The 54,143-nt window shown below is 66.3% G+C and carries 57 protein-coding genes (2 of these 57 cut by a window edge); 35 read left to right on the forward strand and 22 right to left on the reverse strand.

What is annotated here, in order from left to right:
- On the reverse strand, positions 1 to 285 hold the 5' portion of the coding sequence (gene clpA, locus AC0J5K_RS02985) for an ATP-dependent Clp protease ATP-binding subunit ClpA (RefSeq protein WP_274565675.1). It extends 2,046 nt beyond the left edge of the window; only the first 285 of its 2,331 coding nucleotides appear in the window; the start codon lies at positions 283 to 285; its stop codon lies beyond the left edge, outside the window.
- Between the two features lie 176 nt (positions 286 to 461).
- Positions 462 to 1,232, reverse strand: coding sequence for a hydroxyacylglutathione hydrolase (gloB, locus tag AC0J5K_RS02990; RefSeq protein ID WP_048529816.1), 771 nt, complete (start codon positions 1,230 to 1,232; stop codon positions 462 to 464).
- Between the two features lie 63 nt (positions 1,233 to 1,295).
- On the opposite strand from gloB, the gene AC0J5K_RS02995 reads away from it, so the two are divergent.
- The 8 genes from AC0J5K_RS02995 to metG all read left to right on the forward strand — a co-directional run bounded on the left by AC0J5K_RS02995 (position 1,296) and on the right by metG (position 10,650).
- Positions 1,296 to 2,042 carry a methyltransferase domain-containing protein gene (locus tag AC0J5K_RS02995; protein ID WP_048529818.1) on the forward strand — a complete coding sequence of 249 codons (747 nt, stop codon included), beginning with the start codon at positions 1,296 to 1,298 and terminating at the stop codon, positions 2,040 to 2,042.
- Positions 2,043 to 2,315: 273 nt separating this feature from the next.
- Positions 2,316 to 2,882 carry a F0F1 ATP synthase subunit delta gene (locus AC0J5K_RS03000; protein ID WP_048529820.1) on the forward strand — a complete coding sequence of 189 codons (567 nt, stop codon included), beginning with the start codon at positions 2,316 to 2,318 and terminating at the stop codon, positions 2,880 to 2,882.
- Positions 2,883 to 4,421, forward strand: coding sequence for a F0F1 ATP synthase subunit alpha (atpA, locus tag AC0J5K_RS03005; RefSeq protein ID WP_274565674.1), 1,539 nt, complete (start codon positions 2,883 to 2,885; stop codon positions 4,419 to 4,421).
- 12 nt (positions 4,422 to 4,433) lie between these two features.
- On the forward strand, positions 4,434 to 5,318 hold the full coding sequence (locus AC0J5K_RS03010) for a F0F1 ATP synthase subunit gamma (RefSeq protein WP_048529824.1): 885 nt from the start codon (positions 4,434 to 4,436) through the stop codon (positions 5,316 to 5,318).
- A 16-nt stretch (positions 5,319 to 5,334) separates the two neighbouring features.
- On the forward strand, positions 5,335 to 6,759 hold the full coding sequence (gene atpD / locus AC0J5K_RS03015; protein ID WP_048529828.1) for a F0F1 ATP synthase subunit beta: 1,425 nt from the start codon (positions 5,335 to 5,337) through the stop codon (positions 6,757 to 6,759).
- Between the two features lie 72 nt (positions 6,760 to 6,831).
- On the forward strand, positions 6,832 to 7,266 hold the full coding sequence (locus AC0J5K_RS03020; RefSeq protein ID WP_048529829.1) for a F0F1 ATP synthase subunit epsilon: 435 nt from the start codon (positions 6,832 to 6,834) through the stop codon (positions 7,264 to 7,266).
- A 223-nt stretch (positions 7,267 to 7,489) separates the two neighbouring features.
- Positions 7,490 to 8,722, forward strand: coding sequence for a tryptophan synthase subunit beta (gene trpB, locus AC0J5K_RS03025; RefSeq protein WP_048529830.1), 1,233 nt, complete (start codon positions 7,490 to 7,492; stop codon positions 8,720 to 8,722).
- Positions 8,723 to 8,931: 209 nt separating this feature from the next.
- Positions 8,932 to 10,650: a methionine--tRNA ligase gene (gene metG / locus AC0J5K_RS03030; RefSeq protein ID WP_074834336.1), complete on the forward strand. Its 1,719-nt coding sequence runs from the start codon at positions 8,932 to 8,934 to the stop codon at positions 10,648 to 10,650.
- Positions 10,651 to 10,772: 122 nt separating this feature from the next.
- Here the strand turns inward: metG and AC0J5K_RS03035 are convergent, their stop codons facing one another.
- Positions 10,773 to 11,207 (reverse strand): FKBP-type peptidyl-prolyl cis-trans isomerase, encoded by a 435-nt coding sequence (locus AC0J5K_RS03035; protein WP_048529833.1) that lies wholly within the window; start codon positions 11,205 to 11,207, stop codon positions 10,773 to 10,775.
- 310 nt (positions 11,208 to 11,517) lie between these two features.
- On the opposite strand from AC0J5K_RS03035, the gene AC0J5K_RS03040 reads away from it, so the two are divergent.
- The 7 genes from AC0J5K_RS03040 to AC0J5K_RS03070 all read left to right on the forward strand — a co-directional run bounded on the left by AC0J5K_RS03040 (position 11,518) and on the right by AC0J5K_RS03070 (position 18,007).
- Positions 11,518 to 12,204: a haloacid dehalogenase type II gene (locus AC0J5K_RS03040; protein WP_048529835.1), complete on the forward strand. Its 687-nt coding sequence runs from the start codon at positions 11,518 to 11,520 to the stop codon at positions 12,202 to 12,204.
- Position 12,205: 1 nt separating this feature from the next.
- Positions 12,206 to 13,030 (forward strand): alpha/beta fold hydrolase, encoded by an 825-nt coding sequence (locus AC0J5K_RS03045; RefSeq protein WP_274565673.1) that lies wholly within the window; start codon positions 12,206 to 12,208, stop codon positions 13,028 to 13,030.
- Positions 13,027 to 14,001: a threonine ammonia-lyase gene (locus tag AC0J5K_RS03050; protein ID WP_274565672.1), complete on the forward strand. Its 975-nt coding sequence runs from the start codon at positions 13,027 to 13,029 to the stop codon at positions 13,999 to 14,001. Before AC0J5K_RS03045 ends, AC0J5K_RS03050 begins: the two co-directional genes overlap by 4 nt.
- Before the next feature lie 81 nt (positions 14,002 to 14,082).
- Complete coding sequence (locus AC0J5K_RS03055; protein ID WP_074834342.1) at positions 14,083 to 15,288, forward strand: endonuclease/exonuclease/phosphatase family protein; 1,206 nt, start codon at positions 14,083 to 14,085, stop codon at positions 15,286 to 15,288.
- A gap of 39 nt (positions 15,289 to 15,327) precedes the next feature.
- Positions 15,328 to 16,119: a 3-oxoadipate enol-lactonase gene (pcaD, locus tag AC0J5K_RS03060; protein ID WP_074834344.1), complete on the forward strand. Its 792-nt coding sequence runs from the start codon at positions 15,328 to 15,330 to the stop codon at positions 16,117 to 16,119.
- Complete coding sequence (locus AC0J5K_RS03065) at positions 16,112 to 16,822, forward strand: alpha/beta fold hydrolase (RefSeq protein ID WP_074834346.1); 711 nt, start codon at positions 16,112 to 16,114, stop codon at positions 16,820 to 16,822. The genes pcaD and AC0J5K_RS03065 overlap by 8 nt, the downstream gene beginning before the upstream one ends.
- Before the next feature lie 90 nt (positions 16,823 to 16,912).
- A complete protein-coding gene (locus AC0J5K_RS03070; protein WP_074834348.1) occupies positions 16,913 to 18,007 on the forward strand; it encodes a zinc-binding dehydrogenase in 1,095 nt (364 codons plus the stop codon).
- A gap of 3 nt (positions 18,008 to 18,010) precedes the next feature.
- Here AC0J5K_RS03070 and AC0J5K_RS03075 read toward each other — a convergent pair whose 3' ends face one another.
- Complete coding sequence (locus tag AC0J5K_RS03075) at positions 18,011 to 18,439, reverse strand: GNAT family N-acetyltransferase (RefSeq protein ID WP_274565671.1); 429 nt, start codon at positions 18,437 to 18,439, stop codon at positions 18,011 to 18,013.
- Between the two features lie 27 nt (positions 18,440 to 18,466).
- Here AC0J5K_RS03075 and AC0J5K_RS03080 point away from each other — a divergent pair, with 27 nt between their 5' ends.
- Together AC0J5K_RS03080 and AC0J5K_RS03085 are read left to right on the forward strand one after the other, a co-directional pair.
- Entirely contained in the window at positions 18,467 to 19,699 is a 1,233-nt protein-coding gene (locus AC0J5K_RS03080) for a mandelate racemase/muconate lactonizing enzyme family protein (RefSeq protein ID WP_274565670.1), read from the forward strand.
- A gap of 103 nt (positions 19,700 to 19,802) precedes the next feature.
- A complete protein-coding gene (locus tag AC0J5K_RS03085) occupies positions 19,803 to 20,081 on the forward strand; it encodes an ArsR/SmtB family transcription factor (RefSeq protein ID WP_048529853.1) in 279 nt (92 codons plus the stop codon).
- Here the strand turns inward: AC0J5K_RS03085 and AC0J5K_RS03090 are convergent.
- Together AC0J5K_RS03090 and AC0J5K_RS03095 are read right to left on the reverse strand one after the other, a co-directional pair.
- Positions 20,078 to 21,232 carry a hypothetical protein gene (locus AC0J5K_RS03090; RefSeq protein WP_274565669.1) on the reverse strand — a complete coding sequence of 385 codons (1,155 nt, stop codon included), beginning with the start codon at positions 21,230 to 21,232 and terminating at the stop codon, positions 20,078 to 20,080. The two genes, AC0J5K_RS03085 and AC0J5K_RS03090, sit on opposite strands and share 4 nt — an antisense overlap.
- Positions 21,233 to 21,299: 67 nt before the next feature.
- Positions 21,300 to 21,923 carry an ImuA family protein gene (locus tag AC0J5K_RS03095; protein ID WP_274565668.1) on the reverse strand — a complete coding sequence of 208 codons (624 nt, stop codon included), beginning with the start codon at positions 21,921 to 21,923 and terminating at the stop codon, positions 21,300 to 21,302.
- A 168-nt stretch (positions 21,924 to 22,091) separates the two neighbouring features.
- Between AC0J5K_RS03095 and AC0J5K_RS03100 the strand changes: the two genes are divergently transcribed.
- Together AC0J5K_RS03100 and AC0J5K_RS03105 are read left to right on the forward strand one after the other, a co-directional pair.
- Complete coding sequence (locus tag AC0J5K_RS03100) at positions 22,092 to 23,135, forward strand: aldo/keto reductase (RefSeq protein WP_274565667.1); 1,044 nt, start codon at positions 22,092 to 22,094, stop codon at positions 23,133 to 23,135.
- A gap of 63 nt (positions 23,136 to 23,198) precedes the next feature.
- On the forward strand, positions 23,199 to 23,870 hold the full coding sequence (locus tag AC0J5K_RS03105; RefSeq protein ID WP_074834833.1) for a thermonuclease family protein: 672 nt from the start codon (positions 23,199 to 23,201) through the stop codon (positions 23,868 to 23,870).
- Between the two features lie 125 nt (positions 23,871 to 23,995).
- Here the strand turns inward: AC0J5K_RS03105 and scpA are convergent, their stop codons facing one another.
- Positions 23,996 to 26,125 (reverse strand): methylmalonyl-CoA mutase, encoded by a 2,130-nt coding sequence (gene scpA / locus AC0J5K_RS03110; RefSeq protein ID WP_274565666.1) that lies wholly within the window; start codon positions 26,123 to 26,125, stop codon positions 23,996 to 23,998.
- Between the two features lie 129 nt (positions 26,126 to 26,254).
- On the opposite strand from scpA, the gene AC0J5K_RS03115 reads away from it, so the two are divergent.
- Positions 26,255 to 26,803, forward strand: coding sequence for a DUF4174 domain-containing protein (locus tag AC0J5K_RS03115; RefSeq protein WP_083415904.1), 549 nt, complete (start codon positions 26,255 to 26,257; stop codon positions 26,801 to 26,803).
- Between the two features lie 172 nt (positions 26,804 to 26,975).
- On the opposite strand, the gene AC0J5K_RS03120 is transcribed toward AC0J5K_RS03115, so the two are convergent.
- The 7 genes from AC0J5K_RS03120 to AC0J5K_RS03150 all read right to left on the reverse strand — a co-directional run bounded on the left by AC0J5K_RS03120 (position 26,976) and on the right by AC0J5K_RS03150 (position 33,653).
- Positions 26,976 to 27,809, reverse strand: coding sequence for a hypothetical protein (locus AC0J5K_RS03120; RefSeq protein ID WP_139211147.1), 834 nt, complete (start codon positions 27,807 to 27,809; stop codon positions 26,976 to 26,978).
- 7 nt (positions 27,810 to 27,816) lie between these two features.
- On the reverse strand, positions 27,817 to 29,862 hold the full coding sequence (locus tag AC0J5K_RS03125; protein ID WP_274565665.1) for an acetyl-CoA carboxylase biotin carboxylase subunit: 2,046 nt from the start codon (positions 29,860 to 29,862) through the stop codon (positions 27,817 to 27,819).
- Positions 29,863 to 30,427: 565 nt separating this feature from the next.
- Positions 30,428 to 30,787 carry a hypothetical protein gene (locus tag AC0J5K_RS03130; protein WP_048529869.1) on the reverse strand — a complete coding sequence of 120 codons (360 nt, stop codon included), beginning with the start codon at positions 30,785 to 30,787 and terminating at the stop codon, positions 30,428 to 30,430.
- Positions 30,788 to 30,853: 66 nt separating this feature from the next.
- A complete protein-coding gene (locus AC0J5K_RS03135; protein ID WP_170850485.1) occupies positions 30,854 to 30,997 on the reverse strand; it encodes a hypothetical protein in 144 nt (47 codons plus the stop codon).
- Positions 30,998 to 31,211: 214 nt separating this feature from the next.
- Complete coding sequence (locus tag AC0J5K_RS03140) at positions 31,212 to 31,583, reverse strand: DUF6497 family protein (protein WP_048529871.1); 372 nt, start codon at positions 31,581 to 31,583, stop codon at positions 31,212 to 31,214.
- Between the two features lie 116 nt (positions 31,584 to 31,699).
- Entirely contained in the window at positions 31,700 to 32,056 is a 357-nt protein-coding gene (locus tag AC0J5K_RS03145) for a hypothetical protein (protein ID WP_074834360.1), read from the reverse strand.
- Between the two features lie 64 nt (positions 32,057 to 32,120).
- A complete protein-coding gene (locus AC0J5K_RS03150) occupies positions 32,121 to 33,653 on the reverse strand; it encodes an acyl-CoA carboxylase subunit beta (RefSeq protein WP_274565664.1) in 1,533 nt (510 codons plus the stop codon).
- A gap of 229 nt (positions 33,654 to 33,882) precedes the next feature.
- Here AC0J5K_RS03150 and AC0J5K_RS03155 point away from each other — a divergent pair, with 229 nt between their 5' ends.
- Positions 33,883 to 35,100, forward strand: a complete 1,218-nt coding sequence (locus tag AC0J5K_RS03155) for a multidrug effflux MFS transporter (RefSeq protein WP_274565663.1) — start codon at positions 33,883 to 33,885, stop codon at positions 35,098 to 35,100.
- Positions 35,101 to 35,196: 96 nt separating this feature from the next.
- Complete coding sequence (locus AC0J5K_RS03160; protein WP_074834363.1) at positions 35,197 to 36,603, forward strand: helix-turn-helix domain-containing protein; 1,407 nt, start codon at positions 35,197 to 35,199, stop codon at positions 36,601 to 36,603.
- Positions 36,604 to 36,625: 22 nt separating this feature from the next.
- Here AC0J5K_RS03160 and nhaA read toward each other — a convergent pair whose 3' ends face one another.
- Entirely contained in the window at positions 36,626 to 37,819 is a 1,194-nt protein-coding gene (gene nhaA / locus AC0J5K_RS03165) for a Na+/H+ antiporter NhaA (protein WP_074834364.1), read from the reverse strand.
- Between the two features lie 231 nt (positions 37,820 to 38,050).
- On the opposite strand from nhaA, the gene AC0J5K_RS03170 reads away from it, so the two are divergent.
- The 8 genes from AC0J5K_RS03170 (at position 38,051) to AC0J5K_RS03205 (ending at position 43,430) form a co-directional block, all read left to right on the forward strand.
- Positions 38,051 to 39,058: an endonuclease/exonuclease/phosphatase family protein gene (locus AC0J5K_RS03170; protein WP_274565662.1), complete on the forward strand. Its 1,008-nt coding sequence runs from the start codon at positions 38,051 to 38,053 to the stop codon at positions 39,056 to 39,058.
- Between the two features lie 74 nt (positions 39,059 to 39,132).
- Positions 39,133 to 40,023 carry a carbon-nitrogen hydrolase family protein gene (locus AC0J5K_RS03175; protein ID WP_274565702.1) on the forward strand — a complete coding sequence of 297 codons (891 nt, stop codon included), beginning with the start codon at positions 39,133 to 39,135 and terminating at the stop codon, positions 40,021 to 40,023.
- A gap of 71 nt (positions 40,024 to 40,094) precedes the next feature.
- Positions 40,095 to 40,313, forward strand: coding sequence for a translation initiation factor IF-1 (gene infA / locus AC0J5K_RS03180; protein ID WP_011455993.1), 219 nt, complete (start codon positions 40,095 to 40,097; stop codon positions 40,311 to 40,313).
- Between the two features lie 11 nt (positions 40,314 to 40,324).
- Positions 40,325 to 40,906, forward strand: a complete 582-nt coding sequence (locus AC0J5K_RS03185) for a Maf family protein (protein ID WP_048529882.1) — start codon at positions 40,325 to 40,327, stop codon at positions 40,904 to 40,906.
- Entirely contained in the window at positions 40,903 to 41,922 is a 1,020-nt protein-coding gene (locus tag AC0J5K_RS03190) for a ribonuclease E/G (RefSeq protein ID WP_274565661.1), read from the forward strand. Before AC0J5K_RS03185 ends, AC0J5K_RS03190 begins: the two co-directional genes overlap by 4 nt.
- Positions 41,919 to 42,101, forward strand: a complete 183-nt coding sequence (locus AC0J5K_RS03195) for a DNA gyrase inhibitor YacG (protein WP_048529886.1) — start codon at positions 41,919 to 41,921, stop codon at positions 42,099 to 42,101. Before AC0J5K_RS03190 ends, AC0J5K_RS03195 begins: the two co-directional genes overlap by 4 nt.
- 113 nt (positions 42,102 to 42,214) lie before the next feature.
- A complete protein-coding gene (locus AC0J5K_RS03200) occupies positions 42,215 to 42,535 on the forward strand; it encodes a hypothetical protein (RefSeq protein WP_274565660.1) in 321 nt (106 codons plus the stop codon).
- A gap of 109 nt (positions 42,536 to 42,644) precedes the next feature.
- Positions 42,645 to 43,430 (forward strand): inositol monophosphatase family protein, encoded by a 786-nt coding sequence (locus AC0J5K_RS03205; RefSeq protein ID WP_074834372.1) that lies wholly within the window; start codon positions 42,645 to 42,647, stop codon positions 43,428 to 43,430.
- 6 nt (positions 43,431 to 43,436) lie between these two features.
- Here AC0J5K_RS03205 and AC0J5K_RS03210 read toward each other — a convergent pair whose 3' ends face one another.
- Positions 43,437 to 44,441, reverse strand: a complete 1,005-nt coding sequence (locus tag AC0J5K_RS03210; RefSeq protein WP_274565659.1) for a zinc ABC transporter substrate-binding protein — start codon at positions 44,439 to 44,441, stop codon at positions 43,437 to 43,439.
- A gap of 84 nt (positions 44,442 to 44,525) precedes the next feature.
- Between AC0J5K_RS03210 and AC0J5K_RS03215 the strand changes: the two genes are divergently transcribed.
- Genes AC0J5K_RS03215 through AC0J5K_RS03225 form a run of 3 tightly spaced genes read left to right on the forward strand, consistent with a single transcriptional unit; the run spans position 44,526 to position 46,569 of the window.
- Positions 44,526 to 45,008: a helix-turn-helix domain-containing protein gene (locus AC0J5K_RS03215; protein ID WP_274565658.1), complete on the forward strand. Its 483-nt coding sequence runs from the start codon at positions 44,526 to 44,528 to the stop codon at positions 45,006 to 45,008.
- Complete coding sequence (locus AC0J5K_RS03220; protein WP_048529895.1) at positions 45,005 to 45,760, forward strand: ATP-binding cassette domain-containing protein; 756 nt, start codon at positions 45,005 to 45,007, stop codon at positions 45,758 to 45,760. Before AC0J5K_RS03215 ends, AC0J5K_RS03220 begins: the two co-directional genes overlap by 4 nt.
- Complete coding sequence (locus AC0J5K_RS03225) at positions 45,757 to 46,569, forward strand: metal ABC transporter permease (protein ID WP_274565657.1); 813 nt, start codon at positions 45,757 to 45,759, stop codon at positions 46,567 to 46,569. Before AC0J5K_RS03220 ends, AC0J5K_RS03225 begins: the two co-directional genes overlap by 4 nt.
- Here AC0J5K_RS03225 and AC0J5K_RS03230 read toward each other — a convergent pair.
- On the reverse strand, positions 46,566 to 47,486 hold the full coding sequence (locus tag AC0J5K_RS03230; protein ID WP_274565656.1) for a phytanoyl-CoA dioxygenase family protein: 921 nt from the start codon (positions 47,484 to 47,486) through the stop codon (positions 46,566 to 46,568). The genes AC0J5K_RS03225 and AC0J5K_RS03230 overlap by 4 nt on opposite strands.
- A gap of 387 nt (positions 47,487 to 47,873) precedes the next feature.
- Here AC0J5K_RS03230 and groES point away from each other — a divergent pair, with 387 nt between their 5' ends.
- Positions 47,874 to 48,161, forward strand: coding sequence for a co-chaperone GroES (gene groES, locus AC0J5K_RS03235; protein WP_048529901.1), 288 nt, complete (start codon positions 47,874 to 47,876; stop codon positions 48,159 to 48,161).
- A gap of 60 nt (positions 48,162 to 48,221) precedes the next feature.
- Complete coding sequence (groL, locus tag AC0J5K_RS03240; protein ID WP_048529903.1) at positions 48,222 to 49,874, forward strand: chaperonin GroEL; 1,653 nt, start codon at positions 48,222 to 48,224, stop codon at positions 49,872 to 49,874.
- Between the two features lie 66 nt (positions 49,875 to 49,940).
- On the opposite strand, the gene AC0J5K_RS03245 is transcribed toward groL, so the two are convergent.
- The 5 genes in view from AC0J5K_RS03245 to AC0J5K_RS03265 are tightly spaced (at most 52 nt apart) and all read right to left on the reverse strand, a layout consistent with a single transcriptional unit that may run on beyond the window.
- The gene (locus tag AC0J5K_RS03245) at positions 49,941 to 51,014 is read right to left on the reverse strand and encodes a DUF1513 domain-containing protein (protein WP_274565655.1); all 1,074 of its coding nucleotides are present in this window, start codon (positions 51,012 to 51,014) and stop codon (positions 49,941 to 49,943) included.
- Complete coding sequence (locus tag AC0J5K_RS03250; RefSeq protein ID WP_274565654.1) at positions 51,014 to 51,997, reverse strand: imelysin family protein; 984 nt, start codon at positions 51,995 to 51,997, stop codon at positions 51,014 to 51,016. The genes AC0J5K_RS03245 and AC0J5K_RS03250 overlap by 1 nt, the downstream gene beginning before the upstream one ends.
- Entirely contained in the window at positions 51,997 to 53,541 is a 1,545-nt protein-coding gene (locus tag AC0J5K_RS03255; protein ID WP_274565653.1) for a di-heme oxidoreductase family protein, read from the reverse strand. Before AC0J5K_RS03255 ends, AC0J5K_RS03250 begins: the two co-directional genes overlap by 1 nt.
- Before the next feature lie 52 nt (positions 53,542 to 53,593).
- The gene (gene bfr / locus AC0J5K_RS03260) at positions 53,594 to 54,079 is read right to left on the reverse strand and encodes a bacterioferritin (protein ID WP_048529912.1); all 486 of its coding nucleotides are present in this window, start codon (positions 54,077 to 54,079) and stop codon (positions 53,594 to 53,596) included.
- Positions 54,066 to 54,143, reverse strand: the 3' end of a protein-coding gene (locus AC0J5K_RS03265; RefSeq protein ID WP_074834382.1) for a (2Fe-2S)-binding protein. It continues 177 nt past the right edge of the window; 78 of the gene's 255 nt are visible here — the last part of the coding sequence; its start codon lies beyond the right edge, outside the window — the gene reads right to left on this strand; the stop codon is at positions 54,066 to 54,068. Before AC0J5K_RS03265 ends, bfr begins: the two co-directional genes overlap by 14 nt.

Genomic DNA, 54,143 nt, shown 5'->3' on the forward strand with positions numbered 1-54,143 from the left:
GATCGCGGCGCGCTGGATCACCCGCTGGAAGGCCGCCGTCGGCACCGCCTCGGATCCTTCGATGTCGGTCACCAGGTTCGACAGGTCGGTGTCGACATATTCCACCAGCTTGGTGCGCAGCTCCTCGGTGTCGACCGAGCAGGCTTTCATCACCCGCGTCGCGTCGGGTTCGTCGATCAGCGCCAGAAGCAGATGCTCCAGCGTTGCGAATTCATGCGAGCGGCTGTTGGCCAGGGCCAGGGCCGCGTGGATCGCCTGTTCAAGCGTATTCGAGAATGAAGGCACTTTATTCGTGCTCCTTCTAATCTATGTCGGCGGCGAAAGACGCCAAGCCAACCGTGGCCTCATAAGGTTAAAGTTTGGTCGATCTCAGGCCCGCTTCAAGTTTTTTCTTTGCGAACCCGCTCACATTTCCAAACACTGTGTGCACAGCGCCGTGATATGCGGCAGCGCGGCGAGGGCTAGGAAAAGCTGTCGCGACGCTTGCGTACCTCGGCAAAAACGGCCAAGGGATCACCGTCTGCCAGACCGACCGAGGCCTGAACCGCCGGGATATGGCAGCGCAGGAACGGGTTGGTGTCCAGCTCGAGTGCAAGGGTTGTGGGGACAGTGGCGCGCCCCGCTGCGCGCGCCGCCGCAATCTCGTCTCTGCGAGAGATAAGGCGGGAATTCTCCGGTTCAATGGTCAGGGCAAAGCGGACGTTGGTTTCGGCGTATTCATGGCCCGAACAGACGATTGTTTCCGGCGGCAGGACGGCCATCCGGCCCAGGCTGTCGAACATCTGCGCCGCGGTGCCTTCGAACAGCCGGCCACAGCCCAGATGCATCAGGCTGTCCATCGTCACCAGGATGGCCGAGGTCGGCAGGTGATAGGCGACATGGCCGGTGGTATGGCCCGGCACCTCGATCACCTCGACGCTTTCGCCGCCAAGCGGCACCACATCGCCCTGGCCGACCTGCTGGTCGAGCGAGGGCAGGCGGTGGGCATCGGCGGCGGCGCCGATCACCCGGGCCGGCGCCTTGGCCAGAAGATCGGCGGTGCCCTGCACGTGGTCGGGGTGGTGGTGGGTCAGGAAGACATGGCTGAGGCGCCAGCCGCGCGCCTCCAGCGTCTCCAGGATCGGCCCGGCTTCGGGCACGTCGAACACCGCCGTTTCGCCGCTTTTGTCGTCGTGCACGAGATAGGCGTAATTGTCCGACAGACAGGGGATGGTCACAAGCTCAAGGGGCATGGCAATTCGCGGCTCCGTTGCTAGAGTGGCCCTCAAGTCTGACCCAAGCCGACGCGGATCGCAATGCACCTGGATGTACAGGACCTGAGGAATTTCTATTACCGCAGCGCGCTTGGCCGTGCGGCGCAGCGGGCGGTGAGTACCCGGATGCTGCGGCTCTGGCCCGAGGCCAAGGGCCAGACGGTGGCGGGCTTTGGATTTGCCGTGCCGCTGCTGCGGCCCTATCTGGCCGAGGCGCGCCGGGTCATGGCGCTGATGCCGGGGCCGCAGGGGGTGATGCGCTGGCCGGCCGGGATGCCCAATGTCTCGGTGCTGACCGAAGAAACCTCCTGGCCGGTCGAGACCGGGCGGATCGACAAGCTGGTGGTGATGCACGGGCTGGAAACCTCGGAGCGGCCCTCGGTGCTGCTCGAGGAATGCCATCGGGTGCTGGGGCCGGGGGGCAAGATCCTCTTTGTCGTGCCCAACCGCGCCGGGCTCTGGTCGCGCAGCGATGCCACGCCTTTCGGTTATGGCCGGCCCTACACGCAGAGCCAGCTCGAGACCCAGTTGCGCAGCCATGGCTTCATGCCGGAAAAACATGCCTCGGCGCTGTACCAGCCGCCGTCGCCACGGCGGTTCTGGATGAAGACCGGGCGGCTCTGGGAAAGTTCGGGCCAGCGCTTTGGCCTGCCGCTGCCCGCGGGGGTGCTGATGGTCGAGGCCTCCAAGCGCGTGCAGGCGCCGCATGACCCCGGTCTGCGGGTCCGGGTGCCCAGCCCGCTCGACGTCCTCAGCCCGAAGCCCGCAAAAGAGGCAAAGCCCGTTTAGGCGCTAACAGCGGAAAATCCACCCCGGGAATCGTCGCAGTTCACGAAAATGAAAGATTTTTGAGACGCTTGCAGGTGCGCATTCGGTCGCACATGCGGCAAGCTGCTGATAACACTTATTTATTCACGCGGCTTAAAAACCCTCAAGTATGTTGCGGGGTTGAGAAGGCTCTGCTACATCCGGCGTGATTTAGCGCCTTGAGAGATGTCAGGGCCGGGAAACGTCCCCGGACGCCACAGGAATGCGGCAAACCGGGGCCAGACAGTCGGAAGGGTGGACGTGTCCGAACCAGCTTCGATTTCCTCGGGTATTGCCGATCGCTATGCGTCGGCCGTGTTCGAGATTGCCAACGAGAACGGCACTATCGCCGAACTTGAAACCAGCCTCGACGATCTGGCTGCCGCACTCGACAGCAGCGAGGAACTGCGCGACCTGATTGGCAACCCGCTGTATTCCCGCGACGATCAGCAGAACGCCATCATCGCAATCGGTCAGAAGATGAAGCTCCTCCCGGTGCTCGTCAATACCATGGGCCTGATGGCGGCCAAGCGCCGCCTGTTCGTCCTGCCTCACCTGGTCGCCCGGCTGCGCGCCAAGATTGCCGCCCACAAGGGCGAAGTGACCGCGGATGTGACCAGCGCCACGGCCCTGAGCCCGGCGCAGGCCGATGCCCTGGCGGCATCGCTGAAGAAATCCGTGGGCAAGGATGTCAAAGTAAATGCGACCGTCGATGAGAGCCTCATCGGCGGTCTTGTTGTCAAGGTGGGCTCGAAGATGATCGATACCTCGATCCGCTCGAAGCTCAATTCCCTCCAGAATGCAATGAAAGAGGTCGGATAAATGGGTATCCAAGCAGCCGAGATTTCTGCGATCCTAAAGGAGCAGATCCAAAACTTCGGGCAAGAAGCCGAAGTCGCCGAAGTGGGCCGCGTGCTCTCTGTCGGTGACGGTATCGCGCGGGTCTATGGCCTCGACAGCATCCAGGCGGGTGAAATGGTCGAGTTCCCCGGCGGCATCATGGGCATGGCGCTGAACCTCGAGACCGACAACGTCGGTGTGGTGATCTTCGGTTCCGACCGGGACATCAAGGAAGGCGACACCGTCAAGCGCACCAATTCGATCGTGGACGTCCCCGCAGGCCCCGAGCTGCTCGGCCGCGTGGTCGACGGCCTCGGCAGTCCGCTGGACGGCAAGGGCCCGATCAAGGCGTCCGAGCGTCGCATCGCCGACGTCAAGGCGCCGGGTATCATCCCGCGTAAATCCGTGCACGAACCGATGGCGACCGGCCTCAAGGCCGTCGACTCGATGATCCCGATCGGCCGTGGCCAGCGCGAGCTGATCATTGGCGACCGTCAGACCGGCAAGACCGCCGTCGCGCTCGACGCGGTTCTGAACCAGAAATCCTACAACGACGCCGCCGGCGATGACGACAGCAAGAAGCTGTACTGCGTCTATGTCGCGATCGGCCAGAAGCGGTCCACCGTGGCGCAGCTGGTTAAGCGTCTCGAGGAATCTGGCGCCATCGACTATTCGATCGTCGTCGCCGCGACCGCCTCCGACCCGGCCCCGATGCAGTTCCTGGCACCCTATGCCGCGACCGCCATGGCCGAGTACTTCCGTGACAACGGCAAGCACGCGCTGATCATCTACGATGACCTCTCCAAGCAAGCCGTGTCCTACCGCCAGATGTCGCTGCTGCTGCGTCGTCCGCCGGGCCGTGAAGCCTATCCGGGTGACGTTTTCTACCTCCACTCGCGCCTGCTCGAGCGTTCGGCCAAGCTGAACGAGGACAACGGCGCCGGCTCGCTGACCGCGCTGCCGATCATCGAAACCCAGGGTGGTGACGTTTCGGCCTTTATTCCGACCAACGTGATCTCGATCACCGACGGCCAGATCTTCCTTGAGACCGAGCTGTTCTATCAGGGCATCCGCCCCGCCGTGAACACCGGTCTGTCGGTCTCGCGCGTGGGTTCCTCGGCCCAGACCAACGCGATGAAATCGGTCGCCGGTCCGGTGAAACTGGAACTCGCTCAGTACCGCGAAATGGCGGCCTTTGCGCAGTTCGGTTCCGACCTCGACGCCGCGACCCAGCAGCTGCTGAACCGTGGTGCGCGTCTGACCGAGCTGATGAAACAGCCGCAGTATTCGCCGCTGACCAACGCCGAAATCGTCTGCGTGATCTTCGCCGGCACCAAGGGCTACCTCGACAAGATCAAGGTGTCCGAAGTGGGCCGTTTCGAGAAGGGCCTGCTGCAACACCTGCGTTCCAAGCACGCCGATCTTCTGGATTACATCACCGAAGAAGACCCGAAGATCAAAGGTGAAGCCGAGGACAAGATCCGCGCCGCACTGGACGAATTCGCCGCCGACTTCGCATAAGGAGATAAGGCTATGCCAAATCTCAAGGACTTGAAAAACAGGATCGAGTCGGTCAAGTCGACCCGCAAGATCACCAAGGCCATGCAGATGGTGGCCGCCGCGAAACTGCGGCGGGCACAGGAAGCGGCCGAGATGGCGCGCCCCTATGCCGAACGGTTCAATGCCGTGATGGCCGGGCTCGCCCAATCGGTGGGTGACAGCGACAGCGCGCCCAAGCTTCTGTCGGGCACCGGCAGTGACGACGTGCATCTGCTCGTCGTCATGACCGCCGAGCGCGGCCTCTGCGGTGGCTTCAACGGCAATATCGCCAAGCTGGCCAAGACCCGCGCCCGGGAGCTTCTCGACAAGGGCAAGACGGTCAAGATCCTGACCGTCGGCAAGAAGGGCCGCGACGTGCTCAAACGCGACTTCGGCGACCATCTGGTCGGCCATGTCGATCTGAGCGAGGTCAAACGCGTCGGCTATGTCAACGCACAGGAGATCGCCAAGGACGTTCTCGGCCGCTTCGATGCGGGCGAGTTCGATGTGGCGACGCTGTTCTATTCGAAGTTCCAGAACGTGGTGACCCAGATTCCCACGGCGCAACAGATCATCCCCGCCAGCTTCGAGGCTGACGAGGACGGTGAAGAGACGGGCACCAGCACGCTCTACGATTACGAGCCCAGCGAAGAGGCCATCCTGGCCGATTTGCTGCCGCGCGGGGTGGCCACCCAGATCTTTGCCGGTCTGCTGGAAAACGCCGCGTCGGAGCAGGGCGCGCGGATGTCCGCCATGGACAACGCGACGCGCAATGCCGGCGACATGATCGACAAGCTGACCATCGAGTACAACCGCTCGCGTCAGGCCGTCATCACCAATGAACTGATCGAAATTATCTCGGGCGCGGAAGCGCTCTAAGAACCGGAGACGAAACATGGCAAACGCAACTGGCAAAGTGACTCAGGTCATCGGCGCCGTGGTCGACGTGCAGTTCGACGACCATCTGCCGGCGATTCTGAACGCGCTGACCACCGACAACAACGGCAACCGTCTGGTTCTGGAAGTGGCACAGCACCTGGGCGAAAACACCGTCCGCACCATCGCGATGGACGCGACCGAAGGTCTGGTCCGGGGTCAGGAAGTGGTTGACACCGACGGCCCGATCTCGGTGCCGGTGGGCAACGCCACCCTGGGCCGCATCCTCAACGTCGTGGGCGAGCCCGTGGACGAAGGCGGCCCGGTCTCGGCCTCCGAGACCCGCGCCATCCACCAGCCGGCGCCGGAGTTCTCCGAGCAGTCGACCGAGTCGGAAATCCTCGTCACCGGCATCAAGGTCGTCGACCTGCTGGCCCCCTACGCAAAAGGCGGCAAGATCGGCCTCTTCGGCGGCGCCGGCGTGGGAAAGACCGTTCTCATCATGGAACTGATCAACAACATCGCCAAGGTGCACTCGGGCTACTCCGTGTTCGCCGGTGTTGGTGAACGGACCCGTGAGGGCAACGACCTCTACCACGAGATGATCGAATCCAACGTCATCAAGCCCGACAATCTGGAAGAGAGCCAGGTGGCACTGGTCTACGGCCAGATGAACGAGCCTCCGGGGGCGCGTGCCCGTGTTGCGCTGACCGGCCTGACCCTGGCCGAGCAGTTCCGCGACCAGTCCGGGACCGACGTTCTGTTCTTCGTCGACAACATCTTCCGCTTCACCCAGGCGGGCTCCGAGGTGTCGGCGCTTCTGGGCCGTATTCCTTCGGCGGTGGGCTACCAGCCGACGCTGGCCACCGACATGGGCGCGATGCAGGAACGCATCACCTCGACCAAGCAGGGCTCGATCACATCGATCCAGGCCGTCTACGTTCCCGCGGACGACCTGACCGACCCGGCACCGGCAACCACCTTTGCCCACCTCGACGCCACGACCGTTCTGTCGCGCGCCATTTCCGAGCTGGGCATCTACCCGGCGGTGGATCCGCTGGACAGCTCGTCGCGCCTGATGGACCCGGCGATCGTGGGTGAAGAGCACTACAAGGTGGCCTCGGATGTGCAGAACATCCTCCAGCGCTACAAGTCGCTTCAGGACATCATCGCCATCCTCGGCATGGACGAACTGTCGGAAGAGGACAAGCTGACCGTGGCCCGCGCCCGGAAGATCCAGCGGTTCCTGTCGCAGCCGTTCGACGTGGCGAAGGTCTTCACCGGCTCCGACGGTGTGCAGGTGCCGCTCGAGGACACGATCTCGTCCTTCAAGGCGGTTGTCGCCGGCGAATACGATCACCTGCCCGAAGGCGCCTTCTACATGGTTGGCGGCATCGAAGAGGTGAAAGCCAAAGCCGAGAAGATGGCTGCCGACGCGGCCTGAGGAAACGGCCGGTCGCCCCGATGAGGGCCCGCAGGGGCCCGCAAAGGGGCGACCTCTCCAAAGGAGAAGAACATGGCAGACGAAATGCAATTCGACCTGGTCAGCCCCGAGCGGAGCCTCGCTTCGCAAAAGGTGACCGCGGTCCAGATCCCCGGTGCCGACGGTGACATGACGGCAATGGCCGATCACGCGCCGACCATCACCACGCTGCGCCCCGGCGTTCTGCGGATCGAGGGGGCCGAGACGGCGGAATATGTCGTCACCGGCGGCTTCGCCCAGATCAAGGCCGACGGCGTGACCGTGCTGGCCGAACGCGCGATCCCGCGTGCCGACATGACGCAGGAGCTGCTCGACGAGATGATCGCCGAAGCCGCCTCCGTGCACAAATCGGCCAAAGAGGCGAAAGAGCCCGACAGCAACGCCGTCGACGACGCGGTCAAGCTGGTGGCGGACATGGTCGCCATGGGCGGCGAGATCGGCCTGTCCTCGCAACAGCCGAGCCTCTGAGCCGCACCGGCCCGAGAGTTTGAAACGGCGCGCCTCCGGGCGCGCCGTTTGGGTTTCCGGCGCCCCGCGCGCGGGACCTGATCCGGGGCCCCCGGCGTGCGGCAGGAGGTCCCGGGGCGGGCCCGGGACGGGCGGGGCATGTGGGCAAAGGGCGCCGCACAAAGGCTTTCCTTCCGGGCGTCGCGGCTATATTCAGGGCGGCGAAACCGACACGGGGTGCAGCATGTCCAACGATCTTTTCAATTCCTTCATGACCGGCCCCGACGAAAAGGGCCGCTTCGGCAATTACGGCGGCCGCTTCGTCTCGGAAACGCTGATGCCGCTGATCCTGTCGCTGGAAGAGGAATACGAAAAGGCCAAGACCGACCAGAGTTTCTGGGACGAGATGGACCACCTGTGGAAACACTACGTCGGCCGGCCGAGCCCGCTCTATTTCGCCGAGGGTCTGACCGAGCGCCTGGGCGGTGCCAAGGTCTATCTCAAGCGGGACGAGCTGAACCACACCGGCGCGCACAAGATCAACAACGTGCTGGGTCAGATCCTGCTGGCGCGGCGCATGGGCAAGACCCGGATCATCGCCGAGACCGGCGCCGGCCAGCATGGGGTGGCAACGGCGACGGTCTGTGCCAAGTTCGGGCTGAAATGCGTGGTCTACATGGGTGCGCATGACGTCGAGCGGCAGAAGCCCAACGTCTTCCGCATGCGGCTCCTGGGCGCCGAGGTGGTGCCGGTGACCTCCGGCCGCGGCACGCTGAAGGATGCAATGAACGACGCACTGCGCGACTGGGTCACCAATGTGCGCGACACCTTCTACTGCATCGGCACCGTCGCCGGGCCGCACCCGTACCCGGCGATGGTGCGTGATTTCCAGGCGATCATCGGCAAGGAAGCCAAGGAGCAGATCCTCGAGGCCGAGGGCCGTCTGCCCGACACGATCATCGCCGCCATCGGCGGCGGGTCGAACGCCATGGGACTGTTCTATCCCTTCCTCGACGACAAGGATGTGCGCATCATTGGCGTCGAGGCCGGCGGCAAGGGGGTGACCGAGAAGATGGAGCATTGCGCCTCGCTCACCGGCGGCCGGCCCGGCGTGCTGCATGGCAACCGCACCTATCTGTTGCAGGATGACGACGGGCAGATCCTCGAGGGCTATTCCATTTCCGCCGGGCTCGACTATCCCGGCATCGGGCCGGAGCATTCCTGGCTGCATGACACCAAGCGCGCCGAATATGTGGCGATCACCGACAAGGAGGCGCTGGCGGCCTTCCAGCTCTGCTGCGCCGCCGAAGGCATCATCCCGGCGCTCGAGCCCAGCCATGCGCTGGCGCATGTGATGAAGATCGCGCCGGAGCTGCCCCGGGACCACCTGATCGTCATGAACATGTGCGGCCGTGGCGACAAGGACATCTTTGCGGTGGCCAAGCATCTGGGTTTCGACATGGAAGAGGCCGACTGAGGCCTGCGGGCCGGCGGCGACCGCCCCGGCAGGTTTCGCGGCCGGGCTTGACGGAGGGTGTCGGGGGCTTCGCCCCCCGGCCTGCGGCCGCCCCCCAGGATATTTCCGGCCAGAAGAAGCACCGGATCCGCCAGAGCGCGGTGGTGCTGGCTCTGGCCCCTTGTGCCGGCCTGCGTTAAAGGGAGCGAAACGGTTTTTCGGGGACGCTCATGACACGCCACCTCATCACATCTGCCATTCCCTATATCAACGGGATCAAGCATCTGGGCAATCTCATCGGCTCCCAGCTGCCGGCCGATCTCTTTGCCCGCTACCAGCGTGCCCGCGGGCAGGAGGTGATGTTTCTCTGCGCCACCGACGAACACGGCACCCCGGCCGAACTCGCCGCGGCCAAGGCGGGCCAGCCGGTAGCGGACTATTGCGCCGAGATGCATGGCGTGCAGGCCGAGATCGCCCGCGGTTTCCGCCTCAGCTTCGATCACTTCGGCCGCTCCTCGAGCCCGCAGAACCATCGGCTGACCCAGCATTTCGCCGGCCGGCTGGCCGAGGCCGGGCTGATCCGCGAGGTCAGCGAGAAACAGGTCTATTCGAATGCCGACGGCCGGTTCCTGCCCGACCGCTACATCGAGGGCACCTGTCCGAACTGCGGCTACGACCGTGCCCGGGGCGACCAATGCGAGAATTGCACCAAGCAGCTCGACCCGACCGATCTTGTCGAGCCGCGCAGCGCGATTTCCGGCTCCACCGATCTCGAGGTGCGCGAGACCAAGCACCTCTACCTGTGCCAATCCGACATGCGCGACCAGCTGAACGACTGGATCGACAGCAAGGCGGATTGGCCGATCCTGACCACCTCGATCGCCAGGAAATGGCTGAACGACGGCGACGGTTTGCAGGATCGCGGTATCACCCGCGATCTGGATTGGGGCATTCCGGTGAAAAAAGGCGATGCCGACTGGCCCGGCATGGAAGGCAAGGTCTTTTACGTCTGGTTCGACGCGCCGATCGAATATATCGCCTGCGCCGGCGAATGGGCCGAGGCCAACGGCAAATCCGAGGCCGACTGGGAGCGCTGGTGGCGCACCGACAAGGGCGCCGCGGATGTGCGCTATACCCAGTTCATGGGCAAGGATAATGTGCCGTTCCACACCCTGAGCTTTCCGGCAACGATCCTGGGCTCGGGCGAGGACTGGAAGCTGGTCGATTACATCAAGTCGTTCAACTACCTCAATTACGACGGCGGCCAGTTCTCGACCTCGCAGGGCCGGGGGGTCTTCATGGATCAGGCGCTGGCAATCCTGCCCTCGGACTACTGGCGCTGGTGGTTGCTGAGCCATGCGCCGGAAAGCTCCGATGCCGAGTTCACCTGGGAGAACTTTCAGGCCTCGGTCAACAAGGACCTCGCCGATGTGCTGGGCAACTTCGTCAGCCGGGTGACGAAATTCTGCCGCTCGAAGTTCGGCGAAGCGGTGCCGGAGGGGGGCGTCTGGGGGCCGCGCGAAGACGCGCTGATCGGCGATCTGACCCGCCGCCTGCGCGCCTATGAGGCGCATATGGAGGCCATCGAGGTGCGCAAGGCGGCGCAGGAGCTGCGCGCTATCTGGGTTGCGGGGAACGAATACCTTCAGGATGCGGCGCCCTGGTCGACCTTCAAGCAGGACCCGGAGGCGGCGGCGGCGCAGATTCGGCTGGCGCTGAATCTGATCCGGTTTTACGCGGTGATTTCGAGCCCGTTCATTCCCGATGCCTGCGACCAGCTGATGCGGGCGATGCAGAGCGACGACACTGCCTGGCCCGAAGACGTCAAAGCCGCGCTCGAGGGGCTTGCGCCCGGCCACGGCTTCAGCGTGCCGGATGTGACCTTCCGCAAGATCACCGACGACGAGCGCGCGGCGTGGCAGGAGAAATTCGCCGGCACCCGCGACTGACGGCAGCTGTCGCGGGTGCCCGGCAAACGATCGTCAAGATCGGCCGCGCGATCAACGCGGCGCAGGAAAAAGGCCCGCCGGTGCGCACCGGCGGGCCTTTTCCGTCGCATATGCGGGCGCGCTCAGGCGGCCTTGATCTCGACCAACTCGATGGCGAACGTCAGATCCTTGCCGGCCAGCGGGTGATTGGCGTCCAGTGTCACCTGTTCGTCGGTCACCTCGATCACGGTCACGGGCATTGCCTGGCCGGTGGGCGTCTGCACTTGCAACTGGGTGCCGATGTCGAGCGGGATGTCGGCCGGAATATCGGCGCGCGGCACCGCCTGGCGGGCGTTGGGATCGGCCTGGCCATAGGCTTCGTCGGCGGGCACGTCGACAACCTTCTTGTCGCCCACTTCCATGCCCGGGATGGCCTTGTCGAGACCCGGAATGATCTGGCCGGAGCCGACGGTGAATTCCAGCGGATCGCGTCCTTGCGAGCTGTCGAAGGTGGCACCGTCGGCAAGGGTTCCGGTATAGTGAATGGCAACGGTGTCGCCCGATTTGACCTGGGTCATGAAAGCTCCGAGATATGGGGAAATGAGAAGGGGAGGCCGCCGCTCTGACGGGTGCTCCGGGTTTATGACGCGACACCCTAGCGTTTTGCGCCCGGATTGGCAAACAGACGGCTGGCCCCCGGTTTGAGCGAGCTGCGGCGGCCCAGTCCAAACCTCGGGCGCATCGTCGAAGTTGACGGTGCAGGGGGATACGATTTTCGTGGTCCGCCGAGCATTTCAGCCTGCCGGCCTGAAACCGGCGCCGCAGGGCTGGCAATTGCCGGCCCTATCGGCATGATGGCCGCATTCACGCACGACGGAAGGCGCCACCATGACCATCACAACCTGCATCTTCGACGCCTATGGCACCTTGTTCGACGTGGCCGCCGCCGCGCGGCTTGCCGCCGAAGAGCCCGGACAGGACGATTGGGCCGCGAAATGGCCGGCGCTGGCCGCCGACTGGCGGGCGAAACAGCTGCAATACACCTGGCTGCGCGCGATCACCGGCGAGCATTGCGATTTCTGGCAGGTCACCCGCGACGGGCTCGACTGGGCGCTGGAACGGCAGGAGCTTGACGGCAATCCCGAGCTGCGTGAGCGGCTTCTGGCGCTGTACTGGGAGCTTCAGGCCTATCCCGAGGTGCCCGAGATGCTGGCGGCGCTGAAATCCGCCGGGCTGAACACCGCGATCCTGTCGAACGGATCGCCCGACATGCTGAACGGCGCGGTGGGCAGCGCCGGGCTGGAGGCGCTGCTCGACGATGTGCTCTCGGTCGAGAGCGTCGGCATCTTCAAGCCGGCCCGCCAGGTCTATGATCTCGTCGGCCAGCGGTTCGGCTGCACGCCGGAGCAGGTGCTGTTTGTCTCGTCGAACGGCTGGGACGCGGCCGGGGCCTCGGGCTATGGCTTCCGCACCGTCTGGGTCAACCGTGCGGGCGAGCCGGTGGACCGGCTGCCGGCCCGCCCCGGCGAGGTGCTGAGCGATCTGACCCGTATCCCCGATCTCGCAGGGGCCTGAAATGGCGACTTTCACCACCTCCGACGGGCTGTCGCTCTATTACGACGACCGGGGCGAGGGCCTGCCGCTGCTCTGTCTTTCGGGGCTGACCCGCGACAGCCGCGACTTCGAATATGTCATGCCGCATCTGACCGGCTGTCGGGTCATCCGGCTGGATTATCGCGGCCGCGGCAAGTCCGATTTCGCCGAAGACGCGCTGAGCTACACGATTCCGCGCGAGGCGCAGGATGTGCTGGAGCTGCTGGCGCATCTCGGGCTGGCGCGCGTGGCGGTGCTGGGCACCTCGCGCGGCGGTCTGGTGGCAATGGCGCTGGCGATGGGCGCGCCGGATGCGCTCATCGGAGTGGCGCTGAACGACATCGGGCCGGCGATCGCGCCCGCGGGGCTCGAGGTGATCATGGGCTATCTCGGCCGGCAGCCGGTGTGGAAAACCTATGACGAAGCCGCCGCCGCCCGACCCGGGGTGATGGCCGGCTTTGCCAATGTGCCCGAGCGCCGCTGGCGCGCCGAGGTCGAGAAGTTCTATGACCAGACCGACGATGGCCTCAGGATCACCTATGACCCGAAGCTGCGCGACGCGGTGATTGCCGCCGGGGCGCAGCCGGTGCCCGACCTCTGGCCGATGTTCGATGCGCTGGAGGGCAAGCCGCTGGCACTCATCCGTGGCGCCAATTCCGATCTGCTGTCACCCGAGACCCTGGCCGAGATGCAGGCCCGCCGGCCCGATGCGCATGTTGCGGTGGTGCCCGACCGCGGCCATGTGCCGTTTCTCGATGAGCCCGAGGCGCTGACCGCGCTGGGCGCCTGGCTGAAGGACATGGCATGAATATCGACCGGATCAACGCCGCCCACGCCCGCATTTCGGGGGCGATCCGCCGCACGCCGCTGCTCTCGGCGCCGCTGCTGGACGAGATCGCCGGCCGCCGGGTGCTGGTCAAGCCGGAGTGTCTGCAACTCACCGGAAGCTTCAAGTTTCGCGGCGGCATGTCGGCGGTTTCGGCGCTGCCGCAAGAGCTGCGCGCCCGCGGCGTCATTGCCTTCTCTTCGGGCAATCATGCCCAGGGCGTGGCGCTGGCCGCGCGGCGGTTCGGCGTGCCTGCGGTGATCATCATGCCGTCCGACGCGCCGCAGATGAAGATCGCCAACACCCGGGCCTATGGCGCCGAGGTGGTGCTCTACGACCGCGGCCGCGAAGACCGCGACGAACTCGGTGCGCGGCTTTCGTCCGAGCGCGGGCTGACCCTGATCCGCCCCTTCGACGAACCCGAGGTGATTGCCGGGCAGGGCACCTGCGGGCTGGAGATCGCCGAACAGGCGGCCGAACTGGGCATTGCCGAGGCCGAGGTGCTGGTCTGTTGCGGCGGCGGCGGGCTGACTTCGGGCATCGCCCTTGCGCTCGAGGCGAAGGCCCCCGGCCTGCGCGCCCGCCCGGTCGAGCCGGAGGGCTATGACGACACCGCCCGGTCGCTGCGCTCGGGCACGCGCGAGCGCAACCGGTCCGAGGCCGGCGGGCTTTGCGATGCCATCCTGACGCCAAGTCCCGGCCAGCTCACCTTTCCGATCATGAATCGGCTCTGCGGCCCCGGCCTGGTGGTGAGCGAGGAGGACGCCCTGCGGGCCATGGCGCTGACCTTTGCCCATCTCAAGCTGGTGGCCGAACCCGGCGGCGCGGTGGCGCTGGCGGCGGCGCTCTTTCATGGCACGGAGCTCGCGGGCGACACGGTGATCTGCACCATCTCGGGCGGCAATGTCGATCCGCAGGTCTTTGCGCGGGCGCTGGAGCGGGGGCCGGGCTGAAGCCGGGCCTACGGCCGCAAACGGGGCTTGCGCGCCGCGGCGGCGGGTGCTTCCCTCGGCCTGGAGCCATGGGAGCGCGCGATGAGAGACTTCACGATTGCCTCGTTCAACGTCAAGAACCTGATCGGGCCGGACCGGGAATACTATCGCTTTCAAAGTTACACCCCCGAGGAATTCGCCTGGAAGAAGGACTGGCTGGCCGATCAGCTGCTGACCATGGATGCCGATATCGTGGGCTTCCAGGAGATCTTCGAGGAAGAGGCGCTGACCGAGGTGATCGAAGAGGCCGATGCCCGCGGCGCGGCGCTGAACGCCGCCGCCATCCCCGATGCCTCGCGGCGCTACCACAAGAAGGCGATCTTTCGGAAGCTGGCCTATCGCGCCTATGAGGATGCGTCGCTGGCCTTCGCGCCCAATGCCGCCGACGCGGGCATTGCCGGCCAGCGCCGGCCCGGCGTGGCGATCCTGTCGCGCACGGGTTTTGCCGAAGAGCCGGAGGTGATCCAGGATCTCGACACCCCGCTCACCATCCCCTTTCACCCGCTGCGCGGGCTCGAGGGCGGTGAAAGCGGCGCCTTCACCCTGCACCGCTTGTCCCGCCCGATCCTCAAGGCGCGCATTCCGGTCGGCGATCAGGTGATCACCGTCTTCAACTGTCACCTCAAGTCGAAGCTGGGCGAATATGTCACCCCCGAGGGCGCCGGTTTCGCGCCGGAACAGGACCTCACCCGGTATGACCCGCTGGGCCGGGTGATGGGCAGTCTGCGCGCTGCCACCCGCCGCATGGCCGAGGCCTGGGTGCTGCGCCGCGAAATCCTCATCGAGCTTGACGCCGGGCACCCGGTAATGGCGCTGGGCGATTTCAACGACGGCGAACATGCGGTCAGCTCCGAGATCGTCACCGGCGAGGTGCCGTTCCGCAATTATGCCTGGATGTTGCGCCACGATGCCCGCCACCATTCCGACCGTTACAGCGCCGAGGAAGCCCGACGGATCACCGAGGATGTCGAACGTGTCCGCCTGCATTCGGCGGAAAAGCTGTTTGTCCGCAAGAGTCTGCGCGACATGGTCTATACCGCGGCCTTTGGCGGCAATTTCGAGTCGATCGATCAGATTTTCCTGTCGCGGCATTTTCACCCCGATCACCCGGGGCGCATCGGAGAGATGGACTATTTCAGCGTGCTCAACGATCATCTGACCGACGGCAGCCACCCCGAAGCCCCCTACAACAAGCTCGCGTCCGACCATGGCCAGATCATCGCCCATATGCGGCTGAACGACGGCTGAGAAGGCGCGGCCATCCCGCCGCCCGCGAAGAAGACCCAAATGCGCCATTTCATCGAGGCCAATGGCATCGGCCTGCACATTGCCGACACGGGGCCGAAAGACGCCCCGGCCGTCGTCTTCGGCAATTCTCTGGGCTGCGACATGCGGATCTGGGACGGGGTGCTGCCGCATCTGCCCCGGGGGCTGCGGCTGATCCGCTATGACAGCCGCGGTCACGGGCTTTCCGACTGTCCCGCGGGCCCCTACGCCATGGGCACCTTGGTGCGCGATGCCGAGGCGCTGCTCGATGCACTCGAGGTAAGTGATGCGGTCTTTGTCGGGCTGTCGTTGGGTGGCATGGTGGCGCAGGGCCTGGCGGTCAAGCGGCTCGATCTGCTGCGCGGCATCGTGCTGTCGCATACCGCCGCCAAGATCGGCACGCCGGAGCAATGGCAAGAGCGGATCGATACGGTCAGGGCGAGCGGGCCGGAGGCGCTGACCGAGGCGCTGATGCCGCGCTGGTTCACCCGCGCTTTCCGCGATGGCCCGGAGGCGCGGATGATCCGCAACATGGTGGCGCGCCAGCCGGCCGAAGGCTATGCCGGCGCCTGCGCCGCCATTTCCGGCACCGATTTCTACACCCCGACCTCCGGCCTGCGTCTGCCCTGCCTCGGGATCGCCGGCAGCGACGATGGCTCGACCCCGCCGGACCTGGTGCGCGAGACGGTGGACCTGATCCCCGGCGCCCGCTTCGAGCTGATGCGCCGTGCCGCGCATCTGGCACCGGTGGAACAGCCCGAGGCCTATGCGGCGCTGCTCTCGGGCTTCCTCAAAGACATCGGCCATGTCTGACATCCTGCTGATCCATGGCTCCTGTCATGGTGCCTGGTGCTACGAGGGGCTGATCACCGAGCTGACGGGTCTGGGCCACAACGCGCGTGCCATCGACCTGCCGGGTGCGGGCCAGGACACCACGCCGTACCCCGCGGTCACGCTCGACAGCTATGCCGAGGCGATCTGCGACGCGCTTGGCCCCCGCACCCTGCTGCTGGGCCATTCCGCTGCCGGTTTCGCGATCACCGCCGCCGCCGAACGGCGGCCCGAGCGGATTGCGCGGCTGGTCTATCTCTGTGCCTATGTGCCGGCGCCGGGCCGCACCATGCTCGATCTGCGTCGGGCCCAGGCGCGCCAGCCGCTCAGCGGCGCGCTGGTCAAGCGGGACGACGGGCTGAGTTACACGCTTCGCCCAGAGGTGGCCGCGCGGGTGTTCTATCAGGATTGCAGCGAGGAACAGCGGCGTTTCGCCCTTGCGCGCCTCGGGCCGCAGCCCATCGCGCCACAGTCCGCCGTGGTGCGCGTGAGCGACGCCTCGCAATCGTTGCCACGCAGCTACATCCTCTGCCGCGACGATCAGACCATCCCGCCGGAGTTCCAGGCGCAGATGACCGCCGACTGGCCGCGCGAGGATGTGCATGTTTTCGACGCCGGCCATTCGCCATTTCTTGCAGCCCCCGCAGCGCTGGCCGCACTGATCGACCGGCTGGCCGAAACATGACCTGACGTCACGGCCCGGCACAGGCGTTTTTCCGGCTTTTCACATCCCGCCCGGTTTGATTGGGTGAAGCCTTCAACGAGGAGGTGGGACATGCCGCAAATCAAAGCCGCCGTGCTCAGGGCCTTTGGCGCGCCCCTGGCGATCGAAGAGGTGACGCTGCGCGACCCCGAGGCCGGCGAGATCGAGGTCACGCTCGACGCCGTGGCGATCTGTCATTCCGACATTTCCTTTGCCGAAGGTGGCTGGGGCGGGGCGCTGCCGGCGGTCTATGGCCACGAGGCAGCCGGGCGGGTGAGTCGCCTCGGGGCCGGAGTGACCGGGTTGGCCGAAGGCGATTTCGTCGTCGTCACCCTGATCAAGCCCTGCGGCACCTGTCCCAGCTGTGGTTCCGGCAAGCCCACGATCTGCGAAACCCCGACGATCGAGCCGCCCAAGCTGACCGACGCCGAAGGCACCAGCATTGGTGCGGCGATGAACTGCGGTGCCTTTGCGGAACGTGTGGTTGTCAGCGCCAGTCAGGTGGTGGCGCTGCCCGATGACCTGCCGGCCGACAGCGCGGCGCTGCTGGCCTGCGGCGTCATCACCGGCGTCGGCGCGGTGGTCAATGCCGGCCGGCTGCACGCCGGCGAGGATGTGGTGGTGATCGGTGCCGGCGGTGTCGGGCTCAATGCCATCCAGGGCGCGCGCATCGCCGGCGCGCGCCGCATCGTCGCCGTCGACATGAGCGAGCAAAAGCTCGCAATGGCGCGCGACTTCGGCGCCACCCATGGCGTTCTGGCGACCGGCGAAGCACCATGGAAAGACGCGATGGCGGCGCTGGGCGGGCGCGGGGCGGATGTGGTGGCGGTGACCGTCGGCGCGACCCGGGCCTATGACGAGGCGCAGCGCTATCTCGGCTGGGGCGGGCGGATGATCATGGTCGGCATGCCGCACACCGGAGCGATGGCGCAATATGAACCGGCGGTGAATGCCTATATGGGCTCGTCCATGGTGGGCTCGAAGATGGGTGACGTGGTGATCGGCCGCGATATTCCCTGGATGGCCGATCTCTACCGGCAGGGGCGGCTCAAACTTGACGAGCTGGTGTCGGGTCGCTGGCGGCTCGATCAGATCAACGAGGCGATCGCCGACACCAAATCCGGCGCCGCGCGGCGCAATGTCATCCTTTTCGACCGCGAGAGCTGAGGACTAATCGAGATCGAAGGCGCCATCCCAGCCGAAGCCCGCTATGACCTGTTCCGCGCCGCCGAGGGCGCGGTAGAGCGCCAGCGCGGGGGCATTGTCGGGCTCGGTTCCGAGCCAGATGCCGTTGCAGCCCATCGCGCGGACATGGGCGAAGAGCGCCTCGGTCACCGCCCGGGCCAGCCCCCGGCGCCGGTGGCTCTCGCGGGTGCCGACCTCGTTGACGAAGACCCCCGGCGGCTTGTCGGGATGCAGGAGCACGGTGCCGGATGCAAAGGACACCAGATCGCCGCCCGCGATTGCCGCAGCCATCACATGCAGCGGGCTGCCAAGGAAGGCGCGCGCCTGATCGGGCCGGACCGGGTGATCGAAAAGCCCCGGGGTGACATTCTGCAACAGCGCGATATCTTGCGCGCCAAGGACACGAACCTCCATCGCCAATCCCCCAACTGAGAGCATGCCATGAAACTCGCCGATCTCGACGTGATTGTCACTGCGCCCCCTGCGCCGGGCTGGGGCGGCCGCTACTGGATTCTGGTCAAGCTGACCACGGCCTGCGGCATCACCGGCTGGGGCGAATGTTACGCCGCCTCGGTCGGGCCCCGGGCGATGGAAGCGGTGATCCGCGACGTCTTCGAGCGCCACATGGCCGGCGACAGCCCCGAGAATGTCGAGCGGATGTTCCGGCGCGCCTATTCCTCGGGCTTCACCCAGCGCCCGGACCTGACCGTCATGGGGGCTTTCTCGGGCCTGGAAATCGCCTGCTGGGACATTCTCGGCAAATCGCGCGACCGGCCGGTCTGGGCGCTGATGGGCGGCATGATGAACGAGCGGTTGCGCGCCTATTCCTACCTCTACCCGCTCGAGCGCCACGCGCTGCCGGAGTTCTGGGTCTCGCCCGAGATGGCGGCGGAAAGCGCGCTCGACCTGGTGGCGCGGGGTTATACGGCGGTCAAGTTCGACCCGGCCGGCCCCTATACCATGCGCGGCGGCCATCAGCCGGCGCTCTCCGACATTTCGATGTCGATGAGCTTTTGCGAGGCGATCCGCGAGGCGGTGGGCGACCGCGCCGACCTGCTGTTCGGCACCCACGGCCAGTTCAATACCGGCGGCGCGATCCGACTGGGGCAGGCGATCGAGGAATACCAGCCGCTGTGGTACGAAGAGCCGATCCCGCCGGACAACCTGCTCGAGTTCCGCAAGGTGGCCGAGGCGGTGCGCATTCCGTTGGCCACCGGTGAACGGCTGACCACCCGGGCCGAGTTCGGCACCCTGTTGCAATCCGGTGGGGCGAGCATCCTGCAACCGGCGCTGGGTCGCGCCGGCGGGCTCTGGGAGACCCGGAAGATCGCCGCCCTGGCCGAGCATTTCAATGCCCAGGTGGCGCCGCATCTCTATGCCGGGCCGGTGGAATGGGCCGCCAACATCCATCTGGCCGCGACGATTCCCAACCTGCTGATGATCGAGACCATCGAGACGCCGTTCCATGACGCGCTGATCTCCGGCGCGCTGACGGTCGAAGAGGGCTTCGTCACCCCGCCCACCGCGCCCGGCCTCGGCATCGAGGTCGACGAGGCGCTGGCGCGGGCGCATCCCTACGAGGGCGACGGGCTGCATCTCGAGATGCGGGAAGCGCCCTGCGATTATGTTTCGGGCAATGCCTTTGCCGGCGGCGCACCGGTTCGGGAAAGCTGATTGCCGCTGGGTAAGGCGCCATGGTAGGCGTGAACCGATTTCACCTTTCAGATACGAGTTGTGCCTCGTGAGCGACACATCCCCCGACCCGAGCCCCCGCGACATGGCCGAAAGCGCCAAGGCCGCCGCAGGCTATCTCAAGACCCTGGCGCATGAAGGGCGGCTGATGATCCTGTGCCATCTGGGGCAGGGCGAGATGTCGGTCGGCGCGTTGGAAGAGACGTTGGGCATACGGCAGGCGGCTGTCAGCCAGATGCTGGCGCGTCTGCGCGACGAGGGGCTGGTGGTCACCCGGCGCGAGGGCAAGACGATCTATTATTCCCTGGCCGATGAACGGACCCAGCGGATGATCGGCCTGCTGTACGAGTATTATTGCAGCTAGGTTTCGGTCCAGAGTCCGAAGACCGGGCTGAAATCGCCCTCGGCCAGCGCCCGGAGCGGCAGGCAGATCTCGAGCGCATCGGCGCCCCAATCCCACCCCGCATGCGGCAGGGACGGCAGGCGCAGCAGCACCGCGACCGGACCGTCGCCGGTGCTGCGGACATCGCCCATGCTCACCGGTTCGGCCGCGTCGCGGGATTGCACCTGCGCCGCCCAGAAGGCACGGGCGGCGGGAGCCATCGTTTCGGGTGCGGAATGCACCAGGGCGCAGGCGCGCGCGGCCAGCTCGGCCTGCCAGTCCTCGGCCCAGAGGCTGCTTGGCGCGCCTTCGGGGCCCCGCGCCGAGCGGCTGGCGGGGACATTGCGCTGATAGATGCGCAGCGGCGCAGGCGCGCCGTCCGTGGCCGGAACATCGGGCGCGGCTTCGGCCAGAAAGAACGGCAGCTCGACATGGGCCAGGGCGGCGGCGATCAGGGCCGGTGCCTCAGGCGGCAGGGCGCTGTGCAACCGGTCCAGCGTCTCGAACAGCCGGTCGAGCACGGCCTGGGCGGCGGCAATGTCCTTGCGGCCTGTGACAAGGATGCCGGGATTGGCGATGACGCGCGGTGCCGGGCGCGGCGCGGGCCGGCTGCGCAGCATGCGGCCCCAGATGCCGTTTGATCCGGCCGGGTCCGGCGTGGCGGGCCGGGCTTCGGCCTCCAGCCTGTCGAGCACCGCCGCCGACGCGGCCAGCTCATTGCAGAGCCGTCCCAGCAGATCGAGCGCCGTCGACAGATCGACCGGCTGAGAGCGGGGGTGGCCGAGATCATAGCCGAGATCGGTCGGGGCCACCGGGGCGGCCCGTCGCGGCGTCGGCGTCAGCCGCCAGAGCGGCACGCGCGAGCGCACCGGCCCGCGGGCCGCGGCGCTGTAGAACACCACCGGTTCGCCCAGGGCGTCGAGGGACAGACGCAGCCAGCCGCGGCGGGGGCCATAGCCGCGCCAGAGCGTCTCGGGCAGGGCGCCGAGATCGATCTCGGCGGCCAGGCGCGGCGGGCTGTCGGAGGAGGGGGCGGCCTCGGCCCGGACCCAGCCGACGCTGTCGGCGGGCACTCCGGAACCCGGGTGCAACCAGATGATGGCTTCCTCGAATGCGCGCGCCTGCTGTTCCATTGCCCTCTCCCTTTGGGAGACCGGTTAACCATCCGATTGCGGAGGAATTGCGGCAATGCCGTGGCAATCAGCCGGTGGCCCCGGCCAGTTCCGGCCCGGCCGCGCCCTGCCGCACCTGCCAGTCACGGACGGGCGCGGTGCGCGCCCGGAGCCGGGTCAGCCGCCAGCCCGCCGCCTCTGGCCGATGCGCCGGATCGAGCCGCCAGCGGCTCTCCACCCCCGGGGCGCCGCCCGCCTGGCCCGGCGTCAGCAAGAGCCCCAGCGGCCGGCCGCCCGAGGCCGCGGCCCCGGTCTCGGCCGCCAGATGCAGGCGCCGCACCTGGGTCAGCCCGGGCAGGCCCGGCAGATCGCCCACCACCAGCGGTGCCGCGCCCGACCGCAGCACCTCTTCCAGCGTCCAGAGCACATCCTCGGGGCGCGTGGGATGGACAAAGACAAAGCGTTCGGACGCACAGAGCCCGGCCAGCCCCGGCGCAAAGAGCGCATCCTTTTCCCAGGCCGGCGCGACCCAGATCACCGGGCCGGGCGCGGCCGCCTGCACCGCGCCCGCCACCCAGGCCGCCAGGGTGCGCCGCGCCCGGCCGCAGAGCTCATGCACCCGCATCTGGGCAAAGGACAGCTCGCCCATCACCGACAGGGCCGGGCGCGCCTGATGCGGCGCACGGGTCAGAAGGGCATGGGGACGACTCATGCCTCCATTGTAAATGTTCGCTCTATGTTCTCAAGAGCGGCGGGGTGGCCGGCGCCAGATTTGCAGTTTTTCAAGGAAAGGCGCGAACCCGGCCGCCGCCGCGATCCGGGGTTTAACTTTCCGGCGCGGGCGTTAGGTTCCGGCGCAACTGAACAGGGAAAATGATCGATGAAGATGACCACGCTGGGCCGCACCGGGCTCTCGGTTTCGCAGCTGTGCCTTGGCACGATGACCTTTGGCACCCAGACCGCGCCCGAGGTGGCCCATGCCCAGATCGACCGGGCGCTGGCGCGCGGGGTCAATTTCATCGACACCGCCGAGATGTATCCGGTCAATCCCAAGTCGCCCGAAACCGTGGGCCGCACCGAGGCTATTCTCGGCGACTGGATCGCCGCCAGCGGCCGGCGGCAGGAGGTGGTGCTGGCCACCAAGCACCTGGGCAACGGCTCCGACCAGTCGCCCGACGGCGGGCCGATCACCGCAAAGACCATCCCGCGGTCGATCGAAGGCTCGCTCAAGCGGCTGAAGACCGATGTGATCGATCTCTATCAGTTCCACTGGCCCAACCGCGGCTCCTACATGTTCCGCAAGAACTGGCACTTCGATCCCACCGGTCAGGACCGCACGGCGGTGATCGCCGACATCGAGGAGTGCCTCGGTGCCTTGCAGCGCGAGGTCGAGCGCGGCACGATCCGCGCCTTCGGTCTCTCGAACGAGAGCGCCTGGGGCACGGTGCAATGGATCGAAGCGGCAAAACGGCTCGGCGGGCCGCGCGTCGCCACGTTGCAGAACGAGTATTCGCTGATGTGCCGGCTGGCCGATACCGATGTGGCCGAAATGTGTTGGAACGAGGATGTCGGGTTCTTGCCGTTCTCGCCTTTGGCCTGCGGTTATCTGACCGGCAAATACAGCGGGGGCACGGTACCCGAGGCCTCGCGCATGACGCTCAACCCCGACATGGGCGGACGGCAGGGCGACCGGGCGCTGGCGGTGGCGGATGCCTATGTGGCGCTGGCGCGCAAACACGGCATCGACCCGGTGCACATGGCGCTGGCCTGGACGGTGCAGCGGCCCTTCGTGGCCGCCGCGATCTTTGGCGCGACGACGCTGGCACAGCTCGACCATGCGCTCGACGCCGCCGATGTCACCCTGTCTGACGATCTGCTGGCCGAAATCGACGCGCTGCACCGCGCCAACCCGATGCCCTACTGAGGGGGCGGACCTTTCTGGACAAACCGGCTTGTGCGGCCCGGGTTTCCGCCGCACATTCGCCGCATGTTAAGATTTTGTTTACCTTTTGCGCTCCTGGCGGCGGCGCTTTTGCCGTCGCCGCCCTCGGAAGCCGCCCAGGCCGAGATCACCGGCATCGCGCGGGTGATCGATGGCGACACGCTCGACCTCGGCGACACCCGCATCAGGCTGTTCGGCATCGACGCGGTCGAACGCGACCAGACCTGCCGCCATCCCACCCGCGGCGACTGGCCCTGCGGTGCCGAGGTGGCCCAGGAGGTGGCCTTCTGGCTCAACGGCGAACGCCTCGCCTGCACGCCCGAAGACCGCGACCGCTACGGCCGCGTGGTGGCCACCTGCTACCTGCGCGACGCGGATGTCGGGGCGGTGCTGGTCGAGGCCGGGCTGGCCTTTGCCTACAGCAAGTATTCCCCCCGGTACGAGGCGCTCCAGGCCCGCGCCCTGGCGGCCGGACGCGGGCTCTGGACCTCGGTGGTGGTGCGACCCGAGCGCCATCGGCGGGGCGAGGACCCGGTGGTGCCGGCCCAGGCCGGCTGCCGGATCAAGGGCAATATCTCGTCGAAGGGCGTGCGCATCTATCACCTGCCGGGACAGGCGTGGTACGACAAGACCAGGATCTCCCCCGAGAATGGCGAGCGCTGGTTCTGCTCCGAGGCCGAGGCCCGCCGCGCCGGCTGGCGCAAGGCACGCCGCTAGGCCACTTCAATCCCGACGGGGCTCTCCTCGCCACCCCCCCTGCTTCCTCTTGCTCAAAATACCCTCGGGGGGCGGCCGCAGGCCGGGGGGCAGAGCCCCCAAGCCCCGCCCCGCCGCCCGGCGCCTCAGCCCCGGGCATCGCGGATCAGCCGCAGGATATCCTGCGCCGCCGTGGGAATATTCGTCCCTGGCCCGAAGATCGCCTTGACCCCGGCGGATTTGAGGAATTCGTAATCCTGCTGCGGGATCACCCCGCCGCAGATCACGATGATATCGCCGGCATCATTGGCCTTGAGCGCCTCGATCAGCTGCGGCGCCAGAGTCTTGTGGCCGGCCGCCTGGGACGAGATGCCCACCACATGCACATCATTGTCGACGGCGTCCTGCGCCGCCTCTTCCGGGGTCTGGAACAGCGGCCCGACATCGACGTCGAAGCCGATGTCGGCAAAGGCGGTGGCGATCACCTTGGCGCCCCGGTCATGCCCGTCCTGGCCCATCTTGACCACAAGCATGCGCGGCCGGCGGCCTTCTTCCGCGGCGAAATCCTCGACCGATTTCTGGATCGCGGCAAAGCCCTCGTCGCCCTCGTAAGCCGCGCCATAGACGCCGGCGAGGGTTTTCACCTCGGCGCGGTGCCGTCCGAATACCTTTTCCATCGCCATGCTGATTTCTCCCACGCTGGCCCGGGCCCGGGCGGCTTCGACCGCCGCTTCCAGAAGGTTGCCGCCCTCGCCGGCGCGGCGGCTGAGTTCCGCCAGCGCGGCATCGCAGGCGGCCTGATCGCGCGTGCCGCGGATGCGTTCGAGCCGGGCGATCTGGCTGTCGCGCACCTTGACATTGTCGACATCGAGAATGTCGATCGGGTCTTCGCGGTCCTTGCGGTATTTGTTGACGCCGACGATCACCTCGTCGCCCCGGTCGATCATCGCCTGTCGCGTGGCGGCGGTTTCTTCGATGCGCAGCTTGGGCATGCCCGAGGCCACGGCCTTGGTCATGCCACCCATCTCCTCGACCTCCTCGATCAGCGCCCAGGCCTTGTCGGCCAGCTCCGCCGTCAGGCTCTCGACATAGTAGGAGCCGGCCAGCGGATCGACCACATTGGTCACGCCGGTCTCTTCCTGAAGGATCAGCTGGGTATTGCGCGCGATCCGGGCCGAGAAATCGGTGGGCAGGGCAATCGCCTCGTCCAGCGCATTGGTGTGCAGCGACTGGGTGCCGCCCAAGACCGCCGACATCGCCTCATAGGCGGTGCGGATGACGTTGTTGTAGGGGTCTTGCTCTTGCAGGCTGACGCCCGAGGTCTGGCAATGGGTGCGCAGCATCTTGGAGCGGTCGTTCTTGGCCCCGAATTCAGTCATGATGCGGTGCCAGAGCAGGCGGGCGGCGCGCAGTTTCGCGGCCTCCATGAAGAAGTTCATGCCGATGGCAAAGAAGAACGACAGCCGCCCGGCAAACTTGTCCACGTCCATCCCGGCCTCGATGGCGGCGCGCACGTATTCGCGGCCGTCGGCCAGCGTATAGGCCAGCTCCTGCACCAGGTTCGCGCCGGCCTCCTGCATGTGATAGCCGGAGATCGAGATCGAGTTGAACCTGGGCATCTCGGTTGAGGTGAACTCGATGATGTCCGAGATGATCCGCATCGAGGGTTCGGGCGGATAGATATAGGTGTTGCGGACCATGAACTCCTTGAGGATGTCGTTCTGGATGGTGCCCGACAGCAGCGCCTTGTCATGACCCTGTTCCTCGCCCGCGACGATGAAGCTGGCCAGGATCGGGATCACCGCGCCGTTCATCGTCATCGACACCGAGACCTGATCCAGCGGAATGCCGTCGAAGAGGATCTTCATGTCCTCGACCGAATCGATGGCCACGCCCGCCTTGCCGACATCGCCCACCACGCGCGGGTGATCGCTGTCATAGCCGCGGTGGGTGGCCAGATCGAAGGCGACCGAGACGCCCTGTTGCCCGGCGGCCAGGTTGCGGCGATAGAAGGCGTTCGATTCCTCGGCGGTGGAAAAACCCGCGTATTGCCGGATCGTCCAGGGCCGGCCGGCGTACATCGTCGCCTTGGGGCCGCGGGTGAAAGGCGCAAAACCCGGCAGCGACCCCATGTGCGGCAGATCGGCGGTATCCGCTTCGGTATAAAGCGGGCTGACGTCGATCCCTTCCAGCGTTTTCCAGGTCAGGTCGTCGAGCGGGCGGCCGCGCAATTCCTTTTCCGCCAGGGCCTTCCAGTCGTCCTTCGTCTGGCTCATCACGTTGTCCTTTCCTCTGCGGCAGGGCGGCGGGCGCGCCTGCGAAATCCGTTGCATTGGCGCGGGCTCACGCCATTCTCAGTCGTAATCGGGTGGCAATTGCCTATATGCTGGGTACGAGGAGGACCCATGGCCCAGATGTACCGCGTTCTGACGATGATCTTTGCCGCCGCCGCCAGCACGGGCGCGGCACAGGAAGTGGCCGTCGCCCAGGGCGAGCCGGTGGCCGAAGAGGCGCCCGGGGCGGCCGAAGAGCCACCAGAGGTCGCCGTCGAGGCGCCGGAAACGGCGGTCGAGCAGGAAGTCGCGGCGGAGCCGGTGATCCAGCCGGCCGGGGTGCATGAGCTCGAGGAATACCTCTGGCTCAAGCGGCCGGTGGTGGTCTTTGCCGACAGCCCCAACGATCCGAGGTTTCGCCAGCAGATGGACCTGATCGAGGACCGGCTGGACGACCTGGCCGACCGCGATGTGGTGGTGCTGACCGATACCGATGCCTCCGTGCTCACCCCGATGCGCGAAAAGCTGCGGCCGCGCGGCTTCATGCTGGTGCTGATCGGCAAGGACGGCTCGGTGTACCTGCGCAAGCCCTTTCCCTGGTCGGTGCGCGAAATCGGCCGCTCGATCGACAAGATGCCGCTGCGCCAACAGGAGATCCGCGACCGGCGCACCGGGAACTGAGCGCTGTCTTCATTGATTTTCCGGCGATATATGCCTATATATGCGGTGTATCCCGCGCGTGTCGCGGGCCAACCAGATGAGGTGCGCGGATGCTGAAAGCGCGGTATCAGCCGAAACAGCCCGAAAAGACGCCCGGCGGCCCCGGTGGCGGCGGCGATTTCTGATCGCGCGGTCATAGCGTCACATCCTCGTTCTTGCCCGACCGCGGAATCGCTTCCGGATTCGGCACGCCGATCTTCAGATTGATGTCCTCCAGCGCCCGCAGCCCCCAATAGAGGGTCGCGCGTCTTTGCTGTGTCAGCTCCTTGTGCAGGGTGATGCGCCGCCGGGCTTCTAGCCGGGGGAATTCGGCGCGGTGGGTGTCGGCGACCATGGTGCCCAGTTCCGAAAAGGCCGCATAGAACCGCAGGACCGGTTCCAGCGTCGCGGCATTGATCACATGCAACTGGCCCGACACGGCGTCATAGACCGTGGCCGGGCTTTCCGAGGCGGAAAATGGAAAATAGGCCCCGGTCGGATCATCGCCGCCCATGGCGATATTGCGCTCCACCTCTTCCGCCTGCCGGGTGATCGGGTGCTTGTCGAGCTTTTCGACGATGGTAAAGACCTCGCTGCGCAGCGCCATCAACAGGTCAAGCTCCTGCTCGCTGCGGTCGCGCTGGCGGCGTTCCTCCTGAAAGATGAAGGTGGCCAGCCAGCCGGTGACGATGATCAACCCGGCCAGCGCCGCCTGCCGTAACCGCACGTCCAGCCCGTCGCCGGAGAACACCAGAACGATTGGCACCAGTGCCGCCAGCAGGATCGGCAGGAGCACCATCCCGCCGCGCCGCAACATGCGCAACAGGTCGACCTCGCCGCGCCACCGGTAGACCGCCAGCAACGCAACCAGCAAGAGCAGAACGGCCGCCAGCAGCGCCATGGGGTCGGGCAGCGCGATGCCGGTGGTGGTGGCGCTCAGCGCCAGCCAGACCGCCAGAAAGATCGCTATCCACCCCAAAGCAGACATGGCCGGGTTACTCGAATTCCATGATCACGTCGTCCACCGCCAGGCTGTCGCCGGCGCCGGCATTGATCTTGGACACCACGCCGCTGCGTTCGGCGCGCAGGATGTTCTCCATCTTCATCGCCTCGACGGTGCAGAGTGCCTGACCCTCCTGGACGTCCTGCCCGACCTCGACATCGACCTTCACGATCAGCCCGGGCATCGGGCAGAGCAGCATCTTCGAGGTGTCCGGCGGCAGTTTCTCGGGCATCAGCGCGGCCAGCTCGGCCTGACGGCGCGAGCGCACATGCACCTTCATGTCGGCGCCACGCGAGCGGATGCGGAAGCCATGTGTGATCTTGTCGACCTTGAGCACCAGCGGCTTGCCGTCCACGGTCATTTCGGCCAGCGTCCTGCCCGGGGTCCAGTCACCTTCGACCCGCAGCGAACCGCCGTCTTCAAAGCTGACATCGGCACCGCCGGAGTAGGGGGCGATGGTCACGTTGTAGGTCTGGCCCTGAAGCGTGACCGTGGCCTGATTGTCGACCCGGCGCTCGTGGTTGTCGAGCCGGCCGGACACGCGGGTGCGGCGGATTTCGGCAACCCGGTTCATCGCCGCGGTGCAAGCCGCGATCTGGCGCAGGGCGGCGTCCTCCAGCGTCACACCGGCGAAGCCGTCGGGATATTCCTCGGCAATGAAGGCGGTGGTCATCTCGCCCGAGACGAACTTGGGGTGATCCATCACCGCGCTGAGGAAAGGGATGTTGTGGCCGATGCCTTCGACCTCGAAGCTGTCGAGCGCCACCCGCATCGCCTCGATCGCCTCGGCGCGGGTCGGCGCCCAGGTGCAGAGTTTGGCGATCATCGGGTCGTAGTACATGGAGATCTCGCCGCCCTCGAAAACGCCGGTGTCGTTGCGCACCGCATTGGGCCCCGAAGGCGCCTCGCCCTGCCATGTGTCATTGGCCAACAGCGGGCCGGCGGCCACCTCGGCCGGCGGGCGGTAGCGGGTCAGGCGGCCGATCGAGGGCAGGAAATTGCGGTAGGGGTCTTCGGCATAAAGCCGGCTTTCCACCGCCCAGCCGGTCAGCTTCACGTCCTCCTGGGTGATCGACAGCTTCTCGCCGGCGGCGACGCGGATCATCTGTTCCACAAGATCGACGCCGGTGATCAGCTCGGTCACCGGGTGTTCGACCTGAAGCCGGGTGTTCATCTCGAGAAAGTAGAAGTTCTTGTTGCCGTCGACGATGAATTCCACGGTGCCGGCGCTGGCGTAGCCCACCGCCTTGGCCAGGGCGACGGCCTGTTCGCCCATCGCCTTGCGCGTGGCTTCGTCGAGAAAGGGCGAGGGCGCCTCTTCGATGACCTTCTGGTTGCGGCGCTGGATCGAGCATTCCCGCTCGCCCAGATAGACCGCGTTGCCATGGCCGTCGGCCAGCACCTGGATTTCGATGTGGCGCGGCTGGGTGACGAATTTCTCGATGAAGATGCGGTCATCGCCAAAGCTCGAGGCGGCTTCGTTCTTGGATGACTGGAAGCCCTCGCGGGCCTCGTCGTCGTTCCAGGCGATGCGCATGCCCTTGCCGCCACCGCCGGCGGAGGCCTTGATCATCACCGGATAGCCGATCTCGTTCGAGATCTTCACCGCCTCCTCGGCGTCCTCGATCAGCCCCATATAGCCCGGCACGGTCGAGACATCGGCCTCCTGGGCGATCTTCTTCGAGGTGATCTTGTCGCCCATCGCTTCGATCGCGCCCTTGGGCGGGCCGACAAAGGCCACCCCGGCGGCGTCGAGCGCCTCGGCGAATTTCGGGTTCTCGGACAGGAAGCCATAGCCCGGGTGCACCGCCTGGGCGCCGGTCGCCTTGATTGCGGCCATGATCTTGTCGATCACGATATAGGACTGGTTGGCCTGCGGCGGGCCGATGTGCACGGCCTCGTCGGCCATCTTCACATGCAGCGCGTGCTTGTCGGCATCGGAATAGACGGCCACGGTCTGGATGCCCATCTTGCGGGCCGATTTGATGACACGGCAGGCAATCTCGCCACGGTTGGCGATCAGGATCTTGTTGAACATGGGTGGTCCTTCTTGGTCTGGCTGAACACGGCAAAACGGCCTCGCGGCGCATCAGACGCCGGAGGCCGTGCAAAGGTGGTGAGAGGAGACGGAATTAACGGTGCAGCGACCCGGTCATCGCATGGCTGCACGCCGATGGCATGGCCACTGCGGACACCAATACCACAATCAACTGACTCTGTCTGACCGCTCTCATGTCTTGCCTCTTTTGCCAGAAGCTTCTGACACGGGAGAGTAACGAGATTACTGCGCCACGTAACCCTTTGCGTGTGCAAAGCGCGCCGAAGTGATGCTGATTGGCGACAGGCAGGGCGGGGCCCTGTGCCTGGGGTCGCGGCAAATCGGGCCGGGGCAAAAGACGCGGGCGGTTGCGAAGGGGACACGCAAGACCGCCCGCAGGTCAAAGGGTAACGGTGATCTGCCGGGAACGATTGGACACCCGACCACACAGTTATCCCGGCGACACTGCGGCGGGCCCGCGCCGGTGCCAAGGGCCGGGGCGCCGGTCGGCGGTGATCGGCAAGGCTCCGCGCGTTTGCGGCCGGGGTGCGCGTAAAGGCGCTCATCACCAGGTGCCGCCGTCTTCGAAGGCGTCGGGAAAGGCGCGTCGGGCGGCCTCTTCGTCGATGATCAGGCGGGCCTCGTAGTCCTCGGGGTCGAACGGATCGTCATAGGGCAGCACCTCGCGGCCGAAGAGCCAGCTCAGCCGGCCGGCGTCGAGGTTGCCGCGTTCGAAAGGTTCGGCGCCGAATTGCTGCCAGAGCGCGGCAAGAAACCACAGATCGGCGCGCCGGTCGGGGGCGCGGCGGTCGCGGTAGCGTTCGCGCCGGATGATCGGCGTTGCGCCCTTGGGATTGGGGCGGCGGACGGTAAACTGAAAATCGGTGCCGGGAAGGCGGCCGGGGAAACCGCGATGCTTGATCATGCCGCGCCCTCCCGGAAAGAGGCGGGCAGAAGCGGAACAGGCCCGGGGGCCTGTTCCGATCGTGTCTTACTTGTATTTGCCGGTATAAACGGGCTCGACCGAAATCGGCTCCGGATCGACAACGATGAATTCCTCTTCCTGCTGCTGGGCGCATGCCGCGACAACGGTGAAGAGGCCAAGTGCTGCGATGAGCTTGAGGCTCTTGGACATAAATTTCTCCTGTCAGTCACAACGGCAGGGATCCGCGCACACGGCGAGGCCCCATACCGACACAAAGGTAAGGTCACTTGGGTGTAACCCGTCTCAACTTTAGTAGATAACATCCCGGAAATATACGGGTTTTCGACGGGTCCACACTCATGTGGCGAGAAAGCCGCAATATCGGGGAACTTCTGCGAGGACTCCGCAAGATATAGTAGGCGCATCAGAACAACTCCCAGATGCAGGTGGCATCCTCGATGGAGTAGCTCTCGAAGAACTGTGCCACATCGGGTGCGATTGTGCCGAATTCGAGCGGCTCGGAACTAAGTGATACGACGACGCGTTGGGCGGGGAGGCCGCGGGTTGCGAGCTCGGGCAGGGCGACCGTATTGCAGAGGTATTCCATGTCGGAAAACACCGCTTCCATGGTCTCGGCGGCCTGCTCGAGATCGGGGGCGACGAATCGGGCGCGGAAGATGGCGAGCGGTGTATCGGTCTCGTCGCGGTAGTCCTGAAGCACGACCCGAAGCCCTGACGGCGCCTCGATCTGCGTCGGATCGGTAGCGGCGGCCGGGGCGGTGGTGGCCCAGAGCATTGCAATCGCGGGTAAAATCAAGTGGCAGCCCCGCCCTCGTTTCCGAGCTCCTCCCGGCGGGGCTGCGCGGCGTGTGGTTCCCCCTCGCGCCGCAGTAAACTTGACGTGAATAAAGGTCATATCAGAACTTTCCCCCCGGTCAACAGGGCACATCGTTGCCAGCGCGCCCGCAGTTCGGGGTCGTGCAGCAAGTCTCCGATCTGTGCTTCGGTCCGCGCCTTGGGAAAGGCCGCGGTGACGCTGCCGCCGGCGGTGACGGTGAGGCCGGCACCGGTTCGTGTGACCTGCACCGCCGGTGCGAATCCGCGCAGGCGGCGCAGCCGGCGCCACATGTCCTGACGGATCATATGCGCCAGGGGCAGCATCCGCAGCGGCGGAAACTCGGCCCGGGCCGCAACGTCGAACCGCGCCTCCGGCCGGCGGGACAGGGTCAGCCCACAGGCGTCGCGCCGGATGTGCCAGGTCTTGCTCACGCGAGCGTCTCCTCGGGCCGTCGCAGGCCCTTCTCGGGTCGGGTGGGCCGGCCGTTAAGGCCGGTTACAGCGGAATATTGTCGTGTTTCTTCCATGGGTTGGTGAGCTTCTTGCTGCGCAGGGCGGCAAAGGCCCGGCTCACCCGCTTGCGGGTGGAATGCGGCATGATCACCTCGTCGATAAAGCCCCGCTCGGCCGCCACGAAGGGGTTGGCGAAACGGTCCTCGTAATCCTTGGTGCGCTTGGCGATCTTGTCCGGGTCGCCCAGTTCCGCGCGATAGAGGATCTCGGTCGCCCCCTTGGCGCCCATCACCGCGATCTCGGCGGTGGGCCAGGCATAGTTCATGTCGCCGCGCAGGTGCTTGGACGCCATCACGTCGTAGGCGCCGCCATAGGCCTTGCGGGTGATCACGGTCACCTTGGGCACCGTCGCCTCGCCATAGGCGAACAGCAGCTTGGCGCCGTGCTTGATGACGCCGCCATATTCCTGGCTGGTACCGGGCAAGAAGCCGGGCACGTCGACGAAGGTGAGAATCGGCACCTCGAACGCATCGCAGAATCGCACGAATCGTGCCGCCTTGCGCGACGAATCGATGTCGAGACAGCCGGCCAGCACCATCGGCTGATTGGCAACGACGCCGACGGTCTGGCCTTCGAGACGGATGAAGCCGGCGATGATGTTCTTGGCGAAATCCTCCTGGATCTCGTAGAAATCGCCTTCGTCCGCCGTTTTGTGGATCAGCTCCTTCATGTCGTAGGGCGTGTTGGCGTTTTCCGGCACCAGCGTGTCGAGGCTGTTTTCCAGCCGGTTCACATCGTCGAAGAACGGCCGCACCGGAGGCTTTTCGCGGTTGTTGAGCGGCAGGAAATCGACCAGCCGGCGCACCTCGGCCAGCGCTTCGACGTCATTTTCAAAGGCGCCGTCGGCGACGCTGGATTTGCGGGTGTGGGTCGAGGCGCCGCCCAGCTCTTCGGCGGTGACCTGTTCGTTGGTCACGGTCTTCACCACGTCGGGGCCGGTGACGAACATGTAAGAGCTGTCTTTCACCATGAAGATGAAATCGGTCATCGCTGGAGAATAGACCGCGCCGCCGGCACAGGGCCCCATGATGACCGAGATCTGCGGCACGACACCCGAGGCCATGATGTTGCGCTGGAAGATCTCGGCATAGCCCGCCAGCGCGTCGACGCCTTCCTGGATGCGGGCGCCGCCGCTGTCGTTGAGGCCGATCACCGGGGCGCCGTTCTGCACCGCCATATCCATGATCTTGCAGATCTTCTGGGCGTGGGTGGCGCTGACCGAGCCGCCGAGGACGGTGAAATCCTGGCTGTAGACATAGACCATGCGGCCGTTGACCGTGCCCCAGCCGGTCACCACGCCGTCCCCGGCGGGGGCATTGTCCTCCATGCCGAAATCGGTGCAGCGGTGGGTGACGAACGTGTCGTATTCCTCGAAACTGTCCTCGTCGAGCAAGAGCTCGATCCGCTCGCGTGCGGTCAGCTTGCCCTTGGCGTGCTGCGCGTCGATGCGTTTCTGTCCGCCCCCCATCCGGGCGTCCTGGCGGCGGTCTTCGAGTTCCTGAAGAATGTCGGTCATCATCGGCCCCTTGCATGTTTCCGCGAGACCATACTGCGATGCAGCGACGACACAAGGCAAAGGTGGAATATTTGCAAATAAGCTCACGGCTGATTTGGAATATTTGCAAAATGCACGTTTGACGCGAGTCGACCTTTGCAAAAATGCACAGGTCATTGTGCGGATCGGGCCTACAGTTTGCAGGGGCGAGATAATGGACATGCCTGCAAAGCGGGCGTAAGCCTTTTTCATGGCTGTTTCCCCCGTGGTCAAATTTCTTGACCGAACCACCCCGCCGCATATCCTGACGCTGATCCTGCTTGCTGGCATGGCGGCTCTGGCGATGAACATCTTCCTGCCGTCGCTGCCGGGGATGACCGCCTATTTCGACACCGACTACCGGCTGATGCAGCTCTCGGTCGCGATCTACCTTGGGGTGAACGCCTGTCTTCAGCTTGTCGTCGGGCCGATGTCGGATCAGATGGGCCGCCGGCCGGTGATCCTGGGCGGGCTGGTGATCTTTGTCCTTGCGACGCTGGGCTGCATCTTTGCCCCCAATGTCACGATTTTCCTGATCTGCCGCATGGCCCAGGCCGCCGTGGTGGTGGCAATGGTGCTGAGCCGGGCGGTGGTGCGCGACATGGTGCCCCAGGATCAGGCGGCCTCGATGATCGGCTATGTCACCATGGGCATGGCGGTGGTGCCGATGATCGGCCCGATGATTGGCGGGGTTCTCGACGAGCTCTGGGGCTGGAAGGCCTCGTTCTGGCTGCTCTTTGTCACCGGGCTGGCGACCCTCTGGCTGGCCTGGCGCGATCTGGGCGAGACCAAGATGCGGTCGGGTCAGACCCTACTGCGGCAGTTCCGGGATTACCCCGAGCTGATCCGCGCGCCGCGCTTCTGGGGGTATGCCCTGGCGGCGGCCTTTTCGTCGGGTTCGTTCTTTGCCTATCTCGGCGGCGCGCCCTTTGTCGGATCGGTGGTGTTTTCGCTCGACCCCGCGCTGCTCGGCCTGCTGTTCGGCGCGCCGGCGGTGGGCTACATGATCGGCAACGGTATCTCGGGCAAGTTCTCGGTCCGGGTCGGGATCAACCGCATGATCCTCTGGGGCTGCTGGGCCAACACCGTCGGATTGCTGCTGTCGATGGCGGTCTTTGCCGCCGGCCACGGCTCGGCGCTGAGCTTCTTCGGCTTCATGACATTCGTCGGCTTCGGCAACGGGCTGTGCATTCCCAATGCCACCGCCGGCACGCTTTCGGTCCGGCCGCATCTGGCGGGCACCGCCAGCGGGCTTGGCGGGGCGATCATGATCGGCGGCGGCGCCGGGCTCTCGGCGCTGGCGGGCGTTTTGCTGCAACCCGGCACCGGGCCGTGGCCGCTGCTGTGGCTGATGTTGCTCACCGGACTGCTGGGCATGGCGGCGATCACCCTGGTCATCCGGCGCGAACGGCGGCTGGGGATGGTCTGATCCGGCGGTGCAGGGGATCTGCGGCCGCGTGGCACCTTGCTCGGCTGGATTTGCAAAGCTAGCCTGCGCGCGACGCAAATTCGCAAAGGCACGCTCATGGCCACACAGAAACTCTATGCCGGCGCCAAGCTGCGGGAAACCCGCACGCGGCTGGGCCTGACCCAGAAGGATTTCGCTGGCAAGCTTGGCGTCTCGCTGCCCTATCTCAACCAGATGGAGAACAACAACCGCCCCGTCAGCACCACCGTGGTGCTGGCGCTGGCGCAGGAGTTCGGCTTCGATGTCACCGAGCTCAGTTCCGGCGATGCCGAGCGGCTGGTCTCGGACATGCGCGAGGCGCTGGCCGATCCGGTGTTCAACCAGGACGAGGCCGGTGCGCCGCCGCTGGCCGATCTGCGGCTCACCGCGTCGAACGCCCCGGCACTGGCGCGCGCCTTTCTCGAGCTGCACCGCGCCTATCGCCAGACCCATGAGCGGCTGGCCTCGCTCGATGCGGCGCTGGGGCACGAGGGCGGCGGCTTGCAGCTCAGCCCCTGGGAGGAGGTGCGCGACTTCTTTCACTATTGCGACAATTACATAGATGCGGTCGACCGGGCGGCCGAGAATTTCGCCGCCACTGCCCGGCGCGGTGATGTGCCCGCCGCCGCCGAGGCCTGGCTGAAAGGGCAGGGGATCACGCTGTGCATTGCCGCCACCGACACCCTGCGCCAGTTTGACCGCGCGACCGGCACGGTCACGCTTTCGGACCGGGCCGCGCCCGAGACCCGCAACTTTCAGCTCCTGCTGCAAATGGCGCTCTTGCAGCAGGACAAGCTGTTGCAGGCGACGCTCGACCTGGCCCGCTTTCAGTCCGACACCGCCCGCGCCATCGCCCATATCGGGCTGGCGAACTATTTTGCCGGTGCCGCGCTCATGCCTTATGGCCCCTTCCTCGCCGCCGCCCGCGAGACCCGGCATGATCTCGAACGCCTCGCCACCCGTTTCGGCGCCTCGATCGAACAGGTGGCGCATCGGCTTTCGACTTTGCAGCGGCCGGGCGCCAAGGGCGTGCCCTTCTTCTTTGTCAGGGTCGATCAGGCCGGCACGATCACCAAGCGCCACTCGGCCACCCGGCTGCAATTCGCCCGCTTTGGTGGCGCCTGTCCGCTGTGGAACGTGCACCGCGCCTTTGAAACCCCGGGCCGGTTCCTGCGGCAGCTGGCCGAGACACCGGACGGGGTGCGGTACATCTCCATCGCCCGCGATATCTCCAAGAGCGGCGGCCGGTACGGCGCACCGGTGCGGCGCTATGCCATGTCGCTGGGCTGCGAGGTCGAACACGCTGGCCAGCTTGTCTACGCCGACGGGCTCGACCTCGGGCCGGAGGCGGTTTTTGAACCGATCGGCATTTCCTGCCGGATCTGCGAGCGCACCCATTGCCACCAGCGCGCCATCCCGCCCCTCGAGCAGAAGCTGCACATCCAGCCCGACAGCCGCAAGGTGCTGCCTTACGAGATCGAGTGACGGGCGCGGCGACTGGGCTGGCTCAAGCCACCTCGGCCGCCTCCGGTTCGGCCTCTTCGCGCGCATCCGAGGCGAGCATCAGTGCGCCATAGCCGATCAGACCGGAAACCAGCGATCCCGAGAGCACGCCAAGCCGCACCTGGTTCATCAGGAGCGCGTCGTCAAAGCTGAGCGAGCCGATGAAGAGCGACATGGTAAAGCCCACCCCGGCCAGACAGCTCAGCCCGTAGATGTGCAGCCAGTTGGCGCCATGCGGCATGCGGGTCAGCCCGCTCCTGACCAGGACAAAGGTGACCCCGAAGACGCCAAGCTGCTTGCCGAGGATCAGACCGAGCGCGATGCCCAGCGGCAGGGGGGCGAGCAGGGCGGACAGGCTCATGCCCTGAAGCACCACGCCGGCATTGGCGAAGGCAAAGACCGGGACGATGAAATAGAGCACGTAAGGCGCCAGCCCATGTTCCAGCGAATGCAGCGGGCTCTTGCCCCATTTGTCGGTCATCGGAATGCAGAAGGCGGTGATCACCCCGGCCAGCGTGGCATGGACGCCGGATTTCAGCACGAAATACCACATCACCGCGCCGAGCAGGATCATCGGGGCCACCCGGTGCACCCGCTTGTAGTTGAGAAACAGCAGCAGCGCCAAAGGGATGAGGGCAGAGAACAGGTAGTCCACCTTGAGGTCGGCGGTGTAGAACAGGGCAATGATGACGATGGCCCCCAGGTCGTCGAGAATGGCCAGGGTGAGCAGAAAGACTTTGAGCGAAGAGGGCGCGCGGCTGCCCACCAGGGCGAGAATGCCGAGCGCGAAGGCGATGTCGGTGGCCGCCGGAATGGCCCAGCCGGCCAGCGTTGCCGGATTGCCCCAGTTGATCGCCACATAGACCAGGGCCGGCAGCGCCATGCCGCCGATGGCGGCGGCACCGGGCAGGATGACGTCACGCGGGTTCTTGAGCTTGCCTTCGAGGATCTCGCGCTTCAGCTCGAGCCCGATGAGAAAGAAGAAGACCGCCATCAGCCCGTCGTTGATCCAGAGGATGGCCGGTTTCTCGAGCCCCTCACCATTGACCATCAGCCCGAGGCGGGCGTCGAGAAAGCTGTCGTAGATCCCGGCAAGGCCGGAATTGGCCACGACAAGCGCCGCGACCGCCGAGAGCATCAAGAGAATGCCTCCCGATGCTTCGTGGCTGAAAAAACGGTCGATGGCGCGTAACAGCATCGAAATCCTCCCGAATTAATAATGATTTCGCATGGATATGCGTCGGCGTGGCGAATTTTCAACCGGCCAAGCCGTCGCAGGGGGAGACCAGGTGCGGCGGCGGGCGGAAAAACCGTCTTTTGGGCGCCGCGCGTGGTTTTTGCGCAGATCTGCGCGGCGGGGGCGATCAAGGCCGCGCTTGCGGCGAGATCGCGGGATGGCATAGTGCGTGGGGAGAGGCCGGAGGCGGGGATGCGGATCGCGACCTACAATGTGGAATGGTTCGACGCGCTGTTCGATGACGCGGGCCGGTTGCTGGCCGATGACGCATGGTCGGCGCGCCATGAGGTCACCCGACGCGAACAGATCGAGGCGCTGGCGATCGTCCTGACCGCGCTCGATGCCGATGCGGTGATGGTGATCGAGGCGCCCGACAGTCACCGGGCCCGCGACGGGGTGCGGGCGCTCGAGACCTTTGCCGCGACGTTCGGGCTGCGGGCGCGCCGGGCGGTGATCGGATTTACCAACACCACGCAGCAGGAGATCGCGCTGCTTTATGACCCGGACGCGCTTCGGGTGCGTCACGATCCGCGGGACAGCGCCGGGGCGCCGCGGTTTGACGGCACCTTCGAGATCGATCTCGATTTCGACGCCCGCCGCGACCGGGTGCGGTTCTCCAAGCCGCCACTGGAACTTGCGGTGGAGACCGCGGGCGGGCAGCGGCTTCGGATGATCGGCGCGCATCTGAAATCCAAGGCGCCGCATGGTGCCAAGACCCGCGATCAGATCATGCGGCTGTCGATCGCCAACCGGCGCAAGCAATTGGCGCAGGCGATCTGGCTGCGCCAGCGGGTCGAGGAGCATCTGGCGGCGGGCGAGAGCCTGATCGTGCTAGGCGATCTGAACGACGGGCCGGGGCTTGATGAATATGAGGCGCTGTTCGGCCGTTCGTCGGTCGAGATCATCCGCGGCGAGGGCCGCGACGGGCCGCGGCTTTACGACCCCAATGCCAGCATCGCGCTGCAACGCCGGTTGGGCGCGCAGCCGACGACGGCGCGGTTTTACATTGCCGGGCAGGACAGCTATTTGCAGGCGCTGCTGGATTATATCTTTGTCTCGCCCGATCTGTGTGCCAGGCGGCCGGACTGGCGGATCTGGCATCCGTTCAACGACCCGGCCTGCTGGCGCACGCGGGAGCTGCGCGAGGCGCTGGTGACGGCCTCGGATCATTATCCGGTGACGCTGGATATCGCGATCTGAGGTCGGGGGCTCTGCCCCCGTCGCCCGGGGCGACTCCCCCGGGATATTTTTGACCAGAAGAAGGTGCGATTATGGTGAAACTTGCGACGGCGGCCTATCCGATGGGCGTGCTGGAGAGCTGGGCGGATTATGAGGCGAAGATCTCTGGCTGGGTGGCCGAGGCGGCCGGGCAGGGGGCGGAGCTGCTGCTGTTTCCGGAATATGGCGCGATGGAACTGGCGACGCTGGACGGGCCGGAGGTGGCGGGGGATCTGGAGTGCTCTCTGCATGCGGTGTCGGACCGGGTGGCGGCGGCGGATGCGTTGCACGCCCGGCTGGCGGCAGCGCATGACGTGTATATCTGCGCCGCCTCGGCGCCGATCTTTGCCGGCGGCGCGCGACCGGTGAACCGGGCGCGGCTGTTCGCGCCCTCGGGGGAGATGGCACATCAGGACAAGCAGATCATGACCCGCTTCGAGCGCGCGCCCTGGGGGGTGGCGGCGGGCGATCCGCTCTGCCTGATCGAGACAGATCTGGGGCGGATCGGCATTTTGATCTGTTATGACAGCGAGTTTCCACTGCTCGGGCGGGCGCTGTCCGAGGCCGACATCCTGCTGGTGCCCTCCTGCACCGAGGCGCTGGCCGGTTATTGGCGGGTGCGCATCGGGGCGATGGCCCGGGCGTTGGAGAGCCAATGCGTGGTGGCGATGGCGAGCACAGTGGGCGCATGCCCCTGGTCCGAGGCGGTGGACACCAACACCGGGGCGGGCGGCGTCTTTGGCCCGCCGGACCTCGGATTCCCGCCGACCGGGGTGCTGGCGGAAGGGGCGCTGAATGTGCCGGGCTGGACCTATGCCGAAGTGCCGGAGGGGGCGGTGGAGACCGTGCGGCGCGCCGGCGTCGTGGCCAATCGCGCGCATTGGGTGGAGCAGCCGCAGGGCGCGGGAGCTGTCACAAAGCGTGATCTTCGCACACATAGCCCTTGAAAATCGTGCCGCAAGCGCTCATTTAGAGCGCGCCCGGCCTGTGTGCCGGGGTGTGTAACAAAGGAGAGACCATGGCCAAGGAAGAGATGCTCGAATTTCCCGGTGTCGTGAAGGAACTCCTGCCGAATGCGACGTTTCGGGTCGAGCTGGAAAACGGCCATGAGATCATCGCGCATACGGCAGGCAAGATGCGCAAGAATCGCATCCGCGTTCTGGCCGGCGACAAGGTTCAGGTGGAAATGACCCCCTATGATCTGACCAAGGGTCGGATCAACTATCGATTCAAGTAACCGGCGTTCCCGTGAGGTTCATCCTGGGATCGGGGAGCCCCAGACGGCGCGAGCTGCTGGGGCTTTTGGGCGTCGTGCCGGACGAGATCCGGGCGCCGGAGATCGACGAGACGCCCCTGAAAGGCGAGCTGCCCCGGGCCTATTGCGCCCGTATCGCGCGGCAGAAGGCCGAGGCGCTGGCGGTGGCCGGGGGCGAGGTGCTGCTCTGTGCCGATACCACGGTGGCGCTGGGCCGGCGCATTCTCGGCAAGCCGGCCGATATCGGCGAGGCCGCGGAATTCCTGACCAAGCTTGGCGGGCGGCGCCACCAGGTGATCACCGCCGTGGCGGTGAAGACCGCCGAAGGTCTCTGGGAGCGCGAGGTTGTCAGCGCGGTCAAGATGAAACGGCTGAGCGATTTGGAGCTGAACGCCTATCTTCAGTCCGGCGACTGGCGCGGCAAGGCCGGCGGCTATGGCATTCAGGGCATGGCCGGCGCCTTTATCCCGTGGATCCAGGGGTCTTACCCGGCGATCATGGGGCTGCCGCTGGCCGAGACCGCCGGAATTTTGCAAGCGGCGGGCTATCCGCTTTATCGGGAGTGTGCCGCATGAAGGGCCGCCAGATCGTTCTCGACCATTACGCCGGCCGCGAGGCGGCGGCGCTGCTGGTCGATGGCCGGCTCGAAGACCTGCTTATCGACGGCGAGGGCGTGCGTGTGGGCGCGATCTATCGCGCCCGGGCCGACCGGCCGATGAAGGGTCAGGGGGGAATGTTCCTCTCGACGCCCGACGGGCCGGTCTTTCTGCGCCAGGTCAAGGGGCTGAAACCCGGCGAACCGCTGCTGGTGCAGGTCACCGGCAGCGCCGAGCCGGGCAAGGCGGTGCCGGTGACGCAGAAGCTTTTGTTCAAGAGCCGCCATGCCATCGTCACGCCCGGCGCGCCGGGGTTGAACATCTCGCGGCAGATCCGCGACGAGGCGCTGCGCGACGCGCTGCTCGAGATCGCGCATGAGGCGATGCCGGAGCGTGACATGGGGCTGATCCTGCGGTCGTCCTGCGCCGAGGCGGATGCCGAGGAGATCGCCGAGGACATCCTCGCCATGCTGACGCTGGCGCGGCAGGTGCTGGCGGATGCGACGGGCGCGCCGGAAAAGCTGACCGAAGGCGACGGGCCGCATGTGCTGGCCTGGCGCGACTGGGTCGAGCCGGCGCAGGTCGAGACCGCCGAGGGCAGCTTCGAGGCCCTGGGCGTGCTGGACCTGATCGAAGGCCTGCACAGCCCGATGGTGCCACTCAAGGGCGCCGGTCACATGTATATCGAGCCGACCCGCGCGCTGGTGGCGGTGGATGTGAACACCGGCGGCGATACGTCGCCCGCAGCCGGGCTCAAGGCCAATATGGCGGCGCTGCGCGATCTGCCGCGGCAGTTGCGTCTGCGGGGCCTGGGCGGGCAGGTCGTTGTCGATCTGGCGCCGATGGCCAAGAAGGACCGGCGCCCGGTCGAGACCGAGCTGCGCCGCGCGCTGAAGGCCGATGCGGTCGAGACCACGATGGTGGGCTGGACCAACCTCGGCCATTACGAGCTGCACCGCGCACGGGTGCGCATGCCCTTGCCGGAGGCGTCATGAGCTGTCCGATCTGCGCCAAGCCGTCCGATCCGAAATACCGGCCGTTCTGTTCGAAGCGCTGCGCCGATCTCGACCTGGCGAAATGGCTGAGTGGCGCCTATGCCGTGCCGCTCGAGGAGGAAGACGAGTTCAGCGACTCGCAAGATCCGGTCGACACCCCCCAGCGCCGGACCCATTGAGAGAAACCTGACATTTATCAGGCGGTTGCACAGGCTTTCGTTGACTCGCAGCGGGAAGGGGGTAGCCTTGGGACAATTCTCTTGCGCGATTGCATCCTGACACGGGGGATCCCATGACTTTGACCAAAGCGACATTGATTGCCGGTTTGCTGGCGCTCGGGCCCGCGCCGGCGCTGGCCTGGAACGACATCTACACCGGTGACGGCACCACCAGGGCGGGCAAGACCCTGGTCTATCCCTATCCGGGCGTGGCCAATTTCTGCCCGGCCGGGCTTCAGCCGGTGCTGGCCAATGGCGAGATCTGCTGTGGCACGCCCAATACCACCGCACGTTTCCACAATGCGCCGGGCGGGCGCAAGCATCTGGCCAAGCGCCGGGCCCATGCCCCCAAGGCCTATGCGCCCGAGGGCTACAAGGGTGTGATCTACAAGTAATCCCGCTGCGCAATCGGCCGATCCGGCCTTGGCAAGCCCGGCCGGGCCGCGTATACGCGCGGCCTGATGCTTTTCGCCCGGGCCAGGGCGACCCCCGAAGGAGCCGGATATGCAGGGCAGCGCCAATCTCAACATCATGATGAAAACCGCGCGCAAGGCGGGGCGGTCTCTGGTCAAGGATTTCCGCGAGGTCGAGAACCTGCAAAGCTCGTCCAAGGCGGCGGGCGACTTCGTGACCCGCGCCGATATTGCCGCCGAAAAGATCATCCGCGACGAGCTGATGGAGGCGCGTCCGACCTATGGTTTCCTCGGCGAAGAGGGCGGCGAGACGGCAGGGCAGGACCCGACCCGTCGCTGGATCGTCGATCCGCTCGACGGCACCTCGAACTTCATGCACGGCCTGCCACATTGGGCGGTGTCGATCGCGCTTGAGCACAAGGGCCAGATTGTCTCGGCGGTGGTCTACGATCCGGCCAAGGACGAGATGTTCTTTGCCGAGAAGGGCGGCGGCGCCTGGATGAACGACACCCGCGTGCGGGTCTCTGACCGGCGTGGCATGACCGAAGCGCTGTTTGCCACCGGCGTGCCCTTTGGCACCCGCCGCGGCTTGCCCGAAACGCTCAAGGATCTGGGCCGGCTGATGCCGGTCTGCGCCGGTGTGCGCCGCTGGGGTGCCGCGGCGCTTGACCTGGCCTATGTCGCCGCCGGCCGTTTCGACGGCTATTGGGAGCGCGAAGTGCAGGTCTGGGATGTGGCCGGCGGGCTGTTGATTGCCCGCGAGGCCGGGGCGCTGGTCGAAGCGATCACCCCGGACGAAGACCCGCTCGAAGACCGCACGGTGGTCTGTGCCAACGAGCGGCTCTTCAACCAGTTTGCCAAGGTGATCCGCGGCTGATGTGCCTCAGCCTTTGAGGCAGCCCGCCATGTCTTCCGCCAACGTGGTGATCAGCGCCGGATAGAAGCCGGCGCCGGTCTCGATCCCGCTGCCCAGCGGGTCGAGCGTGGCAATGCGGGCCGTGGTGCCTTCGGCCAGGGTCTCGATCAGCCCGCGGTCGAACTGTGGTTCGGCGAAGAGGCAGGCAATGCCTTCCTTGGCGACGCGGTCCTGCAATGCGCGCACCCGCGCCGGTCCGGGCGCCGAGGCGTCGCCCAGCGAGACCGAGCCGGCCGCATGAATGTCGAAGCGTGTTTCGAAATAGTGATAGGCGTCGTGGAAAACGAGGAACGGCGTGTCGCGATGCGGCGCCAAGAGCGCCTCTGCGGCCTCGGTGGCGGCGGCGATTTCCTCGACCGCGGCGGCGGCATTCGCCTGGTAGGTGGCGGCATTGTCGGGATCGGCGGCTGCGAGCGCTTCGGCAATCAGCAGGCTCCAGGCCTGGGCGTTTTCGGGATCGAGCCAGCTGTGCGGGTCGGTGTCGCCGTGATCATGGTCGTCGTGATCATCAAGATCGTCGTGCCCGTGTTCCTCATGTTCCGCGTGGTCTTCCTCGTCGTGGTCCTCATGCGCATCCTTGTCGGGTTCGTCGTCGTCATGCGCGGCAGGGCCGTCTTCATGTTCGTCGTCAAAGCTGGCGCGCCAGTCCAGAACCTCGGTTTCGGGCCGGGTGTTGAGGTTGATCACCGCGCCCAGCGAGAGGCTGTCGAGCGTCCGGTCGAGCCAGGGTGCGAGCGCCGGGCCCATCCAGACCACCAGGTCAGCGTTCTGCAAGGCGCGGGCCTGTGACGGGCGCAGCGCGAAATCATGCGGCGTGGCGCCGGCCGGCACGATCAGCTCGGGCGTGCCGACGCCCTGCATCACCCGGGACACGAGGCCGTGCACCGGCGCGATATCGGTCGCGACCTGCGGCACATCGGCCAGGGCGGTGGATGCGGCGAGGAAAAAGGAGAGCGAAAGCAGTTTCTGCATGGGAGTATGTTACCTTATAACGTTTCCCGCTTGATACAGAGCATGTTATTACGTATCAAGTCGAAACACGCAGAAAGGCAAAATATGGACCCGGTGGGCTTTCACCAGCACGATCACGAGACTTGCAAGACCGGTGGCGTTGCCGCCGCCGACGCCTATTGCGTCGCCAGGGGGCTGCAATTCACCCTGGTGCGGCGCCGCACGCTCGAGGTGCTGCTCTCGGAGCATCGTGCAATGGGGGCCTATGACCTGCTCGAGGTGCTGGGCGCCGAAGGGTTCGGTTCGCAGCCGCCGGTGGTGTACCGGGCGTTGGATTTCCTGGTGAAGAACGGCTTTGCCCACAAGATCGAGCGGCTCAATGCCTTTGTCGGCTGCGTCCACCCCGGCGCCGATCACACGCCGGCCTTCCTGATCTGTCGCGCCTGCGACACCGTGGCCGAGACCCGCGCCCGCCCCGCCATGACGCTTTTGCGCGATCTTGCCGACGAGGCGGGCTTTGCCGTCGAACGCGCGGTGATCGAAGCCGAGGGCCTGTGTCCCAACTGCCGGGAGGCGGCACCGGAATGAGCCTGATGTCGATGCAGGGCGTGAGCATCCGTCATGGCAGCTTTCCCGCCCTGAGCAATGTGGATTTTGCCATCGAACAGGGCGAAATCGTCACCGTTGTGGGCCCCAACGGCTCGGGCAAATCGACGCTTTTGCGGGCGTTGATCGGCGCGGTCAAACCCTATGAGGGGCGGATCACCCGGCAAGACGCCATGCGAATCGGCTATGTGCCGCAAAAGCTGCACATCGATCCGACCCTGCCGATGCAGGTGGCGCGCTTTCTCGCGCTGCCCGGCCGGGTCTCTTCTGAGGCCCGCGCCACGGCGCTGCACCGGGCCGGCGCGGCCGATCTCGGCGCGCGGCCGATGGCCGGGCTCTCCGGGGGACAGCTGCAACGGGTGCTGCTGGCCCGGGCGATCCTGCACGAGCCGCAGCTGCTGCTGCTCGACGAGCCGACCCAGGGCCTGGATCAGCCCGGTGCGGCTGCTTTCTATCGCCGGATCGAGGATCTGCGCGCCGAGATCGGCTGTGCGGTGCTGATGGTGAGCCACGATCTGCACGTGGTGATGAGCGCCTCTGACCGGGTGATCTGCCTCAATGGCCATGTCTGCTGTGAGGGCCACCCCGAGAGCGTCGCCTCGGCCCCAGCCTATCGCGCGCTCTTCGGCTCCGGCACCGGCGGGGCGCTGGCCCTTTATCGCCACGAACACGACCACGAGCATGACGCCGGCTGCGACCACGACCATGCCCATAATCCCGAGGCAGCCGAATGACCCTGCTTGATGATTTCATTGTCCGCGCGGTGCTGGCGGGCCTTGGTGTGGCCCTGGCGGCGGCGCCGCTGGGCTGTTTCGTGGTCTGGCGGCGGATGGCCTATTTCGGCGATGCCACGGCGCATGCCTCGATCCTCGGGGTGGCGCTGGCGCTGGCGTTTTCGGTCTCGCCCTTTCTGGGTGCGCTGATCGTGGCGCTGGCGATGGCGACCACGGTTTCGGTGCTGTCGGGGCGCGGCTTTGCCATCGACACCATGTTGGGGGTGCTGGCGCATTCCTCGCTCGCCTTCGGCCTGGTGGCGGTCTCGATGCTCGACGGCGTGCGGATCGACCTGATGTCGTATCTGTTCGGCGATATCCTCGCGGTGGGCCGCGCCGATCTTCTGGTGATCTGGGGCGGTGCGGCGGCGGTGATCGGGCTGATGCTCTGGCGCTGGCAGGCGCTGCTGACCGCGACGCTCAGCGACGAACTGGCCTGGGCGGCCGGCATCGATCCCCGGCGCGAGCAGATAGTACTGACCCTGGCGCTGGCGTTGGTGGTCGCGGTGGCGATCAAGGTGGTGGGCGTGTTGCTGATCGCCGCCATGCTGATCATCCCTGCGGCGGCGGCGCGGCCCCTGTCCTCGACGCCGGAGACCATGGCCGCCATTGCCGCGATGGTGGGCGGCGGCGCGGTGCTGGGCGGGGTGCAGCTGGCACTTGTGCTCGATTCGCCGACCGGCCCGACCATCGTCTGCGCTGCCGCGCTGCTCTTTGCCGCCAGCGTCACCGTCTCGCTGCTGCGGGGCCGGGCGGCTGATCCGCGCTAGCCTGCCTCGCGCAGATCGGCGGGGACCGGGTAATCGGGGTGTTCGACCGGCTGATGGCAGTAATGCGCCGGCAACGGCGACTCGTGCAGCGCGGCGATGGCCGCCACCTCGGCCGCGACCGGGCCGGCCTCGGGCAGTGCGGCGCGCCACTCTGCCGGCCAGTCCAGAGGATCGGCCCGCGCCGCCACCAGCGCCATCCAGCGGCGCCGCAGCTCGGCCCAGTCTTGCGATTTCAAGTCGTCGGCGACAATCGCGGTCGAGGGCCGTATCTCGATATAGATCGTGCGGCGCACGCCGGGGCGGCGCTTGGGCAGCGAGGAATGCAGCACCATCATGTCCTGCACCAGGATGTCGCCGGCCTTCGTCGGCACATCGACCGAGCCGGGGATGTCCCATCCGTGTTCGCCGGAGAGGGCGCAGATATCGACCTTGTCACCCTGGGTTCCGGGCACATAGCGCAGGCAGCCATCGTCGATCGGGGCGTCGTCGAGGTAGACGCCGATGTTGAGGTAGGGCCAGCGCCGCGAATGCTGGGCGCCCTGATGCCAGATCACATAGCCGTTCGGATGCTGGCGCTTGTACAGCAGGTCCATCTCCATCGGCACCGCGGTCTCGCCGCAGAACTCGCGGGCGATGGCCATCATCGCGGGGGTGGCCAGCAGGTCCAGCACCTCCTCCGGGCTCCATTCCAGCAGCTTGTCGATCCGTTCCAGCACCGGCCCGGTCGCGGTGTCGAAGACCGCCGCCTTGCCGGTCTGGCGGGCCTCGGCATGTTCCTCGAGCGCGCGGGCCTCGAGCCGGTCGGCCATGTCGCGCAGCCGGGCCAGAAGTTCCGGCGGCACGGCGCCGGGAAAGGCGACATAACCCGGGCCGTCCAATTCCGCCTTCTGCCGGGGTGAGATCATAAAGTTTGCCATGCCGCGGATCCCCTGATGAAAATTCGAGAGTGGCGACTGCGTCCGGCGGCGTCAACCCGTGCGCGCGATGCGGCTAATCCGTTGGGCTTGCTGGCAATACCGTCAGCCACTATGGCGGCGTGGACACATCGGCGCCGCGGCACGGGGCCCATCCGCCTTTTGCGCCATCATGGTTGCATCCGGCCGTTCCGGGCCCCAGATGGAAAGCGTGTCGCACAGGCCGGCGCCGCCCGGCTTTCCCGGCGCATTTTTTTCCCGCTCCACTTGTTGACAGAGCTTCGTGAACTGCCTAGCTATGCGCCGTTAGCACTCAAACAGGGTGAGTGCTAACGCCTCTCCAAGGGGAGGCGAGACTGGAACAGAACTTTGAGCCAAGGAGCTGCAAAGATGGCATTTACACCGCTGCATGACCGCGTGCTGGTGCGTCGCACTGAGAGCGAAGAGAAAACCAAAGGCGGGCTGATCATTCCTGACAGCGCTAAGGAAAAGCCGCAGGAAGGTGAAATTGTGGCCGTGGGCGCAGGCGCGCGCGACGACGACGGCGACCGGATCGCCCTGGACGTCAAGGCCGGCGACAAGATCCTGTTCGGCAAATGGTCGGGCACCGAGATCACGCTGGACGGCGAAGAGCTGCTGATCATGAAGGAAAGCGACATCATGGGCGTCATCGCCTGAGTGTCGCCGGGTGGTGCGCCACCTGAATCCCAACGAAATTCAAGTCAAGGAGAGACATAAATGTCTGCCAAGGACGTCAAATTCGATACCGATGCCCGCAACAAGATGCTCAAAGGCGTCAACATCCTCGCCGATGCGGTGAAGGTGACCCTCGGCCCCAAAGGCCGCAACGTCGTGCTCGACAAATCCTTCGGCGCGCCGCGCATCACCAAGGACGGTGTGTCGGTTGCCAAGGAAATCGAACTGGAAGACAAGTTCGAGAACATGGGCGCGCAGATGGTGAAGGAAGTCGCTTCCCGCACCAACGACGAAGCCGGTGACGGCACCACCACCGCGACCGTTCTGGCTCAGGCCATCGTGCGCGAAGGCATGAAGTCGGTCGCAGCCGGCATGAACCCGATGGACCTCAAGCGCGGCATCGACCTGGCGACCGCGAAAGTCGTCGAGGCGATCAAGGCGGCCGCACGTGACGTGTCGGACAGCCACGAAGTCGCGCAGGTTGGCACCATCTCCGCCAACGGCGAGAAGGAAATCGGCCAGCAGATCGCTGACGCGATGCAGAAAGTCGGCAACGAAGGCGTGATCACCGTCGAAGAGAACAAAGGCCTCGAGACCGAGACCGATGTCGTCGAAGGCATGCAGTTCGACCGCGGCTACCTGTCGCCCTATTTCGTCACCAACTCGGACAAGATGATTGCCGAGCTGGAAGACTGCATGGTGCTGCTGCACGAGAAGAAACTGTCGTCGCTCCAGCCGATGGTTCCGCTGCTCGAGCAGGTGATTCAGTCGCAGAAACCGCTGCTGATCATTGCCGAAGACGTCGAAGGCGAAGCGCTGGCGACCCTGGTGGTCAACAAGCTGCGCGGCGGCCTGAAAATCGCGGCCGTCAAGGCACCGGGCTTCGGCGATCGCCGCAAGGCCATGCTCCAGGACATCGCGATCCTGACCGGCGGCCAGGTGATCTCGGAAGACCTCGGCATGAAGCTCGAGTCGGTCACCATGGACATGCTCGGCACCGCCAAGAAAATCTCGATCACCAAGGACGAGACCACCATCGTCGACGGTGCTGGCGAAAAAGCGGAAATCGAAGCGCGCGTCGCCCAGATCCGCAACCAGATCGAAGAGACCACCTCGGACTACGACCGTGAGAAGCTGCAAGAGCGCGTTGCCAAACTGGCAGGCGGTGTTGCCGTGATCCGCGTTGGCGGCATGACCGAAGTCGAAGTGAAAGAGCGCAAGGACCGTGTCGACGACGCTCTGAACGCGACCCGCGCAGCCGTCCAGGAAGGCATCGTCGTCGGCGGCGGTGTGGCCCTGGTTCAAGGCGCGAAGACCCTCGAAGGTCTGACCGGCGAGAACAACGACCAGAACGTCGGCATCTCGATCGTCCGCAAGGCGCTGGAAGCGCCGCTGCGTCAGATCGCAGAGAACGCCGGTGTTGACGGTTCGGTCGTGGCCGGCAAGGTCCGCGAAAGCGATGACGTCAAGTTCGGCTTCAACGCCCAGACCGAAGAATATGGCGACATGTTCTCCTACGGCGTGATCGACCCGGCGAAAGTGGTGCGCACCGCACTGCAAGACGCAGCCTCGATCGCCGGCCTGCTGATCACCACCGAAGCGATGGTGGCCGACAAGCCCGAGAAGCCGGGTGCCGGCGGCGGCGCAGGCATGCCCGACATGGGCGGCATGGGCGGCATGGGCGGCATGATGTAAATCACGCCATCCTGTCGGATGATTTGGGGGTCGCCTTCGGGCGGCCCCCTTTTCGCATCGGGGGTGTCAGCCGATCCGCACCAGGTGATTGTCCCAGGCGCGGTCGGCCCGGGTCAGCGGCGAGAGCCGCGCCGCGTCGCCCTGCAAGACGCCACCCAGCCCGTCGGTGGCCAGAAAGCCCCGCGCGCCGGCGGCCAATCCGCAGATGTCGGCCCGGTGGTGAACGGCAAGGAATTGGCCTTGTGTGTCAAAGACATGCAGTCGGCCGCCGCGCGGCGAGGTTATGCCCACCTGCGTGCCCTCGGCGGAAAAGGCGATGCTGCCGGCATAACCCTGCATTGCCATCTGCTCGGCCAGGCCGGCCTCTGCCAGCACCGGCGCCGCGCCGCGGCGGTGCAGCCCCAAGAGCGGCACGCCATCCTCGGGCGCGCCCTGCCATTGCATGGCAAAGGCGACTTGCCCGTCGGGGGCCACCGCCAGATGGCGGATCGAATTGCGCCAGTGCTCGGGTGGCAACTCGACCTGCTCCAGCATCTCGCCCCGGGCCGAGAGATAACTGAGGTTTGGCCGCATGGTGGCGAGGTTGAGCTTGTCGCGGCCGTGGTCGGGGTGGGTGCGAATGCCGCCATTGGCGATCGCCAGCACATCGCCGGGCAGGGCCTTGATCTCATGCGGGCCGATCCCGCCGGAGCGATATTCGCCGATCCGCGAATAGCCATCGGCGCGCGACCAGAGACCGATCATGCCGGCGCCGGTCTCGATCTCGTTTTCGCTGGTGGCCAGGATGTCGCCTCCGGCCAGAAAGGCGCCATGGCCGTAGAAATGCCGCCCCTCGGGCGCGTCGAGCCGCCGGATCTCGCGCCCAACAAGGCAGTCGATCACCAGCGCAAAGCGGCCGGGCCGGCGGGCAAAGGCAACCGCTTCCGGCGCGATGGGGTGGGCGGCGGCGGCATGGCCGCGATCGGGCAGGGCGATGCGAAAGATGTCCTGCCCCTCGGCGCCCAGCCCAAAGAGCGCATGGCCGCCCGAGGGCGCGCGCGCGGCGGCGAGATAGGCGGGATCTCCGGCGTCGGCCCAGCTCAGCCGTGGTGTACCGGTGGCGGCGACCAGCCCGGCGAGGAAGGCCCGGCGCGAGGGCATCAATCGCCGTCCGTCGCGTTGAAGCCGACGCTGACGCCAAGCGCGGTGCCGATCTCCTGCGCCGCGGCCGCACGGGTCTCCTCGATGCGGTTCTTCAGCACCTCGACGCGCAGCCGCCCCGACGGATCGGCGACCCCGGCCAGCAGCGGATCGTCGAGCGCCCGCGCGGTTTGCAGCGCCGTGGCAAAGGCGGCCTCGGTCTCGGGGACCGGCTGGTCGGCGAGCGCAAGCGCCAGACCGCGGAGTGCCTCGAGCGACAGGATGACATTGCGCAACGGCCGTCCCGAGCGGCGCGCCTCTGCCACCTGCGGCCTGGGGGCGTCAAAGCGGCCCATGGGGCGGCCAAGCCGCTGGTCAGCGGTAAACTCGAGACCGGTGACCAGTGCCGTATACAGGGCCTGCGAGGCCTCGCGCGCGGTCAGAAAGCGGCTGTTGCCTTCGGCGCCGGCATTCAGCAGCTGATCCGCGAAATCCGTCCGCCAGCCGGTCTCGATCTCCTGCGCCAGCCGCGACAGATCGCCGGCGATGGCCTGCGCCAAGCGGCAGGTGTACTCCCCGTTGCCGTCGTCGTCTGGTTCGTAGAGCAGCCGCTCCAGCGCAAACAGCCCGCGCCCGGCGATCGAGACTTCGGCAAAGCGCTCGGGCCGGTCGACGGCGGCATCCTCTTCGGCCCGCAGCCGCTGCACCGTGCGGCCCACCAGCCCGCGGCTGTCCGGCCAGAAGGCGATGGTCAGCGCGCGGCCGTCCTCTTCCAGCGGGCCGAGGCCGAGATGCGACAGGCCCATCCAGGCATCAAAGGTCGCCTGATAGGCCGGGCGCAGGGTGTCGGCCCGGCAGTCTTGCGCGGCGGCGGCGTCGAGCGCCTGCGCCGCCTGGGCAAAGCCTGCGACACGGGGTAGGGCGTGATCCTGCACCACCGCGCGGGTGCCGGCGGTGGCGGGCAGGGTGAGCAGGCAAAGGGCAGCGGTCAGAAGGTGGCGCATCAGAGGCTCTCCAGATAGCGGATCAGGGCGTCACGGTCGGCTTTCGGCATCGTCGCCACGGCATCGCGGGCGGCCTGGGCCTCGCCGCCGTGCCAGAGCACGGCTTCCAGCAGCGACCGCGCGCGGCCATCGTGCAGGAACTGGCTGTGGCCATTGACCTGCTCGGTCAGGCCGATGCCCCAGAGCGGCGCGGTCCGCCATTCCCGCCCCGTGGCGCGGCCTTCGGGGCGGTTGTCGGCCAACCCCTCGCCCATGTCGTGCAGCAGGAGGTCGGTCATCGGCCAGATTAGCTGAAAGCTCTGCTCGGGCTGGCCCTGAAGCCGGTGAGTGACAAATTTCGGTGTGTGGCAGGCGGCGCAACCGCTGTCGTGAAACATCCGCTTGCCGCGCAGCACCTGGCTGTCATCGACATCGCGGCGCGCCGGCACGGCGAGGTTGCGGCTGTAGAAGGTCACGAGGTCGAGGCCGGCGGCGTCGATCTCGAATTCGCGCGCGTCGCCGTCGCCATGCGGAGCCCGCTGGCAGGCCGGCTGGCCGGCGGCGCAATCGCCCCAGGGGGCGGGAAACAGCGGCGAGGAAATCCCGATGTCGCCGGCAAAGGCGCTGGCCGATTGCTCGCGCACCGTCGGCGCCCCGGCCTTCCAGCCGAAACGGCCCAGCATCGGCCGATCATGTTCAAACGACCAGACGATCTGGGCCCTGCCGGAAATGCCGTCGCCATCGGCGTCTTCGGGGTCTTCCAGCGCCAGAATGTCTGCGGCGGGGATCGCTTCGAGCAGGCCCAGCCCGATCATCGGCGGCGCGACACGGGGGCTCAGCATGGCGCCCTCGGCCAGCGGGCCATATCCCAGATCCTCGGCGCTGTAGCTGGGCTGACGCAGCCAGGCGGTTTCGCCATCGGAGAGCGCGACCTCGATCTCGTCGTACTGCAGGCCAATCCGGTATTCGGCCCGGTGCCCGGCAACGGCGAAATCCTGCAATTGCCCGCCATAGGTCGGATCGGGCCGGGTGCGCGGCGGCGCGTCGCCCAGCGACAGCAGGAAGGCCTCGATCCGACTGATCTCCGTCTCTGGCGCCGCCGGCACCGAGATCCGCAGAAACATCGAGATCGCGTCATCCTCGGGCCCGTCCGGCGGATGGCCGCGCCCGTCCTTGAGATGGCACCGCTGGCAGGAGCGGGCGTTGAACACCGGGCCAAGCCCGTCCGAGGCCAGGGTAGAGGAGGGCGAGGAGACCCAGAGCTTCTTGAACAGCCCGTTGCCGACCTTGAAATCCAGCTCGCGCTCGAAGGCGATATTGCCCGAGGGCTGCGAAAAGGCATCGGGCGTGGTGCGGGCGCGCACCGTGGCGGCGCCAGCCGGGTTGGTCTCGAAGGCTTCCGGCTGCGTGAAATCCCCGGGCGGCGCGGTAACACCGGCGATGCGCGCGCGCTCGGCCTCGGTGCGGGGCAGGACGCTGAGATGCGGCTCGGCCAGCTCGGGGGTGGCGGCAAAGCTCGCCAGTCCGGCGCCGGTCAGGGCCAGTGTCAGTAGGGGAAATCGCATGTGAAGGGCCTTGGCCAAAGGCGCGCCCCGTCAGGCGGGACGCGCGACGGAATTACTCGGCCTCGTCGGTCGCCTTGGCCTGAAGCTGGCCATAGACCGCATCGCCCAATTCGGCCTGCAACGACAGCTGGGTCTCGAGAAAGTCGATATGGCCTTCCTCATCGGCAATCAGCTCTTCGAACAGATTCTTGGAGACGAAGTCGCCGACCTGATCGCAATGGTTGCGGGCCTCGATGTAAAGCGTGCGCGCCTCGTGTTCGGCGGCGAGATCGGCCTCCAGACATTCCTTGACGGTCTCGCCGATACGCAGCGGGTCGAGCTTTTGCAGGTTGGGGTGGCCTTCGAGAAAGATGATCCGCTCGATCAGCTTGTCGGCGTGGTTCATCTCTTCGATGCTTTCCTCGCGCGATTTCGAGGCGAGCCGGCCGTATCCCCAATCTTCCTGAAGCCGGTAATGCAGCCAATATTGGCTGACCGCCGTCAGCTCCGAGCGCAGGGCTGCGTTCAGGTATTCGATGACTTTCTTATCGCCCTTCATTGACGGGTCTCCTTGTCTTGCGGTCCCGCAGGTTTTGCAGGTTGGCTGGAACTTCGTAACTCTC

The sequence above is a fragment of the Marinovum sp. E3 genome (assembly GCF_055755275.1).

Excerpts from the sequence above, each read along its gene's own strand:
- gloB (WP_048529816.1), bottom strand. The coding sequence starts at position 1,232 with ATGCCCCTTGAGCTTGTGACCATCCCCTGTCTGTCGGACAATTACGCC.
- AC0J5K_RS02995 (WP_048529818.1), top strand. The coding sequence starts at position 1,296 with ATGCACCTGGATGTACAGGACCTGAGGAATTTCTATTACCGCAGCGCG.
- atpA (WP_274565674.1), top strand. The coding sequence starts at position 2,883 with ATGGGTATCCAAGCAGCCGAGATTTCTGCGATCCTAAAGGAGCAGATC.
- AC0J5K_RS03010 (WP_048529824.1), top strand. The coding sequence starts at position 4,434 with ATGCCAAATCTCAAGGACTTGAAAAACAGGATCGAGTCGGTCAAGTCG.
- atpD (WP_048529828.1), top strand. The coding sequence starts at position 5,335 with ATGGCAAACGCAACTGGCAAAGTGACTCAGGTCATCGGCGCCGTGGTC.
- AC0J5K_RS03020 (WP_048529829.1), top strand. The coding sequence starts at position 6,832 with ATGGCAGACGAAATGCAATTCGACCTGGTCAGCCCCGAGCGGAGCCTC.
- trpB (WP_048529830.1), top strand. The coding sequence starts at position 7,490 with ATGTCCAACGATCTTTTCAATTCCTTCATGACCGGCCCCGACGAAAAG.
- metG (WP_074834336.1), top strand. The coding sequence starts at position 8,932 with ATGACACGCCACCTCATCACATCTGCCATTCCCTATATCAACGGGATC.
- AC0J5K_RS03035 (WP_048529833.1), bottom strand. The coding sequence starts at position 11,207 with ATGACCCAGGTCAAATCGGGCGACACCGTTGCCATTCACTATACCGGA.
- AC0J5K_RS03040 (WP_048529835.1), top strand. The coding sequence starts at position 11,518 with ATGACCATCACAACCTGCATCTTCGACGCCTATGGCACCTTGTTCGAC.
- AC0J5K_RS03045 (WP_274565673.1), top strand. The coding sequence starts at position 12,206 with ATGGCGACTTTCACCACCTCCGACGGGCTGTCGCTCTATTACGACGAC.
- AC0J5K_RS03050 (WP_274565672.1), top strand. The coding sequence starts at position 13,027 with ATGAATATCGACCGGATCAACGCCGCCCACGCCCGCATTTCGGGGGCG.
- AC0J5K_RS03055 (WP_074834342.1), top strand. The coding sequence starts at position 14,083 with ATGAGAGACTTCACGATTGCCTCGTTCAACGTCAAGAACCTGATCGGG.
- pcaD (WP_074834344.1), top strand. The coding sequence starts at position 15,328 with ATGCGCCATTTCATCGAGGCCAATGGCATCGGCCTGCACATTGCCGAC.
- AC0J5K_RS03065 (WP_074834346.1), top strand. The coding sequence starts at position 16,112 with ATGTCTGACATCCTGCTGATCCATGGCTCCTGTCATGGTGCCTGGTGC.
- AC0J5K_RS03070 (WP_074834348.1), top strand. The coding sequence starts at position 16,913 with ATGCCGCAAATCAAAGCCGCCGTGCTCAGGGCCTTTGGCGCGCCCCTG.
- AC0J5K_RS03075 (WP_274565671.1), bottom strand. The coding sequence starts at position 18,439 with ATGGAGGTTCGTGTCCTTGGCGCGCAAGATATCGCGCTGTTGCAGAAT.
- AC0J5K_RS03080 (WP_274565670.1), top strand. The coding sequence starts at position 18,467 with ATGAAACTCGCCGATCTCGACGTGATTGTCACTGCGCCCCCTGCGCCG.
- AC0J5K_RS03085 (WP_048529853.1), top strand. The coding sequence starts at position 19,803 with ATGGCCGAAAGCGCCAAGGCCGCCGCAGGCTATCTCAAGACCCTGGCG.
- AC0J5K_RS03090 (WP_274565669.1), bottom strand. The coding sequence starts at position 21,232 with ATGGAACAGCAGGCGCGCGCATTCGAGGAAGCCATCATCTGGTTGCAC.
- AC0J5K_RS03095 (WP_274565668.1), bottom strand. The coding sequence starts at position 21,923 with ATGAGTCGTCCCCATGCCCTTCTGACCCGTGCGCCGCATCAGGCGCGC.
- AC0J5K_RS03100 (WP_274565667.1), top strand. The coding sequence starts at position 22,092 with ATGAAGATGACCACGCTGGGCCGCACCGGGCTCTCGGTTTCGCAGCTG.
- AC0J5K_RS03105 (WP_074834833.1), top strand. The coding sequence starts at position 23,199 with ATGTTAAGATTTTGTTTACCTTTTGCGCTCCTGGCGGCGGCGCTTTTG.
- scpA (WP_274565666.1), bottom strand. The coding sequence starts at position 26,125 with ATGAGCCAGACGAAGGACGACTGGAAGGCCCTGGCGGAAAAGGAATTG.
- AC0J5K_RS03115 (WP_083415904.1), top strand. The coding sequence starts at position 26,255 with ATGGCCCAGATGTACCGCGTTCTGACGATGATCTTTGCCGCCGCCGCC.
- AC0J5K_RS03120 (WP_139211147.1), bottom strand. The coding sequence starts at position 27,809 with ATGTCTGCTTTGGGGTGGATAGCGATCTTTCTGGCGGTCTGGCTGGCG.
- AC0J5K_RS03125 (WP_274565665.1), bottom strand. The coding sequence starts at position 29,862 with ATGTTCAACAAGATCCTGATCGCCAACCGTGGCGAGATTGCCTGCCGT.
- AC0J5K_RS03130 (WP_048529869.1), bottom strand. The coding sequence starts at position 30,787 with ATGATCAAGCATCGCGGTTTCCCCGGCCGCCTTCCCGGCACCGATTTT.
- AC0J5K_RS03135 (WP_170850485.1), bottom strand. The coding sequence starts at position 30,997 with ATGTCCAAGAGCCTCAAGCTCATCGCAGCACTTGGCCTCTTCACCGTT.
- AC0J5K_RS03140 (WP_048529871.1), bottom strand. The coding sequence starts at position 31,583 with ATGCTCTGGGCCACCACCGCCCCGGCCGCCGCTACCGATCCGACGCAG.
- AC0J5K_RS03150 (WP_274565664.1), bottom strand. The coding sequence starts at position 33,653 with ATGACCGACATTCTTCAGGAACTCGAAGACCGCCGCCAGGACGCCCGG.
- AC0J5K_RS03155 (WP_274565663.1), top strand. The coding sequence starts at position 33,883 with ATGGCTGTTTCCCCCGTGGTCAAATTTCTTGACCGAACCACCCCGCCG.
- AC0J5K_RS03160 (WP_074834363.1), top strand. The coding sequence starts at position 35,197 with ATGGCCACACAGAAACTCTATGCCGGCGCCAAGCTGCGGGAAACCCGC.
- nhaA (WP_074834364.1), bottom strand. The coding sequence starts at position 37,819 with ATGCTGTTACGCGCCATCGACCGTTTTTTCAGCCACGAAGCATCGGGA.
- AC0J5K_RS03170 (WP_274565662.1), top strand. The coding sequence starts at position 38,051 with ATGCGGATCGCGACCTACAATGTGGAATGGTTCGACGCGCTGTTCGAT.
- infA (WP_011455993.1), top strand. The coding sequence starts at position 40,095 with ATGGCCAAGGAAGAGATGCTCGAATTTCCCGGTGTCGTGAAGGAACTC.
- AC0J5K_RS03190 (WP_274565661.1), top strand. The coding sequence starts at position 40,903 with ATGAAGGGCCGCCAGATCGTTCTCGACCATTACGCCGGCCGCGAGGCG.
- AC0J5K_RS03195 (WP_048529886.1), top strand. The coding sequence starts at position 41,919 with ATGAGCTGTCCGATCTGCGCCAAGCCGTCCGATCCGAAATACCGGCCG.
- AC0J5K_RS03200 (WP_274565660.1), top strand. The coding sequence starts at position 42,215 with ATGACTTTGACCAAAGCGACATTGATTGCCGGTTTGCTGGCGCTCGGG.
- AC0J5K_RS03205 (WP_074834372.1), top strand. The coding sequence starts at position 42,645 with ATGCAGGGCAGCGCCAATCTCAACATCATGATGAAAACCGCGCGCAAG.
- AC0J5K_RS03210 (WP_274565659.1), bottom strand. The coding sequence starts at position 44,441 with ATGCAGAAACTGCTTTCGCTCTCCTTTTTCCTCGCCGCATCCACCGCC.
- AC0J5K_RS03215 (WP_274565658.1), top strand. The coding sequence starts at position 44,526 with ATGGACCCGGTGGGCTTTCACCAGCACGATCACGAGACTTGCAAGACC.
- AC0J5K_RS03220 (WP_048529895.1), top strand. The coding sequence starts at position 45,005 with ATGAGCCTGATGTCGATGCAGGGCGTGAGCATCCGTCATGGCAGCTTT.
- AC0J5K_RS03225 (WP_274565657.1), top strand. The coding sequence starts at position 45,757 with ATGACCCTGCTTGATGATTTCATTGTCCGCGCGGTGCTGGCGGGCCTT.
- AC0J5K_RS03230 (WP_274565656.1), bottom strand. The coding sequence starts at position 47,486 with ATGGCAAACTTTATGATCTCACCCCGGCAGAAGGCGGAATTGGACGGC.
- groES (WP_048529901.1), top strand. The coding sequence starts at position 47,874 with ATGGCATTTACACCGCTGCATGACCGCGTGCTGGTGCGTCGCACTGAG.
- groL (WP_048529903.1), top strand. The coding sequence starts at position 48,222 with ATGTCTGCCAAGGACGTCAAATTCGATACCGATGCCCGCAACAAGATG.
- AC0J5K_RS03245 (WP_274565655.1), bottom strand. The coding sequence starts at position 51,014 with ATGCCCTCGCGCCGGGCCTTCCTCGCCGGGCTGGTCGCCGCCACCGGT.
- AC0J5K_RS03250 (WP_274565654.1), bottom strand. The coding sequence starts at position 51,997 with ATGCGCCACCTTCTGACCGCTGCCCTTTGCCTGCTCACCCTGCCCGCC.
- AC0J5K_RS03255 (WP_274565653.1), bottom strand. The coding sequence starts at position 53,541 with ATGCGATTTCCCCTACTGACACTGGCCCTGACCGGCGCCGGACTGGCG.
- bfr (WP_048529912.1), bottom strand. The coding sequence starts at position 54,079 with ATGAAGGGCGATAAGAAAGTCATCGAATACCTGAACGCAGCCCTGCGC.